The organism is Ruegeria sp. YTSB088, assembly GCF_059609825.1.
Window position 1 is genome coordinate 276530 of record NZ_JBXWMM010000003.1, and the last position, 55749, is coordinate 332278.

Sequence of the window (55749 nt, forward strand, 5' to 3'; positions counted from 1 at the left end):
TCTCGAAACTCACCGACCAGGCTTTTGAGGGTGAGGTGGTTCTGGGCGTTCCCCATGACATCGTCTACCCCGCGATCCCTCGGGTCCTACAGCGGTTCAACGCCGATTTTCCCCGCGTCAGGGTGCAGTTGGTGTCGTCCTATTCACTGCAATTGAAAGACATGTACAAGCGGGGCGAATGTGATGTGATCCTGACGACCGAACCGTCTTCGGCCGATGGCGCGGAGACCATAGCAGAGTTGCCGTTGCGCTGGATTGGTGCGCCGGGCGGATCTGCATGGCGCAAACGTCCGTTGCCTCTGGCACTTGGACGGCGCTGTCTGTTCAGACCGCAGGTCATTTCAGCACTGGATGCCGCCGGAATACCGTGGGAACTGTCGGTAGAAACCGAAAACGACCGTACAATAGAAGCCACGGTCAGTGCCGATCTTGCCGTACACGCAATGCTGGACGGGACCGAGGCCGCACATCTTGAACAGATCGACTCGGGCGGTGCTCTGCCGGATTTGCCAGCGCATATGATCAATCTATACGGTGGGGAGCCGGGCCGGGATGCGGTTGTCGAGGCTCTGGCCCAGTTGGTACGTCAGAACTTCAGACTGCTGGGCGGTACCCAATTGCGGGCAGTGGTTGGGTGATCGCGATCAGGGCGTGATCACGATCTTGCCTGTCGATTTGCGCTCTTTCAACAGCTGCATTCCGTGTGCGACGTCTTCAAGTGGCAGGACATGACTGATGTGCGGTTTTATCCGGCCCTCTGAATGCCATTTGAACAGGGTTTGAAAGCTGTTGCGCACAGCTTCGGGGCGGAACTTCAGATATCCTCCGATATAAACCCCGATCACACTCAGGTTTTTGACCAGCAGATGATTGGCGGGGATCTGCGGAACGTCACCCCCGGCAAATCCGATGGGCAGCAAGCGTCCCTCGGGGTTGGTGGCGCGGAAAGCGGCCTTGAACACATCTCCGCCGATGACGTCATAGACGACATCCGCGCCGCCCAGAGACTTGACCCGTTCCCGCAAGTCTTCGGAAGCATCGATCAGATGATCGGCACCGGCAGCTCGGGCAACGGCTAGCTTGTTCTTGCCTCGTGCCTGGGCGATAACTGTGGCGCCCATGAGTTTACCGATTTCGACGGCGGTCAGGCCAACGCCACCTGCAGCACCCGTGACCAGAAGGGTTTCGCCGGGTTGCAGACGCGCCCTGTGTTCAAGGGCCATGTGACTTGTCGCATATGCGATCTGGATGGCGGCGGCATCTTCGAAACTGGAGCTGTCCGGCAGCAGGATCGCGCGGTCCGCGTCGAAAACGCCGTATTCCGCCAACCCGCCCTGACCTGAATAGACCGCGATCCGGTCGCCCGGCCTCAGCGTTGAAACTCCGGGTCCGACTGTATCCACGACGCCGGCGACCTCCATTCCCAGAGTGAACGGGGCAGGTGGAGTGTCCTGATACGAGCCCTTCTGCATCAGCAGGTCAGCGAAGTTCAGGCCACAAGCTTTTATCGCGACCCGCACCTGGCCTTTTCCCGGCTCAGGTTTATTCACGTCACAAAGCTGGGCAGACGCCCCGTCGGATGGAATGCAATAGGCCCGCATACGGTTCCTCAACAGTTTGCGACATAGGCGCGTGTGCCGTCAGAAAAGTCAATCCGTTTGCTTCGACGAGGGAAAGAACCGTAGTTTCGGGGGGGCGAAATCAAGTGGCCGAAAAAGAGATGCGCAAAGGCTCAAGGTAATACAACCACAAATCCCTGTAAGGTGTGCTCGACTCAACCAGCTTGAAAAAAAACTCAAAACCGGCATTATATACAGTCAGTGCTGCAAACGGGGGGCGGTACAGTCCGTATTAGGGAGCGGTTAAGGGGAGCTCTCTAGAATTGCGATATCGGACGTCGCAAAATCCCGTGCAGATGTTTGTGTAGTATAGGAGAATACCAATGACTCATCACGTCGATGTCCATGTGGGCAAGCGCGTTCGGCATCGCCGCTGGCTGATTGGGATGACCCAGCAGCAGTTGGCACAGCAAGTTGGTATCAAGTTTCAGCAAATCCAGAAATATGAGACCGGTGCCAACCGAATCAGCGCATCCCGCCTGTGGGACATCGCCGAGGCGTTGGATGTTCCGGTCAGCTTTTTCTTCGAAGGTCTGGAAGAAGCCCAGAAAAGCGATGCGGACAAGAAATCTGTCCCTGCTGACCTGATGGGTGACAAAGAAGCTTTGGATCTGGTGCGCTCTTACTATGCGATTCCGGAAAACCAGCGTCGCCGCTTGTTCGAGCTGGCGCGGGTTCTCAGCGACGTTGCCTGACTGACTTGACTTTGTCGCGGATTGCCCGCACCTCAAGGGCATGCAACCGACGACACCGAGCGATATCGAAATTGCCGAAGAAATGGCCGAAGCAGCGCGAGCGGCCATACTCCCTTTTTTTCGTCAAACAAACCTAGAAACTGCCAACAAACTGGCCGACGGGTTTGACCCGGTCACCGTGGCTGATCGGGCCGCTGAACAAGCGATGCGGGAAGTTCTGGCGCGGCAACGCCCGGATGACGGTATTCTGGGCGAAGAGTTCGGCGAGCATAAGGGCACCAGTGGCCGCACTTGGGTATTGGATCCCATCGATGGGACCCGCGGGTTTATCAGTGGCACGCCAACCTGGGGCGTTCTGATAGCGCTGAGCGATCACGATGGGCCGTTCATGGGTGTGATCGACCAGCCTTATATCCGAGAGCGTTTTGTCGGATCGTCTTCCGGTGCTCACCTGACCGGTCCGCAGGGCACAAGCAGAATGCAAACGCGCAAGACCAGAACGCTGGATCAGGCAACTCTGTTTACCACCTTCCCCGAGGTTGGAACCCCGAAGGACCGCGCAGGGTTTCAGGCCGTGTCCGAGCAGGTGCAACTGACGCGCTATGGAATGGATTGCTACGCCTATGCGCTTCTGGCTGCCGGGCAGGCGGATTTGGTGATCGAGGCGGGCTTGAACTCTTATGATATTCAGGCGCCGATTGCCGTTATTCAGGCGGCCGGCGGTATTGTAACCGATTGGCAGGGTGGCCCTGCTCATGAAGGTGGCCGGGCCTTGGCTGCGGCAAACGCTGACCTTCATGCCGCAGCGCTTGAGATACTCCGCCAGTTCTGAATTCTGTTGCCCAGTGCGCCAAAGGCAACTAAACCGGTGATGGCCGGTTCTTGAGCCCGTTTTCCACCGGTCGACGCACTTCTTGCATGAGACGGGCAGATGCAGGAGCGCGAAATGACGGAAATCCTACTCAAGAATGCTGATCTGATCCTGACGATGGACGAGTCCCGGCAAGAGTTGTCCCGGGCTGATGTTCTGGTCCGCGACGGGCAGATTTCCCGGATCGGGCGGGGGCTGGAAACACAGGGTGAGGTGCACGATGCCTCGGGCTGTGTGGTGACACCCGGCCTGGTAAATACCCACCACCATCTCTATCAAACTCTGACACGGGCGGTGCCGGGCGGACAGGATGCGTTGCTGTTTGGGTGGCTGCAAACGCTCTATCCGATCTGGTCGCGTTTTGGGCCGGAAGAAATGTTCACCTCGGCCCAGATCGGTTTGGCAGAACTGGCGCTGTCGGGGTGCACGCTCAGTTCCGATCACCTTTACCTCTACCCCAATGGCGCGCGGCTTGGGGATACGATCGCTGCCGCGTCCGAGTTGGGAATGCGGTTCCATCCGACGCGTGGCGCGATGAGCATTGGTGAAAGCGACGGCGGCCTGCCACCGGACAGTCTGGTGGAAAAGGAAGCCGCCATTCTGGACGACATGATCCGGGTTGTTGATACGTTTCATGATTCATCCGAGGGTTCAATGTGCCGCGTTGGCCTTGCTCCGTGTTCACCGTTTTCCGTCAGCCGGGACCTGATGCGGGATGCAGCGTTGCTGGCGCGGGACAAGGGCGTGATGCTGCATACCCATCTGGCCGAGAATGATGAGGATATCGCCTATTCGCAGGCGCAATTCGGCTGCCGCCCGGGGCAATATGCCGAGGAATTGGGTTGGACCGGCCCGGATGTCTGGCACGCCCATTGCGTCAAGCTGGACGGGGCCGAGATCGATCTGTTTTCACGTACCAAAACAGGTGTGGCCCATTGCCCCTGTTCAAATTGTCGTCTCGGATCAGGTATAGCTCCGGTGCGGGCAATGCGGGATGCCGGTATCAAGGTTGGCCTCGGCGCGGATGGATCGGCCAGCAATGACAATGGCAACCTCATGCTTGAGGCGCGCCAGGCCATGTTGCTGCAACGGGTTGCCAATGGTGCAGATGCCATGTCGGCCCGCGAAGCGCTTGAGATTGCGACGCGCGGCGGGGCGGATGTGTTGGGACGTCCCGATTGCGGACGGCTGATGCCCGGAAAACGTGCCGATATTGCGGTGTGGGATACCCGCGGCATCGAAAGCGCGGGCAGTTGGGATCCGGCGGCCCTGCTTCTGGCGGGGCCGATGACTGTGAAACATCTGTTCGTCGAAGGCCGCCAGATCGTACGTGATGGATACATAACAACCATTGATCTGCCCCGCGTGATCGAACGCCAAAACATGCTTGCCCGGGCGTTGCAGGCTTAAGCCGCCTGCCGCCCGCCGATCCAGACCTCTGCCACGGCCCGATCGTCGCCCATCATGATCGTCGGAAAGATCGCTTCCCAAACATCTTCCGCGTGGGCCTCGCGTTGGGCGATGGCGGGGGTCGAGGCGAGGTCGATCACGACCAGATCCGCCTCCATCCCAGGGGCGATGTTTCCGATGCAGTCGCCCATACGCAGGCTCCGGGCCGATCCGACCGTGCCCAACCACAGCAATTGCGCCGGGTGCAGAGGGCGGCCGCGCAATTGGCCAATCTCATAGGCGGCGGCCATGGTGCGCAGCATCGAAAAGCTGGACCCGCCGCCGGTATCCGTGGCCAGACCGATCCGGTGGCCATCATGGATCAGCCCGTTCATGTCAAACAATCCCGATCCGATGAACGTGTTCGACGTGGGGCAATGAATCAAAGAGGCATCGACCTCGCGCAGCCGATCCCGTTCCCGGTCTTCCAGATGGATGACATGGCCATACAGGCCGTTCTGGCCCAACAGGCCAAATTTCTCGTAGGTGTCCAGATAATCCCTTGCATCAGGGAACAGGGACCGGACCCATTCGATTTCATCCGTTTGCTCGCTCAGATGGGTTTGCATGAGACAATGCGGATGCTCGGCCCAAAGCGCGCCCATGGCCTCAAGCTGCTCAGGAGTCGAGGTTGGTGAAAAGCGTGGTGTGATCGCATAGGACAGGCGACCGACACGGTGCCATTTCTCAAGCAGTGCGGCGGATTGGTCATAAGCCGTCTGCGCGGTGTCGCGCAGACCTTCGGGCGCGTTACGGTCCATGCAGGTCTTGCCGGCGACCACACGCTGCCCACGATTTTGCGCCGTGGTGAAAAAGGCATCCACGCTTTCAGGGTGAATCGTGCAAAAACTGCACATGGTCGTGGTGCCGTGGGCGGTCGTCAAGTCCAGATACCGGTTGGCTATCTCGGTCGCATAGTCGAAATCGCCGAACTTCATCTCTTCCGGGAAGGTGTAGGTGTTCAGCCAGTCGATCAGCCGTTTGCCCCAGCTGGCGATCATCGCCGTCTGTGGATAATGCACATGCGGGTCGACGAACCCAGCCATGATCAAGCGCGTTCCGTGATCCTTCGTGACTGCGTCAGGGTGGGCTTTTTTCAGTGTATCGACGGTGCCGACCTCTGCAATTCGCCCGTGTTCGACCACGACCGCTTCGTCCAGCCGGGTCGCCTCGGTCGGCTCTCCATCAAAGGGTGAGCCTGTGAAACTCAGAACACGCCCTTTCAAAAGCGTCTTTTGCGCCATTTTCCCTGTTCTCCACCTGTTTGGAACCGCGCACTAGCATAGGCGGACGAAAGAAGTGGGTAAATCGGCGCATTGTCATTGTTTTCTGGTAGCTGCTTCTTCTATTTAAGGGCAAATCGAAAAAAAGGGGCAGAGCATGACGACAGGCAGTGACGAAGCCGGACACGATCAGCCCCGGGATGAGGACGTCTATGCGCTCGATCCCAAGGCTGTGGCCGCGATCCTTTATGCAGTGGATATTGACGACCGCGATAAGCTGATCGAGTTGATGGAGCCGCTGCATTCGGCCGATATTGCTGACCTTCTTGAGCAGATCAACCCGTTTGACCGTTCCCGCCTGATCCGCCTGTACGACAAAGAATTTGACGGCGATATCCTGTCTGAACTGGATGAATCGGTTCGTGAAGAGGTGATCTCCGTTCTGAAGCCGGACGTTCTAGCAGAAGCCGTGCGCGAGATGGAAAGCGACGATGTCGTTGACCTGCTGGAAGACCTTGAAGAGCCGCAGCAGGAAACCATTCTGGACGCGTTGGAGGATTCCGAGAGGATCGCCGCCGAACAGGCGCTGTCCTACCCCGAGAATTCTGCCGGTCGTCTCATGCAGCGCGAAGTCGTCATGGCGCCTGAGCATTGGACCGTTGGACAAGCAATTGATTTCATGCGCGCCAATGACGATCTGCCGGAACAGTTCTATCATATTGTTCTGGTCGATCCGCGCCTGAAGCCGGTGGCGCAGGTGACGTTGGGCAAGCTGATGGCGACACGGCGCGAGGTGCCGCTGCTTGATCTGGCAGAAGAGGAATTCCACAGTATCCCCGTCGATCAGGACGAGGAAGACGTGGCTTATGCCTTTAACCAGTATCACCTGATCTCGGCCCCGGTGGTGGATGCCGATGGGCGTCTGGTCGGTGTCATTACAATCGACGATGCGATGGTGGTTCTGGACGAAGAGCACGAAGAAGACATCCTGCGCCTTGCTGGTGTGAGCGACGAAAGCTCACTGTCCGACAGCGTGGCGGCGACCAGCCGGCGGCGGTTGCCGTGGCTGGCGGTGAACCTGTGCACGTCTATTTGTGCCTCGTTGGTGATTTCGCAATTCGAAGCGGCGATTGATCAACTGGTCGCGCTGGCCATCCTGATGCCGATTGTCGCGTCGATGGGCGGAAATGCGGGAACACAATCCCTCACCGTTGCGGTGCGCGCGTTGGCGACGCGCGACCTGACCAATGCAAACGTGATGCGCGTTATTCGCCGGGAACTGCTGGTGGGCATGCTGAACGGGCTCTGCTTTGCCATCGTGCTGGGGACCGTGGGGATGCTGTGGTTCGATTCTCCTTGGCTGGGTGTCGTGATCGGGTCGGCCTTGGTCGTGAACATGATCATCGCAGGGTTTGCAGGTACGGTAGTACCGGTCGTGCTTGACCGCTTGGGCATCGACCCGGCGCTTGCATCGGGGACCTTTGTGACAACCACGACGGACGTCATGGGGTTCTTCATCTTTCTTGGGCTTGCCAGCGTGGTGCTACTGTGACCGATCTGACCGAAATCAAAGCCGCAGCGCGCAAAGCGGCCTTTGCCCGCCGCAAGGCCGCGTATGATGCCCGCTTGCCGGGTGCAGCCGGGCGCTTGTCCGAGGTTCTGGCAGGCCATCGCGGTGTGCCCCTGTCAGGTTATATGCCGATCCGGACCGAGATCGACCCGGTCCCCGCCATGGCCGAGGCGTCGGCCTATGGCCCGGTGGGTGTGCCTGTCATTCAGGCAGCCGGTCTACCGCTGAAATTCTCTCGCTGGACACCAGAAGGCGCGCTCAGGGATGGTCCCTTTGGTGCAAAAGTGCCCCAGGTGGATGACTATTTCGGCCCCGAAATTCTGATCGTGCCGCTGGTCGCCTTCGATGCAAATGGTGGCCGCCTGGGTTATGGCGGCGGGTTTTACGACCGGACACTGGAAGGTCTGCGCGCCAAACGCCCGACGCTTGCCATCGGCTTTGCTTTTGATGCGCAAGAGGCTGCGGACCTACCGCTCGAGCTGGCCGACCAACCGCTGGATATGGTTGTCACGGAAAGCCGCGTGCTGACCTTCTAGCTGCTACTTCTCGAAATGGCTGCGCAAGTAGTCCCAGGCATCCACCTCGGTGCCGTCTTTCAGGATGCAGATGCCGTAGACGCTGCCGTCTTCGTTTTTTCGAAGTTGGTAGGTCCCGTCGTTTTCAATGCAAAAGGTCGCAGCGGGGTTGGGCATGGACGTCTTGGTGCCTTCGGCCGCGGCAGCAGTTGCCGCCAGAAAGCAGCCTGTCAGAACAATTGAAGACTTCACGAAGAATTCCTTCCGTATTCAAGAGATGTCTCGAAACATTGCCGCGGCAGAATTTGATTTCAACCCCGAAGTCTGCCGGAAATTTCATGCTTCCGCCTTGTTATTGCCCTGCGCAGCCCCTACGACCCGGATCATGAGGATTTTGTTTCTTGGTGATGTCATGGGGCGCGCGGGGCGCGCTGCCGTTCAGCAGCACTTGCCGCGTCTGCGCGACGAATGGCGGCTGGATTTTGTTGTGGTCAACGGTGAAAACGCGTCCAACGGCATGGGGTTGAGCGGGGATCACGCCAGGCTGTTGCTTGATGCCGGGGCAGATTGCCTGACGCTGGGCGATCATGCCTTCGATCAGAAAGACATGCTGCAATTTATCGAGAAAGAACAGCGAATCGTACGGCCCGTGAACTTTGCCAAAGGCGCGCCGGGACGGGGTCATCGGCTGTTCACGGCGCCGGGTGGGCGCAAGGTTCTGGTGGTGCAGGTGCTGGGTCAGGTCTTTATGAAACGGCCGTTTGACGACCCGTTCTCAGCCATTGAGCCGATTCTGAAGTCTCATCCGAGAGGCGGGCAGGCGCAGGCCATCATCGTGGATATGCATTGCGAGGCCACGTCCGAAAAGATGGCGATGGGCCATTATTGTGACAAGCGCGCAAGCCTTGTGGTGGGGACGCACACCCATGTGCCAACGGCGGATTCCCAGATTTTGCCGGGTGGCACCGGGTATCTGACGGATGCGGGCATGTGCGGAGACTACGACTCGGTCATCGGGATGGACAAGCAGGAGCCTATGCGCCGGTTCATCACCGGTATGCCCAAGGCACGCTTTACCCCCGCAACCGGTGAAGCCACTCTGAGCGGCGTGTTCGTGGAAACCGACGACCGTGACGGACAGGCCAAATCCGTGCTTATGGTGCGGGTCGGAGGGCGTCTGGAACAAGCCGGGCCCGAATAGTCATCGTTAGGCTTGCTCTGTCGGGCGCAATGCGTGAAACTGCATGTCATCAGGCGCTTGGGCCGGGGTTCGGACAGAATACCACGAATGAATTTCCTTTCACTGACAGACACAGGAAGCGCAGTTCTGGCGCTGCTCATCGTTGCGGGCATGTTCATCATGTTCCTGCGCGAAGTTTATCCGACCGAAGTCGTAGCCCTTGGCGGTGTCTCTCTGATGCTTGTAACTGGCATCCTACCCTATCAAAGCGCGCTTGCGGTTCTGTCCAACCCGGCACCCTGGACGATTGCCGCGATGTTCATCATCATGGGGGCCTTGGTGCGGACCGGAGCCTTGGACTCGTTCACTTCGACCGCACAGAAGCAGGCTCAGGTAAACCCGCGTATTGCCATCGCTTTGCTTATGGGGTTTGTCGTGCTGGCCTCGGCGGTGGTGTCGAATACGCCAGTGGTTGTGGTCATGATTCCGGTCTTTGTGCAAATTGCCCGCACGCTGAATGTTCCCGCATCCAAATTGCTGATTCCGTTGAGTTACGCAGCCATTTTGGGCGGCACGCTGACGTTGATCGGCACGTCCACGAACCTGCTGGTGGATGGCGTGGCTCGCGCGCAGGGGATGAAAGCCTTTACGATTTTCGAAATCACGCCTCTGGGGATCGCGCTGGTGATCTACGGCATGATTTATTTGCGCTTCATCGCGCCCAAACTGTTGCCCGAGCGGGACAGCATGGCGTCGCTGCTCAGTGACCGGTCCAAGATGAAGTTCTTTACCGAGGCCGTCATTCCGCCGGATAGCAACCTGATCGGGCGCGAAGTGACCGGTGTGCAGTTGTTCAAACGCCCCGGCGTGCGCCTGATAGATGTCATCCGGGGGGATGAGTCTTTGCGGCGTAATCTGAAAGGCGTGGAGCTGAAAGTAGGCGATCGGGTGGTTTTACGCACCGAGATGACCGAACTTCTGAGCCTTCAGAGCAACAGGGAACTCAAACGTGTGGATCAGGTATCTGCCGTTGAAACCAAGACAGTTGAGGTGTTGATCACACCCGGGTGTCGTTTGGTGGGGCGGACCCTTGGAATGATGCGGCTTCGGCGTCGCTATGGCGTTTACGTGCTGGCGGTGCACCGCCGTAACCAGAACATTGGTCGCCAGTTGGATGATTTGGTGGTCAGGGTTGGGGATACGTTGCTTTTGGAAGGTGCCCCGGCGGATATCCAGCGGCTTGCGGCTGATATGGACATGGTGGACGTCACACAACCATCGGCTCGAGCATTCCGTCGAAGCCATGCACCCATCGCGATTGGTGCTCTTGTAGGGATTGTCGTCCTCGCCGCGCTGGGCATTGCGCCCATCCTGTTGTTGTCGATTGTGGCCTGCGCCGTGGTTCTACTGACCCGCTGTATCGACGCGGATGAGGCGTTTTCCTTTGTTGAAGGTCGCCTGTTGGCGTTGATCTTCGCGATGCTGGGCATAGGGGCTGCGCTGGACAGCTCTGGCGCGGTTTCTCTGATCGTCGAAGCTGTTGCGCCGGGGCTCAGTGCCTTGCCGCCATTCCTGATTATCTGGGCGATTTATCTGCTGACCTCGGTGCTGACCGAACTGGTCTCCAACAACGCCGTTGCGGTTGTCGTCACTCCGATCGCCATCGGTCTGGCGCAGGCTGTCGGGATAGATCCGCGTCCGCTGGTCGTTGCGGTTATGGTGGCGGCCTCGGCATCGTTTGCAACACCGATCGGGTACCAGACAAACATGATGGTCTATGGTCCCGGAGGCTACAGGTTCACCGATTTCATGAAGGTAGGCGTGCCGCTGAACCTGACGGTCGGATTGTTGGCGTCCCTGCTTATCCCATTGATCTGGCCGTTATGATATCGGCACAGATTTGCCGCTTTGCTCGCGGCGTACTTGTAAATGTCGGATGAACAGCAATCTTTTGTAGAACTGATATTTAAAGGGTACTGCTATGCTGACACTCGTCCGCACCACGTTTCCTGCGGTTGCTTTCGCCACCGTTTTGAGCGGCACATCGCTTGCTGGAACCGTCGAAGGAACTGCAACCTACCGAGAGCGTATTGCGCTTTCGCCCGACACGACCTTGTTCGTCGAGCTTCAGGATATCTCATTGGCGGATGCGCCGGCCGAAACGCTTGCCGCGCAGAGATATGCCCTGACCGGTGTGCCGGCGCAGTTTGAACTGACCTATGATGATGCGTTGATTCAGGACGGGCGCAGCTATGCCGTGCGCGCTTCGGTCATGCAGGGGCAAAAGCTGTTGTTCACCACCGATACTGTCTATCCGGTTCTGACACATGGGGCCGAGAATTCAGCTGACCTGCTGATGATACAGGTGCAACACCAAGGTGCCGCGATGCTGGAAAACACCGAGTGGTACGCCTCGGGCCTCAATGGTGCGCCTATTGAGACAGAGAAACGTCCTGAACTTGCTTTCGGGCAGGGCGGGGCCTTTTCAGGAAACGGCGGTTGCAACCGGTTCAGTGGCCAGGCCGAGATTTCTGCCAATCGGATCGCGTTCCCGGACAATATGGCCGCAACGCTCATGGCGTGCCCACCCCCGCTGGATGAGGTCGAGCGGCAGTTTCTGAAAGCGATGCAAAGAGTCACGACCTTCGCGGTGCAAGGCAACGCGCTGGCCTTGCTGGATGCTCAGGGTGAGCCGGTGATCAAACTGGTACGCAAGTAAAAGGGCAGGGTTGTCAGGCGACGGCCCTCGATCGCCCTGCGTTGCGACCTGAAAAGATGCAGCCACCCAGGAACGTTCCCTCCAGCGCGTTGTAACCGTGATAGCCACCGCCACCGAACCCGGCGACTTCGCCGGCAGCGAAGAGGCCGGGCACCACTTGACCGTCGGCACCGATCATCTGACTGTCCAGATTGGTCTGCAAACCGCCCAGCGTCTTGCGTGTCAGAACATGCAGCTTGACCGCGATCAACGGGCCGTTGGACGGATCAAGGAACTTGTGAGGTTTGGCGGTGCGGATCAGTTTGTCTCCACGATAATTGCGGGCTGCAAGGATCGCCATCATCTGCGCGTCTTTTGAGAAGGGATTGTCGACCTGAGAATCCCGCGCTTCGATCTGGGCGCGCAAATGGGCCTCGTCTATCAGCCCCCCACCCAAATGGTTCATTCCGTTGACCAGCTCGGTCAACGTGTTGGCAACAACAAAATCCTCGCCTTTCTCCTTGAATGCCTCGACCGGGGCGGTCGCTTTGGACCCGGACAGAATTCGTTGACGAATAACCTCTTTCCAGCTGCCTGACGTGAAGTCTGGGTTCTGCTCGGACCCGGACAGGGCGAATTCCTTCTTGATCACCTTCTGGGTCAGAACAAACCAACTGTATTCATACCCGGTTTTCAGGATTTCGCGCAGTGTCCCCAGCGTATCGAACCCGGGCAGGCAGGGGGGGTGCAACCGGTTTCCGCGTGCATCGAACCACATAGAGCTGGGGCCGGGCAGAATGCGAATGCCATGGGCGGGCCAGATCGGGTCCCAGTTGCGAACGCCTTCGGTGTAATGCCACATGCGGTCACCATTGATGACATGGCCACCTGCTTTTTCACTGATAGCGATCATACGACCGTCGACGTGAAACGGTACCCCTGCCACCATGTCCTGTGGCGGTTCCCCTAGACGATCCCTGGGCCAGTTCTGGCGCACCAACTCAAAATTGCCACCAATACCGCCAGAGGTGACGATCACAGAAGGCGCATAAGCCTCGAACTCGCCGACCTCGTCGCGGTTGGTTTTGCCGCCGCGCTGGGCGGTGTCATCGGCCAGAACCTCGCCGGAGACGCCTTTGGCGGTGCCATTCTGCATGATGATATGGCTGACCTGATGACGGTACTTCATCTGGATCAGCCCGGCACTGGCATGGTCGCGGACGCGACGGATGAAGTGTTCCAGCACTCCGGGGCCGGTGCCCCACGTGATGTGAAAGCGCGGGACAGAATTGCCGTGCCCGTTTGCGTAGGACCCGCCGCGCTCGGCCCAGCCTACGACCGGAAACCAGCGCAGCCCCATCTCGTGCAGCCAGGGGCGCATTTCGCCAGCTGCGAACTCGATATAGGCTTCGGCCCATTTGCGAGGCCAGGTATCTTCTTCCCGGTCAAACTGCGCGCTGCTCATCCAGTCGCGCAACGCCAGATCGTGGCTGTCGCGGACACCCATACGGCGTTGTTCTGGGGTGTTGACCATAAACAGGCCACCCAAGCTCCAGAATGCCTGACCGCCCAGAAAGCCTTCTGGTTCCTGATCGAGTATGATTACCTTTTTACCTCGGTCGCCCAGTTCAGCTGCGGCGGCCAATCCGGCCAGACCAGCACCGACAACGATCGCATCAGCAGTGTTGTTTGTCATAACGGTCCTTTCAGCGCCTGCGGAACCAGACAAGAAACGGCAGAACCACGGCGTACATCGTAATACCATAAACCGCCGAGGGCAGGGCCAGCGGGCTGAACCCGCTTTCGGTATTCGTGATCAGCGCCGCCAGTGTAATGCCCAGCGTGGAATTTTGAATTCCGGTTTCGATTGAAATCGTCTTGCACTCATTCCAGGACAGGTTTGATATCCTCGCCAGCCCTAATCCAAAGAACAGCAACACGATATTCAGAGAAATCAAGCCGGCGCCCATGATGCCGAGTTTTTCGATGAACAGTTGCCAGTTCCCGGCCAGTGCAGCGGCAACGATCAGCACGAACAAAACGGTCGCGAGCGCCGACAACCCCGGCTCCACACGGTTTGCAAACCCCGTTGCAAAGTTGCGAACCCCTACACCAATGGCCACCGGTAACGTAGTGATCAGGAACAGAGCAACAGCCAGCCCGGTGATGGAAACGTCGGGGGCTTCGTCGCCCATGAAATGCGCGATCGACCAGGCGGCCAATATTGGTACGGTTACGATCGACAGAAGGCTGATCACGGCGGTCAGGCTGACTGAAAGCGCGACATCGGCCTTGGCGAGCTTTGACAGGATATTGCTGGTTACGCCGCCAGGACAAAAACTGAGCAGCATGAAACCAACCGCGATTTCAGGCGGCAAAGCAAAAATTTTGACCGTCACAAAGGCCGCCACCGGCAATAGAACAACTTGACTTGCCGCCCCGATGGCAAAGGCGCGACGTCGGCTCAGGACACGGCGGAAATCTGCGACCTCCAGTCCGATACCCAGAGAGAGCATGATAACGGCCAGTGAAACCGGCAGGCCGACGTTAATAAGCAGATCCAAGGACAACTCCTCCCAAAGTTGCGTCAGATCAGCCTAAGCGAGGCGGGAAGGCTCAGGCAACCGCGCCGTTGGGTCACTCGTATCGTCTGACGAACCGGCGCAGGATCTCGCCGGGTTGTGTGACATCGGCAGAATGGCAGTGGTCGATCAGTTTTTGCGCGTCTTCAGGCGGGAAATAGCCGTGGTTCTTGTAGGTATTGATGCGCTGTTCAAAATCTCTGGCGTCGGCTTCGGGATGGAACTGCGTGGCATATACGTTCTGCCCCCAGCGGATCATCTGGAACGGGCAGGGGTCTGACGCGACAAGGTGCACGCACCCTTTCGGCAGAGCCTGAACCGCTTCCTTGTGACCAACGAAAGCGTCAAAGGTAGCCTCCAACCCTGCGGTCAACGGGTCCTGCTGGCCTTCCGGGGTCAGATGGCAAGTGGATGGTCCGACGGGTTCGCCATATCGGGCCTTGCTGACGTCGCCGCCCAGATGCGCAGCCAGAATACCAAGGCCATAGCAGCAGCCCATGAACGGGTGATCCTGTGCGATGATCTGCGGCATCAACCCCATGATTGTCGTCTCGATCCGGGCATCCAACGGGGATTTGGTCGCCGGGTTGTCACTGACGCATCCCGGTCCGCCACCTACGATGACACCGGCGTAGTCCGTGACATCCAACCCCTCGGGCAGGTTTTCGCAGTCCAGACGGACGCGATGGGTCTGATCGGGCGACAACCCGCTCCGGTTCAGGATCGAGGCGTACTCGGCGTCGGACGCATCGGTTTCAGGGCGCAGTTGCAGGATCAAAAAGCGTTTCATGCGCAGCCTTTACCTGTCACAGCGGCCAGAACACAAGAATGGCAGGAACAGAAACGGCGATGATCAGCATCTCTAGCGGCAATCCCATGCGCCAGTAGTCACCGAATCGATAGCCGCCGGGGCCCAGAACTAGCGTGTTGTTCTTGTGCCCGATGGGGGTCAGGAACGCAGCCGAGGCCGCAACGGCCACGGTCATCAGAAACGGGTCGGGCGATACCTCAAGGGTACGTGCCATTTGTATCCCGACCGGCGCGGCGACAATGGCAGTGGCGGTGTTGTTCAACACGTCCGACAACGTCATCGTGACAACCATCAGTACCGTCAGAATGGCCCAGGCAGGCAAGCCGTCGGTCAATTGGATCAGAGCGTTTGCGATCAGTTCGGTGCCGCCGGATGTTTCAAGGGCGCTGCCCAGTGGGATCATTGAGCCCAACAAGACGACCACAGGCCATTCGATATGATTGTAGATGTCAGCGATTGGCATGATCTTGGTCAATACATAGGCAATGACGACCAGCCCCAATGCAACAGGCAGGTAAATCAGCCCAACACTTGCCGCCAAAACAGCCGCAGCAAACAGACCAATAGCCAACCATGCCTTTTCATTTGCAGTTACGCTCAGCCCACGTTCAGCAAGCGGCAGGCAGCCAAGCCAATCGGTCACATCGGCAGAACGATCTCGGGGGCAAAGCAAAAGTAGGATATCGCCCGGCTCCACCTCGGTCTTGCGGACCTGCTCGGTAATGCGACGCCCTTGTCGAGAGATGCCCATCAGGACGGTGCTTTGGCGCCAAGCCAACCCGACACCTTGTGCCGTGCGTCCGGCGATGCGGGCGTTTTCCGGGACGACGATCTCGATTACCTCCAATCCATCGCCCTCGGCCGTCAACAGTTCCTGCCGTCGGGTATCCGAGAAATCGAGGTTGAGGGCGGCGCGAAACTCATCCAACGCTTCCGGACGGGCTTCTAATACCAGCGCATCACCTTCTTTGAGAGTGGCGTGCGCCGACCTGCCATAGCGACGTTTGCCATCGCGGATAAGGCCGATGATCGCCACGTCTGATTTCTCGGCAACTTCATAAAGCTCGCTGACCCGTTTACCGATATGAGCAGATTCTAGTGGAACGGTCAGCTCGGCGATGTATTCGGCCAGTGCCTCAGATGTCTCGGCTTGCGGCCCGCGATTGGGGATCAGGCGCCATCCTACCAGAGCGACAAAGGCAAGGCCGGCGATCGCGGCCAGCCCACCGACAGGGGCGAAATCGAACATGTGGAACGGTTCGCCCAGTGTTTCCTGTCGGATCGATGCGATGATGATGTTCGGGGGGGTCCCGATCAGCGTGGCCATCCCCCCAAGAATGGTCGCAAAGCTCAGCGGCATCAGGGTCAAACCCACAGACCGGCCTGCTTTGCGTGCGGTCTGAATGTCCACGGGCATCAGCAGCGCCAATGCGGCCACGTTGTTCATGAAGGCCGACAAAACCGCGCCGATCCCGCCCATCAGCGCAATATGCGCGCCGAGGCCACGCGAGGCATCAACCAAAGTGCGGGTAATCAGGAAAACGGCTCCTGACCTCACCAGACCAGCAGAGACCACCAACACCAACGCCACGATGATGGTGGCGGGATGGCCGAACCCGGCAAAGGCATCATCCACCGGCACGACGCCCAGCACGACGCCGATCATCAGCGCGGCAAAGGCCACGAGGTCGTATCGAAACCGACCCCAAAGCAGCATTCCGAAGACCGTGATGAAAAGCGCAAAAAGAATGATCTGATCTGTCGTCATGCCGTCACCATACAAGCCAGTGAAGCCGTCGCAAGCCACTCTCTTGATCCTGCCCCCCGCAAACGTCTATATGAGCGCCGAACACGCAATCACGATGACGAGGACGCATTATGGCAGGCCACTCCAAATGGGCCAACATCCAGCACCGCAAGGGGCGTCAGGACGCCGCGCGGTCCAAACTGTTTTCCAAACTGTCGAAAGAAATCACCGTTGCCGCCAAGATGGGCGACCCTGATCCGGAAAAGAACCCGCGCCTGCGTCTGGCGGTGAAAGAGGCTAAGTCGAACTCGGTCCCCAAGGACGTGATTGACCGCGCGATCAAGAAATCCGTTGCAGGCGAAGGCGACGATTACGAAGAAATCCGCTATGAGGGCTACGGCCCCAACGGCGTGGCCGTGATTGTTGAAACCATGACAGACAACCGCAATCGCACCGCCTCGACTGTGCGTTCGACCTTTTCCAAGAACGGCGGCAATCTGGGTGAGACGGGCTCGGTTGGGTTCATGTTCGAACGCAAGGGCGAAGTTTTCTATCCGGCTACTGCGGGTGACGCAGACACCATTTTCGAAGCCGCAATCGAGGCCGGCGCGGAAGATGTCGAAAGTTCAGAGGATGGTCACGTCATCTGGTGTGCAGATACGGATCTGAACGAAGTTTCGAACGCGTTGGAGGCTGTGCTGGGTGAATCGGAATCCACCAAGTTGGTCTGGAAACCGACCACCACGACCGAGCTGGGTCTGGAAGACATGCAAAAGCTGATGAAACTGGTGGATGCGCTGGAAGACGATGACGACGTACAGCGTGTCACGACCAACTTCGAAGCCACTGATGAGGTGATGGCGCAGCTCTGAGCTGTTACGGAACCTGATTGTGAGACCCGGCTCAACAGGCCGGGTTTTTTCGTTTTCGGACAGTTTCGAAGAGGTGTTGGCTGAACCCTTCGAAACGCTTAGGCTGGTACAACTTGGAAGTTCTGGGACGATGCCACCGAAAGATCCATGACGGATGTGACTGCTGATAAGGCCAAGCGAAACGTGCCGGTTCTTGCTGGGCAGAGTATCGTGTCTCAGGTTGCGTGGACTCTGGGCAGCCCATCGGTGGTTTTGCCATTTCTGGCCGTGTCATTCGAATTGCCGATGTTCGTGGCGGGCGCGCTGGTTTCGGTGCGGATGATTGGCAGCATGATTTCCGACTTTTTCCTGGCGCAACCCATAGCGGCGAAATCGCAAAAGAAGCGCGCCATTGCTCTGACCGAAGCCGTTATCGGTGCCTGTCTTGTTCTCGCGATGGTGGCTGCCGCGACCGGGAACGTTCCGTTGATCGCAGTGGTTTTCGTGGCGGTCTTTTTCGTGATCGGCCTGGTGGATGAAGTTCAGAACCTGATGCTCACCGATCTGTTGGGCGATCATGTCCACTCGCGTTCGCGCATGGTCATGCATTACCTGCAACTTGGGGGCGGGGGCCTTTGTGCCATCGGTCTAGCCCTGCTGGTGCATCAGATCACCAAGGAAAACCCACCTTTTTCACGCCATTCAACCATGATCGGCGTATCGGTTGCGTTTTTCATGCTTTCAGGAGTTTTGATGCTGGCAATGACAGAGAATACCCGCTCTGCGGAACCGGTAAAAAAGACTGGAACCAAACCCAAGCTGTCGTTCACGGCCAATGCCCGGGGTATCCTTGGCATGTTCGAATACACCTGGTTTCGGCGGTACATGGTTATGCGTATACCTTTGGTGGCTGTGTCGCTATCCGTCCCGTTCTTCGCGCTGATAGCGGCAGAGGCGCATCATGGCTCGGCCAGGGGTCTGACCGCGATGATTGTTTCATCTGCTTCGGGCTATCTTGTCTCGGGGCCGTTGTGGCAGGTCGTGAACATGAAATCTCATCGTGCCGTCATGGTGGTCGGGACACTCATGGTCGCCGTTACCGGAGGTGTTCTGCTGGCATTCCACTACATGGGTATCGATCACGATGTACACCTGCATGCGATAGCGCTGTTTGTTGTCACCGTCGCGGTGACCGGGATCAGCAGCGTGCGCAAGCTCTATTTCCTGGACGTCGCGCCCAAAGAGCAACGCGTTCAGGGATCCGCAGCTATCAAATCGTTTACTCGATTGTTGGCGGTGCTGCTTTCGGCAGCGCTGGCCGCAGTCGCCCATATGCATGAGGTTGCCTTGGCGGTCGCGTTCATAGTCGCGGCCAGTCTGATGGCTTGCGTGACGTGCTACCTAACGATGTCGCCCGACCGGGAAGATTCTCCCCGGCCACAGAGCTAATGCAGGTACATTCAGAAGAACGAGGAAATCTCTTCCAAAGGCTTCTTCAGCTTTGCCACAGAAGGTACGGTCGCGGTTTCCGAGGGATGACCAACTGCGATGATCATGGTTGGTTTCTCTGATGCGGGCCGGTCCAGTGCGTCGTTCAGAAAGCGCATCGGGTTCGGGGTATGGGTCAGGGTGCTGAGGCCGGCGTGATGTAGCGCGGCCAACAGAAAGCCGGTGGCAATGTTCACACTCTCGGGCACGTAGTAATTCTTGTACCGCGTCCCGTCTTCGAATTGCCCCCAGCGTTGGGCAAAGACCACGATCAGCCACGGGGCGGTGGTCAGGTGCTCTTTGACCGCGTTGGTCCCGATGGGTTCCAACGCCTTGATCCATTCATCGCCCGCCCCTCCCGCATAGAACCGGCGCTCTTCTTCTTCGGCTTCCTCGCGGATGCGCAGTTTCAGCTTTGGGTCCGAGATGGCAGCAAAGTGCCAGGGTTGATGGTTTGCACCTGACGGCGCTGTTCCCGCGGTGCGCAGGCAGGTTTCGATCACATCGCGAGCCACCGGGCGCGTGGAGAAATCCCGAACGGTATGTCGCCGGCGCATCTTTTCAAAAAAAGCCACGGCCGCGCCCAGCATGTCTGCATCACTGATCTCGCATCGGTCGGGCAGGGGAATGGGGTCATAACTGAGGGCGTCGCGTGAGAGCATTGGTTCCTCCGATCGAATGAGTCTGACTATTTGCCTTGCGACGGGAGCAAAACCCGTTGCGCAGCATGCTGGACCGCTTGTGTAAGGGGTTTGAGCGCTGGCGCAAGAACCCGTCCGACCTGCCAGCTAAGGGCGACGTCCAGTGGCGCATTGGGAACGATAGGGCGCAACTGTCCACGCTCCATGGCGTTTTGCACAAGGGCTGCCGGGTTCATGCCCCAGCCAATCCCAGCGATCGCGGCATCAACGAACCCTTGAGAAGATGGCAGGAAGTGCGAAGGCGGTGAAAGACGACTGCCGGTGCGATGTGCGATCCACGCTTTTTGCAGACCGTCTTTCCTGTTGAAGACAAGGCAAGGTGCTTTGCTGAGCGTCTTCTCGGTCACGCCGTCCTTGAACCACGCATTGATAAAGTCCGGGCTGGCGGTTGGCAGATACCTCAACACGCCCAGTTCAATCGCGTCACAACCGCTTATGGTTTGTCCGCCGACGGTGACGGCGGCGCTGACCTCGCCTCGCCTCAGCCAGTCTGCCGAATGGTCCTGATCGTCGATCACAAGGTCGAACAGCATGTCGGGAACACGCGCCATCGCGTCAATGAACCAGGTCGCCAGAATGTCGGCGGGAACTGCAATGCGAACCCGCGCGGACCCGGGTTCTTGTACCAGCGCCAATTCACGGGCCAGTTGTGCCTCCAGCAGCCCGACATCTTCGGCGTATCGCGCGATGCGCTGACCTGCCGGCGTTCCGGTGCAAGGGGTTCCCCGATGTATGAGCGAGGCTCCCACCCGATCCTCTAGCGCCTTTATCCGCTGGGATATCGCTGACGGGGTCACGGCCAGTTCCGCCGCCGCTGCATCAAAACTGCCATGGCGCAGAATGGCTGACAAAGCGGCCAATTGGTGAGGGTCCAGCAACATTAGCAGAGCTTAACCAAGGGAAACATCTTTAATTTGATAGATCGTATCGCGGCCATTAGTCAACGCAATGGCAACGCAGGAGATACCATGCCTACATCCGTGATCGCCGGTTTTGCGCTGGGTTTCAGCCTGATCCTCGCCATCGGGGCGCAGAACGCCTTTATTCTGAGGCAGGGCTTGCGGCGCGAGCACGTTTTTATTCTGTGCCTGACTTGTGCAGTGTCTGATGCCATTCTGATTGGAGCGGGCGTGGCAGGTTTTGGCACTCTGGCACAGGCTGCACCCTGGTTTGAGGCTGTGATGCGATACGGAGGGGCGGCATTTCTGATTTGGTACGGCGCGCGCAGCCTCCGGTCGTCCTGGCTGGGTGGTTCGGTGATGGAAATCGGCAATGGTGAGCGAACCAGCCTCAAGGCTGCGCTGCTGACGGTATTCGCGTTCACCTGGCTGAATCCGCATGTGTATCTGGATACGGTCGTGCTCATCGGCTCGATCTCGGCCCAATATGACGACCGGCTGGGTTTCGCCCTTGGCGCGATGACATCCAGCTTCGTGTTCTTCTTTTCGCTTGGTTACGGCGCGGGTATTCTGTCCCCGGTTTTTGCGCGTCCCCGGGCGTGGCAGGTTCTGGACGCCGGGATCGGCGTGGTCATGTTGGGTATCGCACTGAAACTTGTTATCATGTGAAGGGTTGTTCCAGGTTGGATTTCGGTGTTCAACCTAAACCATGTCAACACTCGCCGTATCGTCTCGCCCGCTTGCCGGAATGTTCTGGATGTTTGCCGCCGGCTTGTCCTTTGTTGTGATGACCGCGCTGGTGAAGTCGCTGGGAACATCGATGAATTCCATCCAGGCCGCCTTTCTGCGGTATGTGCTGGGTTTGGTGTTTCTTTTGCCAGCCATGCGGTCGATCATGGCGACACATCTGACACCCCGCCTGTTGACGCTGTTCGGTTTGCGAGGGGTCGTGCATGCGGTTGCGGTCATGCTCTGGTTCTTTGCCATGACACAGATACCATTGGCCGAGGTCACAGCTATGAATTACATGACGCCGGTTTACGTCACCCTGGGGGCAGCCCTGTTTCTGGGCGAAAAGCTGGCCTTTCGCCGGATTGCGGCAATTCTGGTCGCTCTGGTTGGCGTTCTGATCATTCTGCGACCAGGGTTTCGCGAAGTGTCACCGGGTCATCTGGCCATGCTGGGAACGGCCCTGACGCTGGGGGGGTCGTATTTGTTGGCCAAGATTCTGGTGCGTGATGTACCGCCATCCGTCGTCGTGGCGCATCTGTCGATCTGGGTGACCGTTGCCCTGATACCTTTTGCGATTGCCGTTTGGACGCAGCCAAGCCTGCGGGATCTCGGGGTTCTTTTTCTGGTGGCCAGCTTTGCGACAGCTGGGCACTATTTCATGACCTTGGCGCTTCAGGCGGCACCGGTGGCCGTTACACAGCCAGTAACGTTTCTTCAGCTGATATGGGCCACGATCTTGGGCGCTGCAGTGTTCCATGAAAGCGTTGACGTGTGGGTTGTCGCGGGCGGCACACTGATCCTTGCCGCCGTAAGCTTTATCTCATGGCGCGAATTCGTGCTGAACCGCAGGGACTTGACGCCTCCGAGTATTGCGCCGAAGCTGTAACGACACTGCTCCCCGATTTTTCATTAATTGACGAGTCAATAAAAACCCCCTAGCTTGGTCCCGTGACGCCTGCTCAAGGGGAGAACGATGCCAAAAGTCGGAATGGAGCCAATCCGCCGGGATGCGATTGTTCGTGCGACAATCGCTGAATTGGGCGTGAAGAAATCCCTTGATGTAACAGTCAGTCAGATTGCCAAGCGTGCGGGCATGTCCAGCGCTCTGGCGCACCACTACTTCGGCGGCAAGGATCAGATCTTTCTGGCTGCAATGCGGCAGATCCTGTCAGACTTCGGCAAAGAGGCGCGGGGCGAACTGAAAGCAGCCGCGCCGGACGACAGGGCGCAGGCAATTGTCAGGGCGTGTTTTGCGCCCTCTTGTTTCACACCCGATGTGATTGCGGCCTGGATGACCTTCTACGTGCTGGCTCAGACCAATGATGACGCCCTGCGCCTGTGGCAGATCTATCAGGCTCGGATCAAATCCAACCTGACTGGCGCCCTGCGGCACAAGTTGGCCGACCCTCAGGAGGCGGCCGAGAACATGGTTGCCTTGATTGACGGTCTGTACATCCGCGCCGCACTCAGCGCCCCTGAAGAACCGCAACTGGCCGTGAACCACGCGATGCGTGTGCTCAACACTCTGCTCGAGGCTGAAAAATGACAAAACCGAACATTCTGATCCTGATGGTGGATCAGCTCAACGGGACTCTCTTTCCAGACGGTCCCGCTGACTGGCTTCACGCTCCGAACCTGAAGAAACTGGCGGAACGGTCAACCCGGTTTGCCAATGCTTACACGGCGTCGCCCTTATGCGCGCCAGGGCGGGCCAGCTTCATGTCCGGTCAATTGCCGTCGCGCACCGGCGTCTATGACAACGCAGCCGAGTTTCGCAGCGATATCCCCACATACGCACATCATTTGCGTCGGGCCGGGTATTACACCTGTTTGTCCGGAAAGATGCATTTCGTAGGACCTGACCAGATGCACGGGTTCGAAGATCGCCTGACCACAGACATTTACCCGGCCGACTTCGGGTGGACCCCGGACTACCGCAAGCCGGGGGAACGGATCGACTGGTGGTATCACAACATGGGGTCCGTCACCGGCGCGGGCATTGCCGAGATTTCAAACCAGATGGAATATGACGACGAGGTCGCCTACAATGCCAAAGCCAAGCTTTATGATCTGGCACGCGGCAAGGATGACCGCCCATGGTGCGTGACCGTCAGCTTCACGCATCCGCATGACCCATACGTAGCCCGTCGCAAGTACTGGGATCTGTATGAGGATTGCGAGCATCTTCTGCCCGAGGTTTCTGACATCGGCTATGACAATCAGGACCCGCATGCTCAGCGGATTTTTGATGCCAATGACTGGCGCAGTTTCGACATCACCGAAGATGATATTCGCAAGTCCCGCCGCGCCTATTTCGCCAATATCACTTATCTGGACGACAAGATCGGGGAAATCCTCGAAGTGCTGGAAACGACCCGGCAAGAGGCGATCATCCTGTTCGTTTCGGATCACGGAGATATGCTGGGCGAACGGGGCTTGTGGTTCAAGATGAACTTCTATGAAGGCTCGGCACGTGTACCGCTTATGATCGCGTCGCCTGATTTGCCAGCAGGTCGGATTGATACTCCGGTATCAACAATCGACGTGACACCGACTCTGGGGGCCCTGGCAGGTGTAGACATGGCCGAGATCGCCCCCTGGACCGACGGCGAAAACCTCGTGCCACTGGCGCAAGGCGAGGAACGAACCGCGCCAGTCGCCATGGAATACGCGGCCGAGGCATCCTACGCGCCGCTGGTCTCGATGCGATATGGCAAGTGGAAGTACAACCGCTGTGCATTGGACCCAGATCAGTTGTTTGATCTTGAAGCCGACCCGCACGAGCTGAACAATCTGGCAGGCAGTCCCGAACACGCAGGCACGCTGCAAACTCTGCGTGCCAAATCCGAGGCCCGTTGGGATCTGGATCGCTTCGACGCCGATGTCCGCGCCAGCCAGGCGCGGCGCTGGGTTGTGTACGAAGCGCTGAGGCAGGGCGGATACTATCCGTGGGATTATCAACCGCTGCAAAGGGCGTCGGAACGCTACATGCGCAATCACATGGATCTCAACACCGTAGAGGAAAGCGCCCGGTTCCCGCGCGGCGAATAACCTCTTCATATATTTGAAAATACTCCCGTCGAACACATCACGTCTCGGCGGGTCAGGAGTTGTGGAAATGGAAGCAGATTTTGTCATCGTCGGCGCAGGGTCCGCAGGCTGCGCAATGGCATATCGTCTGAGCGAGGCCGGGGCCTCGGTTCTGGTGATCGAACACGGCGGCACCGATATGGGGCCGTTCATTCAGATGCCGGCTGCACTGAGCTATCCGATGAACATGTCGCGCTATGACTGGGGCTATCAATCCGAGCCCGAGCCACACCTGAACAATCGCCGCCTGGCCTGTCCGCGCGGCAAGGTGATCGGGGGGTCATCCTCGATCAATGGCATGGTCTATGTTCGCGGTCACGCACTCGACTTCGATACCTGGGCCGGGATGGGGGCTGACGGTTGGTCTTTTGCGGATGTATTGCCCTATTACAAACGGATGGAGACCTGGCATGACGGGGGTCATGGCGGCGATCCGGTATGGCGCGGCACCGACGGCCCACTGCATGTGTCGCGCGGCCCGCGCGAGAACCCGCTGTTTCAGGCCTTTGTGGACGCAGGCCAGCAGGCCGGATACGAGGTCACCGGCGACTATAACGGTGAAAAGCAGGAAGGCTTCGGCCCGATGGAGCAGACTGTCTGGAAAGGACGGCGCTGGTCTGCGGCAAATGCCTATCTGAAGCCCGCGCTCAAGCGCGACAATTGCGATATCGTGCGCGGCCTGGCATCTCGGATTGTCATGGAAAACGGTCGCGCCATTGGCGTCGAATTGATCCGTGGCGGTAAGAAAGAAGTCATCAAAGCCCGGCGCGAAGTTGTTCTGGCGGCGTCCTCGATCAATTCGCCCAAGCTGCTGATGTTGTCGGGCATTGGCCCTGCGGCGCATCTGGCCGAGCATGGGATCGATATTGTCGCGGATCGCCCGGGCGTTGGTGCCAACCTGCAGGACCATCTGGAACTGTATATTCAACAGGCGTCGCTGCAACCGATCACGCTCTACAAGCACTGGAACCTGATCAGCAAGGGCCTGATCGGCGCGCAATGGCTGTTTACCAAGACCGGTTTGGGCGCATCGAACCAGTTCGAAAGTGCGGCCTTCATCCGGTCGAAACCGGGTGTGGAATACCCTGATATTCAGTACCACTTCCTGCCCATTGCGGTCCGATACGACGGGCAGGCAGCGGCCGAGGGACACGGGTTCCAGGCGCATGTTGGCCCGATGCGGTCGCCGTCACGCGGGGCGGTCACCTTGCGGTCTGCCCAAGCCGCAGACGCGCCGGTGATCAAGTTCAACTACATGAGCCATGAAGAGGATTGGGAAGACTTCCGCACCTGCATCCGGTTGACACGCGAAATCTTTGGGCAAGACGCCTTCAAACCCTATGCAGGCAAAGAGATTCAGCCGGGGGCCGCTGTCCAAACGGATGAAGAACTGAATGCGTTTATCGCGGAACATGCGGAAAGCGCCTATCACCCCTGTGGCACCTGCCGAATGGGGCGCGCGGATGACAAGAACGCGGTGGTCGATCCCGAAGGCCGTGTGATTGGTGTGGATGGGCTGCGCGTTGCGGACAGTTCGATCTTTCCACAGATCACCAATGGCAACCTGAATGCGCCGTCGATCATGGTGGGCGAAAAGGTGTCGGATTCGCTTTTGGGCAAAGATCCGTTGCCCAAAGCCAACGACCGCCCGTGGATCCACCCCGGCTGGGCAACGGCGCAACGTTAACCTTTCCATACGGCCCCCGGTTGAATGCGCACGGAATACCGCGCATATCGGGGGCATGTTAAGGATTTGTTTAGCTTTTGTTCTTCTCATGCCAGGTCTGACCCACGCGGCAGAACGACTGACAGGCCGGGTTGATGTCATTGATGCGGATACCTGGGATGTCGGCGGCGTCCGCGTTCGGCTGCACGGCATTGATGCGCCCGAGCTGGATCAGACCTGTCAGGATTCCAACGGATCAAGCTGGCCATGCGGGGCGTGGGTCACTCATATGGTTCAGGAACAATTTCAAGGACGGATGACCACATGTGTCCCGCTGGATCGAGATCGCTACGGGCGCATCGTTGCTCGGTGCAGCGTTGAACACGAAGACGCCGCTGCCCAGATTGTAGAGCAGGGATTGGCCTTTGCGTACCGCAAATATTCGGACGCGTATGCAGGCGCCGAGCGGGTCGCGAGGATTGGAAACAGGGGATTGCACAAGACACAGATTCGGGTGCCTTGGGTGCACAGGGCACGCAAGAAGCCGAAATCCTCTGAAACATGCCTTATCAAGGGAAATGTTTCGTCAAAGGGCGAAAAGATCTTTCACGCACCGGGCCAGAGGTACTATGCCAAGACCCAGATCAGTGCAGCCAAGGGCGAGCGATGGTTCTGCTCTGCTGCCGAAGCACGCGCCGCGGGGTGGCGTGCTGCGCGACGTTGAATTCTGCAAGAATCCTGTATGAAATTGATCCGCGTCAAAGAAGGCGACGCGTCACGCTTCTACCACTGATATGCAACGACATATGAAGGAGCGAACAGACATGTCCCACACCCCGCATGAACTGGCCGAAGAGTTTCCGGACAAGGTTGAACTGATGAGCCAGCTCAAGCAAACGGACGCGCATTTTGCCCGTCTGGCTGATGAGTATCACGAGGTCAATCGCATTGTGCATCGGGCCGAAACCAATGTCGAACCAATGGAAGAACTGGCCGAAGTTGATTTGCGCAAGAAGCGGGCAGCTCTGAAAGATGAAATCTGGGCGATTTTGTCCAAAGCTTAAAAAACAGTGCCGGGGGCACTGTCCCTGTCCCTGTCCCGGTCTGGGTCGGGTTCCCCCGGCACACTTCTGGCCATGTGAAGATCAGGTGACTTCGTAGGGCAGGGTACCGCGCGTATGGGTGTCGATGCTGAGGCGGCGTTCCAGCGGCGGGACCGAACGCTGGTGGCAGTTTTGTCGCTCGCAGATGCGGCAGGAAATGCCGATGGGCTCGTAGGCGCTGGCGTTGTTTATGTCGAGGTTGTCGGCATACACGAGCGCCGGGGCATGGCGTACCTCGCACCCCAGCGCAATTGCGTACCGTCTGACCGGCGCGCCGAATGAGCCTCCTGATTTCGACACATCCCGTGCCAGCGAGATGTAACGCACACCATCCGGTGTTTCTGCCAGTTGCCTGAGGAAATGGCCCGGCGTTTCAAAGGCCCGATGCACGTTCCAAAGGGGACAAGCGCCACCGAACCGCGCAAATTGAAGGCGCGTGGCCGAGTGCCGTTTAGTGATCGTCCCGGCCTGATCCACGCGAACGAAAAAGAACGGGATACCTTTTGCGCCGGGGCGTTGCAGCGTCGACAGTCGGTGTGCAACCTGCTCGATCGAGGCGCCGAACCGGTTGCTGAGCAGCTCCAGATCGTGGCGCTCTTCCTGAGCGGCGGTCAGAAACGCGGAATAGGGCATCAAGGAAGCGCCCGCGAAATAATTGGCAAGGCCGATCTTTGCGATGGACCGCGCCTCTTCGCTTTGGAACTTGGCAAAATCCAGAGTCGCTTCCAGCAGTTTGTCCTGACTGATCAGTGCGACTTGCAACAGCAGCTGAAACACTTGCGTTTGCGGAGCCGAGCGGGACGAAAGGCGAAGGACCTTGCTTTCGGCGTCATATGTGCGCAAGGGGGCGATGTCAGAGAACATCACTTGAATGCCGCGCTCCGTCAGGCTGTTCAAAGCAGCTTGCCGGATATTGCCCGGCCCTTCAGCGCGGTTGGCGAACAGTTCTGCCGCCCTGTCCACGGCGTCGATATAGTTGTCGCAATAGTGAAAGAAGTCCCGTACCTCCTCCCAGGGGCTGGCCTGCATACGGGCGTCTTCCCGTCCCAAGGCTTCGTCGAGAGAGGCGAGACGCTCATGTGTCTGCCGGTAGGTTTTGTGCAGCTCGATAAATGCGCGGGCCAATGCCGGGGCGTTTGATGCCGTCAGGCGTAAATCGGCGAGTGGCGGTAGAATATCCGCGAAAACCGGGTCGGCCAGAGCTTCGCGCATATCCGACACCAACCGCTCGCTGTCACCGGTGCTGAGCTCGGTGACATCCATGCCAAACTCTTGCGCCAGAGCCAACACAACCGTCGTCGAGATCGGCCTGTTGTTGTTTTCCATCTGGTTCAGATAGGGGAGTGAAACACCCAGTTTCGCCGCGAATTCGCGTTGTGTCAGGGCCAGTCGCGTGCGCATTTCACGCAGTTTCGCGCCGGCATAGAGCTTTTGGGTGGCCATGAGGTGCCTTTGCAAGTTTCCTATTTTGGAAGACTAACTTTGCAAAGTTCTCGGGGCAAGTCGTTACAGCCCCAATTGACGCTCTCGCCGAATGACGGAACCAATTGCGAAAATCGCCAGAACTGCGGATGTGAGCATCAGCCAGAGCAAGGGCATGGCGCCGGTTTCCCGGGTCAGCAGGGTGCCTGCCAATGCACTTAGCCCGGCGCCGCCACCCAGCATGATCGCTCCGCTCAACCCCGAGGCGGTTGCCGCCAGATGCGGACGAACCGACAGTGCGCCGGAAGTTGCATTGGGGATGGCCATGCCGTTTCCGACGCCTACAAAGGTCATCAAGCTGAAAAAGCTGAGTGCGGTGCCCTGACCTGTGAGAAACAAAGATGCTGAAAGCGCAACACCCAACGCGTTAAGCAAGCTGCCCCACAGCACCATTCGGTTGATGCCAATCTGCATGGAAAAACGACCGCTAAGAAAGTTGCCAACAAAGTAGCCGACTGCGGGAGCGCCGAAATAAATGCCTACCTGCGCCGCGCTTAGTCCAAACAATTCGGTTCCGATAAAGGGTGCGCCGCCGAGATAGGCAAAGAAGGTGCCTGACGAAAAGGCGCAGGACAACGAATAGCCCCAAAAACGTGGCGATGTCAGAAGCTCGGGGTATTCCTTGAATTGCTGAACCAGGGTCTTGCCGCTTTTGGCTGATGTTTCTCCGAAATCCGCGAACGTCAAGGCAAGCGTCAAAGCCCCGATGGCAAAAGGCAGCCAGAAGTTTGCTTTCCAGCCAAAGCTTTCCTCCAGAAGTCCGCCGATCGCCGGGCCGATCATCGGAACCACGGCCATTCCCATTGTTACGTAACCGATCATGGATGCGGCCTGATCCTGATCGTACATGTCCCGGACAGCGGCACGGCTGAGAACCATGCCTACAACGACGACCGCCTGGCACATTCTGAAGGCCAGAAAGATTTCAGCGTTGGGGGCATAGATGCATCCCAGAGTAGCCAGCAGGAACAAACCAATCCCCCACAGCAGAACTGGCCTGCGGCCAGCCTTGTCTGCAAGCGGTCCGATCAGGATTTGAAGAACTGCATTGACCAGAAGATACAGCGCGATCGACAGCTGCATGATCTTGTAATCGGTGCCAAAATACACTGCCATATTCGGCAGGCTGGGCAGGAACAGGTTCATGCTTAGCGCGGACAAGCCCGCGAGCAAAACAAGTGTCGCCAATGTGGGTGGTGTGCGGTGAACCGCGCGAGAGCTGAACTGCATAGTTCACATGTATAGTCACGGAATTTTGGATTGCCAGTCATCCATCAAATCCATCGCAAAACTTAGCAAGTTTACAGTTATCCAGATTGTTGTTGCTGAAAGTTTGCAAATTTGCCGAAAAGGGCTTTGGATAAGAAGGCCGAAAGGGTAGGGTCCCGGCAAATTTTACAAGGGATAATCGCCATGAAAGACATCCTTTCCGAGTTGGAAAACCGCCGCAACGACGCACGATTGGGTGGTGGGCAGAGGCGGATCGATGCCCAGCATGCGCGCGGAAAACTGACAGCGCGAGAGCGGATCGAGTTGCTGCTGGATGAGGGCAGCTTTGAAGAATTCGACATGTTCGTCAGCCATCGATGCACTGAATTCGGAATGGAAAATCAAAAGCCTGCCGGTGATGGCGTTGTCACGGGCTGGGGTACCATCAACGGGCGTATGGTCTATGTGTTCAGCCAGGACTTTACAGTCTTTGGTGGGTCGCTGTCCGAGACGCACGCCCAGAAGATCTGCAAGATTATGGATATGGCGGTCCAAAACGGTGCTCCGATTGTCGGAATCAACGACTCGGGCGGTGCGCGAATCCAGGAAGGTGTGGCATCTCTGGCGGGTTATGCCGAAGTATTTCAGCGCAACATCACTGCGTCCGGCGTAGTACCACAGATCAGTGTGATCATGGGCCCATGCGCAGGAGGGGCGGTCTACAGCCCGGCGATGACTGACTTCATTTTTATGGTTAAAGACACCTCTTACATGTTCGTGACGGGCCCGGATGTGGTCAAAACCGTGACCAACGAAGTCGTCACAGCCGAGGAACTGGGCGGTGCCTCTACCCACACCAGGAAATCCTCGGTCGCCGATGCCGCGTTCGAAAACGATGTCGAGGCGCTGGCCGAAGTGCGTCGATTGGTTGATTTCCTACCGCTCAATAACCGCGAGAAGCCCCCGGTCCGCCCGTTCTTTGATGACCCTCACCGGATCGAGGCTTCGCTGGACACCTTGGTTCCGGATAATCCCAATACGCCCTACGACATGAAGGAACTCATCACCAAAATAGCGGATGAAGGTGATTTCTATGAAATCCAGGAAGATTTCGCCAAGAATATCATTACCGGCTTTATCCGGCTGGAAGGTCAGACCGTCGGCGTCGTGGCCAACCAACCGATGGTACTGGCGGGATGTCTGGATATCGACAGTTCGCGCAAGGCGGCGCGGTTCGTACGGTTCTGCGACTGCTTTGAAATCCCGATCCTGACTCTTGTCGATGTTCCGGGTTTCCTGCCAGGAACGCAGCAGGAATACAGCGGTGTGATCAAGCACGGAGCAAAGCTGCTTTATGCATATGGTGAGGCGACCGTGCCAAAGGTCACCGTGATCACGCGCAAGGCCTATGGCGGTGCCTATGTGGTTATGGCATCCAAACACCTGCGTGGTGATTTCAACTATGCCTGGCCGACCGCCGAAATCGCGGTGATGGGTGCCAGGGGTGCAACCGAGATCATCCACCGGGCGGATCTGCATGATGCAGAAAAGACCGCACAGCATGTCGCAGATTACGAAGATAGGTTTGCGAACCCATTTGTCGCCGCCGAGCGCGGGTTTGTCGACGAGGTGATCATGCCGCACTCGACCCGCCGGCGTGTGTCCCGTGCCTTTGCCAGTTTGCGCGGCAAAAAGCTTAAGAACCCTTGGAAAAAACACGACAATATTCCGCTTTGAACCATTCGGGGCGGCGTTGGTCGTCCCGGTTTGCTTGGCCCTGGCAACCCAATTCCAGGCAAAGAATGCTCAAATATGCGGCGGAATTGACAAAAAGCGACAAATGGTTGAATGATCCGACCCGTCAGACATAGAACCGCGCAGGCCAAAAGCACTGCGCGCGCGATCCCGGAAGGAGGAGCCTGCCTTCGGCGGGTCCGGGATCGTGCCATGTGTCTGGTGTTGTGCGCGCTCGGCACTTCCGTTTTTGCCCAGACAGATAGTTCATTGCCGGTGCCGTCCGGTCAGCCGGTTCAGCTGAGCGATGTCCTGCTGGACAACAACCCGGGTGAGCTTTGGGTGCGTTTTCGATTTGTCGCCCCGAAAATCGGAGCATCTGTGGGGCGGATTGGCTATGATGTAGCGTCGAAGGACATGGAGCATCTGTGCCAGATTCTTGCCGTTCCCTATGTGGCTCAGCACGAATTGCAGCCATCTAGAGTTGTCATTTCCCTGTCTGATCGCCCGGTGGAATTTGGTGACAACGCTCCGGACGCGACACAGTATTTTGAAGCCTACCGGCTGGAGCAGTCCCGGTGTATCTGGGAGGGGCTTTGACCATGTACTTACGCTGTCATGACTCCAAAGCATCTCAGACCAACGGTGCGGCTTTGGAGGTGCGCAACATGATCCCATCCCAATTCGGGTTCGAACTATTATTGTCTGCGACAAACAGCTGTGGAGTGTCGCCATGCTAAAACATCGCGGGTTCCCCGGTCGTCTTTCGGGCACCGATTATCAGTTCACAATTCGGCGCGCCAATCCCAAAGGCGTTACACCGCTGACACGGCGGGAACGATTCCGGGACCGGAAACCAGCGGACAAGCGCGCAGATATCGCGTTCATGGAAGCTTTGTGGGCCCATTTCGGCGATCAGCCGTTCGAGCGGGGCAATCTGGATGCGGGGCGTCTCAGCTGGTTGTTCGGGCGCGAAGTCATTCCGGCGGAAGACCCATTTGATCCCGCAAGTTATGACGCAATGCTGGTGATCGATGTGACCGCTGCACGTGCGTCTTTTCCGGACATAATCGACGGGACAGGCTGATTGTGATTCAAACCGCCGCATATCAGCCCTTTAAGACCGGTTTCGGGATGACCCTGCCCGAAGCCGGGCAGGATCCGTGCGCGGAATCAGAAGTTCAACTGAGCGGCGAGCTGAACGCGGCTTCCGTCAAAGGTTCTGCCGGTCGGCGCGTCGTTCCGTTCGCCATAGATGTACTCGGCGCTGAGTGTCAGATCCTCAGTTGCCTTGTAAAATGCGTTGACGTGGATTGTTTCCAGCTCGGTAAACGACAGGGTTCCGGTCGAAGTCGGCAGGTCATAGTCTTCTTTTCCGTATGCAATGCCAACATTCCATTTCGGGCTCAGATCCTGCCGGAATTCGATGGTGTAGCCATCCACGTCGTTGGCCAGGCCATTCACGATGGGATCACCAAGGCCGATCAGGTACGGGCCGAGTGCCTCGCCGTTTACATAGTTGACCTGGAACAGGCCGCCCTGCCATGGGCGAACAGAGCCGGATATCGTGAACCCGGTTTGATCGACTTCGACATTGCCGGATTGCGCCTTGCCGTAGAGGCCGGACACACGCGCGATATACGTCCCGTCATTGTACTCGGCGGATGCGGTCAAAACCGGATCATCCGAATTCGAACCGCTGACATTCTCTTCGATCGAAACTGCGAAGGACGTGTTCGTTCCGAAAGAGTTGGTATAGCGAACCTGCGGAACCCGTGCGAAGGGAATACCAACAGGGCCGTTGAACTCCACCGAGGTCGGGTAGGTATCCAGCGGCATGAAGTTGGTCCAGGTCTGACCGATCAGCCAGTTGTCACCGATGGTGATATTGGCGTGGCGTACACGCAATTCGGCTGTTCCGCCCGAACCAAACAGATCAAGTTCCAATTGCCCGCCGATATCGCCGATGCCGCTTGGGGTGGTGGTGCGCAGGCCGATCCGCGATTGGCGGACGGTGGCACCAAATGTGCCATCGGTCGCAGCCGAGGGTTCCCCGATGACATTCACGAACGCCGTATCCCCCTGATCGAAATCGAAGTCGTAGAAGAAGTCGGCCTTCACGTAGCCATAAACATCCAGAACGGTGTTACCGATGCGGAAGTCTCCGTTGGCGGGGCTGCTCTTGCCAGATTCCAGCGCCTCGACCCGGGCGCGCAAGGCGTCAAGCTCGGCTTGGGTTTGGGCATCCTGAGCAAAGCCAAGCGTGCCGGTCACACTGAGAGCAGAGGCAGCAAGCAGGAGTGCTTTTTTTCTAGTCTTCGTCATGTGGGTGTTCCTTTGAGTGCGAGTGTGCACAAGGACCGTTTCACGAGGTGCGAATCTTGGGAAATCACGAGGATGGGAAGTGAAGACTTTGATTTTTCAAGCATATGTGTGTTTTTCACGGCGCTGAAACACGACGTCTTGAGCCGCTTGGATAACTCATTGGCGCAAGGCGGTTCTGTATGTCCAACGCTGACAGAGGGTCGTGATGCTGCAACTGCGAAACGCGCTGACAGCAGCTTGATCTGTCACGAAACCGTGACGGCAAAGCAGCTTGAAATGCCCGAGCAGTATCGAACGGGTATCGGCGCGAAGTTGCGCGGCATTTCCCGGTGTGGGCAGATTCCAGCCGAAATCCCGATTGGAAACAATACTGTGTTTGCTGGCAATATTGTGCTGTGCAAACTGGATGAGCCGTGCGGCTCTACTTTGCCTGCGCCGCACATGCACCTACTATTCCGTACCCCTTCCTTGCGCGGGCAGGCTTGTGTTCCCCACATAGTCCTGTCCGCGTTTTTCTTTTTGCCTGTAGCGGACAAAAAGAGGCAAAATCCCGCACAAAATTCGCCTGCGCGTCCGTTGATATTGAATAACAATGCGTGTTTCGCGCATCTGACCCGAAAAGGACCAAGAAACCCAAAAGGGCAGATACTATGCGATTCTCACGCTTCATCCTTGTTGCGACGACCTGCGCGGGCCTGGCCGCCTGCGGAGACACCACGGGCGAACAGGCAATCCTCGGCGGAGGCGCCGGGGCAGTGGGGGCAGCGGTCCTCAGCGCGGACCCGTTGTTTGGCGCAGCAGTCGGTGCGGCGGGCAACGTGCTTTACTGCAAAACACAGAACACCTGTAACTAACGCATATTTTGCGGGGCGCGTGTCGTCCCGCCCGTCATCGCGTATCACGCCGTCGTGGGGATTGTTCTCTGCGGCGGCGTTTTGCGTTTCCAGAACACCAAGCCAAAGGACGTTCCATGTTTAATAAGATCCTGATCGCCAACCGGGGCGAGATCGCCTGCCGGGTTATCAAGACTGCCCGCAAGATGGGTATCGGCACCGTCGCCATTTTCTCGGACGCGGACAAGAACGCGCTGCATGTGTCGATGGCGGATGAAGCCATTCATATCGGCCCGCCACCTGCCAACCAGTCTTACATCGTGATCGACAAGGTCATGGATGCCATCCGTCAGAGCGGCGCGCAGGCGGTCCATCCGGGTTATGGCTTCCTGTCCGAAAACGCCAAGTTTGCCGAAGCGCTGGAAGCCGAAGGCGTGGCTTTTGTCGGTCCCCCGAAAGGTGCGATCGAGGCGATGGGCGACAAGATTACCTCGAAGAAAATCGCTCAGGAGGCAAACGTATCGACAGTTCCCGGATACATGGGGCTGATCGAAGACGCCGACGAGGCAGTCAAAATCTCGAACCAGATCGGCTATCCTGTCATGATCAAGGCCAGCGCCGGGGGCGGTGGCAAGGGTATGCGGATCGCGTGGAATGATGACGAAGCGCGCGAGGGCTTTCAGTCGTCAAAGAACGAAGCCGCAAGCTCGTTCGGGGATGACCGGATCTTCATCGAGAAATTTGTGACCCAACCGCGTCACATTGAAATTCAGGTTCTGTGCGACAGTCATGGAAACGGCATCTATCTGGGCGAGCGCGAATGCTCGATCCAGCGCCGGAACCAGAAAGTCGTGGAAGAGGCACCGTCGCCGTTTCTGGACGCAGCGACACGCAAGGCCATGGGGGAGCAGGCCGTGTCTCTGGCCAAGGCCGTGGGCTATTCCAGCGCGGGCACAGTCGAGTTCATCGTTGACGGTGAAAAGAACTTCTACTTCCTTGAAATGAACACGCGCTTGCAGGTGGAACACCCTGTTACCGAATTGATCACCGGCGTTGATCTGGTCGAACAGATGATCCGCGTCGCAGCGGGTGAGGAGCTTTCAATCACGCAGGATGACGTGGTGCTGACCGGATGGGCGATCGAAAACCGCCTGTACGCCGAGGATCCGTATCGCGGCTTCTTGCCGTCGATTGGCCGTTTGACCCGGTACCGCCCGCCACAGGAGACGGCAGCCGGACCGATGCTGGTCAACGGCAAATGGCAAGGGGATGCGCCCGAAGGGGATGTTGCCGTTAGAAATGATACCGGCGTCTATGAAGGCGGTGAGATCAGCATGTATTACGACCCGATGATTGCCAAGCTGTGTACCTGGGCTCCGACCCGCGAGCAGGCGATCGAGGCGATGCGCGTGGCGCTGGACAGTTTCGAGGTTGAAGGCATTGGCCACAACCTGCCGTTCCTGTCCGCCGTGATGGATCATCCAAAATTCATCAGCGGGGATATGACCACGGCGTTCATTGCAGAAGAATACCCGGACGGGTTCGAAGGCGTGGAACTTCCCGAGGCGGACCTGCGTCGGATTGGAGCGTCCTGCGCGGCGATGCATCGCGTTGCCGAAATTCGCCGGACCCGTGTGTCGGGCCGGATGGACAATCACGAACGCAAGGTCGGCACTGATTGGGTTGTCACCCTGGGGGGCGAGATCCAGTGGCCTGTCAAGGTGATGGCGGATCAGGATGGGGCCACGGTCAGGTTCGACAATGGTCAGGAAATGAGGGTGACGGGCGATTGGACCCCGGGCGATCAGCTGGCCACCATGATGGTCGACGGCGCGCCGCTGGTCATGAAAGTGGGCAAGGTCTCGGGTGGGTTCCGCATCCGTAACCGCGGCGCGGACCTCAAGGTGCAGATACGTACCCCGCGTCAGGCCGAACTGGCGCGTCTGATGCCCGAAAAACTGCCGCCCGACACCTCGAAAATGCTGCTTTGCCCGATGCCCGGCCTTGTCGTGAAGATCGACGTCGAAGTGGGGCAAGAGGTGCAGGAAGGTCAGGCGCTGTGCACAATTGAGGCGATGAAGATGGAAAACATCCTGCGCGCCGAGAAGAAGGGCACCGTTGCCAAGATCAATGCGGGCCCCGGCGACAGCCTCGCTGTGGACGAAGTGATCATCGAGTTCGAGTGATCATGATCGCGCGTTTGTCATACCAGTCAAAGCCTCCGGCATTCCGTGCCGGGGTCTTTCGGGGTGGCGAAAGCGTTCAGCCGCCTTCGCGGCGATCGCGGATTTCGCGTTCGCGCAGGGGGGTCTTGTCGATGGACCGGCCAATCTCGCGCACGCTCCACGGAGAAGGTTTGCGCAGTTTGACCACACCGTCCTTGTCGACGAATACCATCTGGAACCCACGCGGCCGCAACTGTGACCGGATCGGGGACCGCGCCGACGGATCGGTATCGGTCAGAACCACCACGTCGCGTTCACGCATGGCGGCCTCACCTTCGAGCAACATGTCGATCTGTTGTTGGAACCGCGGGTCCGCCGGCGTGTCGGCAAAGACCACGATCGGGCGGCTGACCCAGAGAAAATCGCTGAGTTCGCTGTCACCTACCGGGCGGACAAAGTTGTCATCCGTCGTCGCTGTGCCATCCGCTGCCCAGACGGACAGCGGGATTAGTGCCGAGAAAACAAAGGCAAGCGTGCGTGTCATGTGGCCTCCTGTTCCTTCGAATATAGCCTCTGTGCCACCGATTGCGACCGACGATTTGTTCCTAACACTCAAAATGTCGCGCTTGCGCCTGAATGAAACGGCCAAGTGCAGGACCTCAATGCGGAAGCTTTCGACTGCCGCCATCCGAATTGACGAGAGGAAACCGAAATGACCGACACGAAGGACTGGAAAGCGCTGGCCGAGAAAGAGCTGCGCGGACGTCCGTTGGACGACCTGACCAAAGAGACTCTGGAAGGCATCGCGGTCAAGCCGCTCTATACGCAGGAAGACACCGCCGATTTGCCGCATATGGGCTCGCTGCCGGGCTTTGGTCCGTTTACACGCGGCGTGAAGGCCACGATGTATGCGGGCCGTCCGTGGACGATCCGTCAATATGCGGGCTTTTCCACCGCCGAAGAATCCAACGCATTCTACCGTCGCAATCTTGCGGCCGGTCAGCAGGGGGTTTCGGTCGCGTTCGATCTGGCGACGCATCGCGGCTATGACAGCGACCATCCCCGGGTGGTTGGTGATGTTGGTAAGGCTGGCGTGGCCATCGACAGTGTCGAAGACATGAAAATCCTGTTCGACGGCATCCCGCTCGATAAGGTCTCGGTCTCGATGACCATGAACGGTGCGGTGATCCCGATTCTGGCGAATTTCATCGTTGCGGGTGAAGAACAGGGTCACGACAAATCTGTCCTGTCCGGCACCATTCAGAACGACATTCTGAAAGAGTTCATGGTTCGCAACACATATATCTATCCGCCCGAACCGTCGATGAAGATCATCTCGGACATCATTGAATACACCTCGAATGAAATGCCCAAGTTCAATTCGATCTCGATCTCGGGCTATCACATGCAAGAGGCCGGGGCGAACCTGGTTCAGGAGCTGGCCTATACGCTGGCCGATGGGCGCGAATACGTTCGGGCCGCGACCGAAGCGGGTATGGACGTCGACAAGTTTGCAGGTCGCCTTTCCTTCTTCTTTGCCATCGGTATGAACTTTTTCATGGAAATCGCCAAACTGCGTGCCGCACGCACGCTGTGGCACCGGGTCATGACCGAGTTCGGGGCAAAGTCCGAACGCTCAAAGATGCTGCGGACACACTGCCAGACTTCGGGTGTCAGCTTGCAGGAACAGGACCCCTACAACAACGTCATCCGTACCGCCTATGAGGCCATGAGTGCAGTACTGGGCGGCACACAGTCGCTTCACACCAACGCGCTGGACGAGGCGATTGCCCTGCCCACGGATTTCTCGGCCCGCATCGCAAGGAACACGCAACTGGTGCTTCAGGAAGAAACCGGTGTAACCGATGTGGTCGATCCGCTGGCCGGGTCCTACTATGTCGAAAGCCTGACCAATGAGTTGGTCGAAAAAGCCTGGGCCCTGATGGAAGAGGTCGAGGAAATGGGTGGTATGACCAAGGCCGTGGCCTCGGGTATGCCCAAGCTGCGGATCGAGGAAAGCGCGGCCCGCCGTCAGGCCATGATCGACCGGGGCGAAGAGGTCATCGTCGGGGTCAACAAGTACCGTAAGGAACAGGAAGACCCGATCGATATCCTGGACGTCGACAACGTGGCCGTACGCGAAGCTCAGGTCGCACGGCTGGAACGTATCCGTGCAACGCGGGACGAGGCCGCCTGTCAACAGGCACTGGACGCACTGACCACGACCACCCGCAAGGGAGGAAACCTGCTGGCCGCCGCCGTCGAGGCCGCCCGTGCCCGCGCATCCGTAGGAGAGATCAGCATGGCAATGGAGAAGGAATTCGGCCGCCACCGCGCCGAGGTGAAAACCCTGGCCGGCGTTTATGGCGCGGCCTATGAGGGTGACGAAGGCTTTGCCGCGATCCAGAAATCCATTGAGGAATTCGCCGAGGCCGAAGGCCGCCGCCCCCGTCTGCTGGTGGTCAAGATGGGGCAGGATGGACACGACCGGGGTGCCAAGGTCATCGCGACCGCTTTTGCCGATATCGGGTTTGACGTGGACGTGGGCCCCTTGTTCCAGACACCGGCTGAGGCTGCGCAGGACGCGGTCGACAATGACGTGCATGTGGTCGGCATTTCCTCGCAGGCGGCAGGGCACAAGACATTGGCCCCGCAACTGGTGGGAGAGCTGAAAAAGGCCGGGGCCGAGGACATCATCGTGATCTGCGGCGGGGTGATCCCGCAGCAGGACTACCAGTTCCTATACGATCATGGGGTCAAGGCTATCTTTGGTCCGGGCACCAACATTCCCGAGGCCGCTCAGGACATCCTGCGCCTGATCAGCGAAGCGCGCGGTTGACGAAGGTCAGGTTTTTCTTCGAAACCTCTTGTGATCGCGCCTCTTTGGCGAAAACATACGGCCAGATCCGCAAGGATCTGGCCGTAAAATTTGCAGGAGGTGGCGCATGTTACTGGATCATCTGGCCGTCGCGGGTGAAACGCTGGAAGACGCAACTGCCCATATCGAACAAGCGCTTGGCGTTGCCCTGCAACCCGGCGGCAAGCACGAGACGTTCGGGACATACAACAAGTTGCTGGGTCTCAGGGGCGGGCTCTATCTGGAAGCGATTGCGATCGACCCGCAGGCGCAAACTCCGGGCAGAACGCGGTGGTTCGATCTGGACCGCTTTGAGGGCAGCCCGCGTCTGACCAACTGGATTTGCCGGGTCGAGGATATCGAAGCCTCGCTTTCGATGTTTCCCGATGGTGTCGGGAAACCGATCGACCTGACCCGGGGGGCGTTACGATGGCGCATGGCGGTTCCGCCAACCGGGCGCTTGCCGTTCGACAACCTGTTTCCCGCACTTATCGAATGGCAGGGCGACCTTCACCCGGTCGACATGCTGCAAGACAGCGTCTGTCGGCTGCGGCGTTTGGTTGTGTACCACCCGGATGCATTGACGCTGGCCAAACATCTGGGTGCATTGGATCATGTGGTGTTCGACACCGGCCCGGCCGCGCTCAGGGCGGAATTCGAGACTCCTCATGGGATTCGGGTGCTGGAATGATCATTCGCACGGCCATGCGGGCGGATGCGCCCGCAATCGCCAGGATCACCAATGCGATCATTCGCGAGTCCTTGATCACGTTCACGACCGATGAGCGCAGCACGACGCAAATCACTGAGGACATCTCGGCGCGGGGCACCGGATTTCTGGTCGCCGAACATGATGGGCAAGTTGTTGGTTTTGCCACCTATGCCCCGTTTCGTGCGGGTCCCGGATACGCGCAGACGCGCGAACACTCGATCCAGCTGTCACCGGACGGGCGCGGAAAGGGCGTTGGGCGTGCTTTGATGCAAGCGCTGGAGGAGGCCGCACGAACCGACGGGCTGCATGTGTTGGTTGCAGGCATCTCCTCGGCCAATCCGGGCGCTGTGGCGTTCCACGCGGCGCTGGGCTTTTTGCAGGTTGGTCGAATGCCCGAAGTAGGGTTCAAATGGGGTCAACGGCTGGATCTTGTGCTGATGCAGAAAATTCTTTCGCCTGAGTGATCTGTCGCACCTGACAGTCCCGGATTGTGACGCTAGTGTATGCCCATGTCGATCTGGATCCGCATATCCGAAGCGCTCAGTGCGCTGGCCCAAGGCGAAAGCCTGACCGCAGTTTTTGAAAAACTGCGTTCGCCCCCGGAACGTTCGGTGGCGTTCACGATTGCAGTGATTGCGCTGGGCGCAAAAATGGCCAAGGCAGACGGTCAGGTGACACGAGACGAGGTTACGGCCTTCCGCGATGTGTTTCAGATCGCGCGTGAAGACGAAGAAGGTGCCGCGCGGGTCTTCAACATGGCCCGCACGGATGTGGCGGGGTATCAGGACTATGCCCGCAAGATCGCCCGGATGTTTGCCGAAGACAGCACCACGCTTTGCGACCTGATGGAAGGGCTGTTTCACATCGCCATGGCCGATGGGTTCTACCACCCCAATGAGAACGCGTTTTTGGAAGAAGTGAGCAAGATCTTCGGGCAGACCGACGCTCAATTCAAAGCATTGCGGGCGCGATTTGTGCCGGATGCTCCAAAAGATCCTTACACGGTTCTGGGTGTGCCGCAGGACATGCTATTGCCCGATATCCGCAAAGTCTGGCGACAACTGGTCCGCGAAACGCACCCGGACGCCATGATGGCGCGCGGTGTCCCGGAAGAGGCGATCAGACTGGCCGAGAAAAAGATGATCGATATCAACCGCGCCTGGGATGAGATCAACGGGGCGCGGGCCTGACAGGATGCGGCTGGCGACCTATAATATCGAATGGTTCGCAAATCTTTTTGATCAAAAAGACAGTCTGATTGTCGATGACACCTGGTCCGGTCGGCATGACGTCACCAAGGCGCAGCAGGTCGAGGCGATTGCCAAAGTGCTGACCGCGATTGATGCAGACGCGGTATTGATCGTCGAGGCTCCGAACACCGGTAAACGCCAGAATACGGTGCGGGCCCTGCAAACCTTTGCCGAGGCGTTTGATCTGCGCACCTCTGACGCGGTGATGGGGTTTGCCAACGACACGCATCAGGAGCTGGCGCTGCTTTACGACAGGACCGTTCTTACCGCGCGCCATGATCCCAGGGGTGACATCGACGACCCGTTGGCCCCCCGGTTCGATAGCGAGTTCAGGATCGATCTGGATATAGATGCGACCGAGGATGTTGTGCGGTTTTCCAAACCACCGATGGAATTGGCGGTGACCACGCAATCGGGCCGCGAGGTCCGGCTGATCGGCGCTCATTTGAAATCCAAGGCTCCGCATGGGGCTGAGTCGCGGGATGAGGCGATCCGTATCTCGATTGCCAACCGCCGCAAGCAACTGGCGCAGGCGGTCTGGCTGGCCAGGCGGGTCGAGTTGCACGTTGCAAACCAAGAACCTGTCATTTTGCTGGGAGACCTGAACGACGGTCCCGGGCTGGATGAGTTCGAACATCTGTTCGGCCGGTCTTCGGTCGAGATTTTGCTGCAAGCGGGGTTGTTCGACCCGCACGCGGTAACTGCTCATGGATTTCGGCCCGGATCGATACCCTCCACGGCCCGCTTTGCCCGTCCGAAAGAAGGCAGGTTTCTCGAGGCTCTTCTGGATTATATAATGATTACCCAGGATCTGCGTGCATACCGTCCGGCCTGGCGTATTTGGCATCCGTTTCGCGACGCGGTCTGCTGGTCCGCACCGGACCTGCGACAGGCGCTGTTGACGGCGTCGGATCATTTCCCGGTCACGCTGGACATCGACCTGTGACCTTTCACGCCTGCGGCAGGGGGACTATATATCAGGTATGAAACACGTTTTGCTGATCAGCATGATCACGGTTGGCATTGCCGCACCCGCCATGTCGCAGGAGGAAAACAGCAAATCCCTGATGGAGCAGGGGGCTGAACTGTTTTTTGAAGGTCTGCGCAAGGAAATGGAACCGGCGCTGGATGAGCTGCTGGGCCTCGCGGATGAGTTTGGCCCGGCGATGCAGTCGTTCTTGCGGGAAATGGGCCCGGCACTGGCCGAGCTGGGGGCTGAGATCAAGGACTGGAGCGCTTATGAAGCGCCCGAGATATTGCCCAATGGCGACATCATCATCCGCAGGAAGCAGGCCGAGGAACCGCCAGAGCCTGAAAACGAGGGTGAAGAGTTGCCCGAAGGAGCAACTGATATCTGATCGGATCGATGGTCAGCCCCTGATGATCACGCGCGTATCGGATTTCAGGGCGTTTGCCAGAGAATTCAGGCGCGCTTCGGCAACTTCGCTGAATAGGGGGGCCGCTGCTTCGGGCAAATACAGTTCCAACTCGCGCTTTTTGGGGTAGAATTTCAGGCGCCCCATATTGGCGTCATTATGCATCCACAGCATCGCGCCAAAGCGCATCGCCTTGCCCAAGATCTCGGCCTCTTTCTGGCCTTTTTCGTCCAGCAGATCATACAAGGGTGCAAACCGGTTGCCCTCGCGTTTGTTGCGATACCGGTGCTGCAAGGCCAGCCCGATAAAGACACGTTCGGAATGCTTCAAACCACCCAGATTGGCGCGGGTGACGTTGTCGAAACAGACTTCGGCCCGGTAGTCGGGATGAGCACGCCAGCTGACATCGTGCAGCAGGCACGCAGCCTTGATCAGTCGAACGCTGCTGGGGGGGGCAGATTTGAACAGCGGCATTACGAAATCGTAGAGGTTGCGACCAAATCCGGGCAGGCGGGCATCCTTGGATTCGGAAAAAAGGCTTGCTTCGATCAACGGGTCGCGGTCGCGCAATTCCTGCGACATCTGTTCATACAGCAATCCTTCACGGATCCCGTAGCTGGAAATAGCGATATCCTTTGGTTTGAACGTTCGGATCAGCCGGGCCAGAACGTCCATTGCGTAGGGGATGAGCGACATGCGCGAGCTGGATACACCGGCCTGGCTGCGCAGCTTTTCATGATCGTTCTTTTCAATGAACTTGATCGTTTCGCGGACCTGTTTTGTCGTCATTCGGTATTCATGCAGAACGATCAGCGGATAGCCTCGCCGCAGCATGTCCAGCCGGGCAAATGCCCGCCAGCTGCCGCCAACAAGGAATAGACGATCCCGCTGCGGACCCATCTCATCGCGCAGCTTTTCCATCGTGCTTTTGATATGGGCCTTGCGTGCACGCCGTCCGCCCTTAATATCTCGCAGTTTCAGTGGCCCGAGCGCCGAGGTCAGGCGGCGGCCCACCTGACCGTCCCCGATCTCGGCCAGCTCCATCGAAGATCCGCCGATGTCGCAGATCAGGCCATAGGCGCCGGGCCATCCCAGCAACACACCCTGAGCTGAAAAACGGGCTTCTTCTTCTCCGGTGATGACTTCCACGTGCAGCCCGGTTTCCGCCTTCACCTGATTGCAGAAATCCGGTCCGTCCTTGGCCTCGCGTACAGCTGCCGTGGCCACGACATGCAGACCCGGCAATTCCAGATCCACCGCCAGATTCTGAAACCGTCGCAGCGCCGCCAGCGCACGTTCGCGTCCACGCGGATTCAGTCGACCGGTCTCGGACAGGCCCGCGCCCAATTCGCACATGACCTTTTCATTGTAGAAATAGGCCGGCGATCGGGCCGCACCGTCAAAGATGACCATTCGGACCGAGTTGGATCCGACATCGACAACTCCGACACGCGACAATGCCCGGGTTCCAGGCTCGTCGAACAGTGGCTTTCCGAAAGGCCCCCAATCAGGGATGTCGGTTGCAGCGGTCTGATCCATGTGTCTTCCAGATAATGCTGTGTGAGGATGCGAAATTGGCGGGTGCGGGTCAATCACCCGTCTCGATCTCATCCGGGCCCATGTTCAGAACCCGCACAGCCAAAGTGCGGGTGATGTCGCGTTTTTCCATGAGGGCCAATTGATCCAGCTGCGCCACCACGTCGGCGGCAGTTTCAAATCGCCGATCCATGTGTTTGACGAGATAGGCTATCACCTCGGGGCCGGGGTTCAGCTGCCGATCTACGAACAGCTTGGCCAGAACCGCACCCAGCAACGCATCGTCGGGCGGATCCAGCGCCACGTGATGGGCGCCTTCGACCCGGCTTTGCAGGTCCGCCAGCGGCAATTCCCAGAATTTCGGGGCAAGCCGACCTGTCATCAACAAGGCGTGCCCTTCGGCCAGAACCAGGTTGTGCAAGTGAAACAGCGTTTTCTGCTGGTCGATTTCGTTGGTGATCATGGGCACGTCTTCGACGGCAATTGGCCTGCGTGCCAGATCCGGGACGTCGTCATACCGCAGGTCAGCGGCCTGAATGATGCGTCCGCCGGTTTCCGCGGCCCAGACATGCGCCAGATGGGTTTTCCCTGCGCCAGCCGGGCCAGTCAGAACGAGCTTGTTTCCCGGCCAGGATGTGGCCGAGATCATCGCCACGGCCAAAGCATTGGCTGGCGACACAAAGAAATCTTCTCGCCCGAGCGCAGTCTTGGCGGGCAGATCAAAGCTGAGTTGTCGGGCCATTTACTCGGTTTCCTGATCCTGACCTTCAAGACCGGTATAAAGTCGGCTGTCCAGGTACAGCGATGTGGCAAATCGGGTCAGCACGCCCAATGCTGCGGCCACGGGCACGGCGATAAGCATGCCGACAAACCCGAACAAAGCCCCAAAGACAGACAGGGCCAGCAGCAGCCAGACCGGGTGCAGCCCGACAGAGCTGCCCACCAGCTTGGGTGTCAGGAAATTTCCCTCGGTGACCTGTCCGATGGCAAAGATGCCTGCGATCAGCCCGATATGAGCCCAATCACCCCAGAACTGAAACAGCGCCAGCCCGATGGCCAATGAGCCTCCGATCAGGGCGCCCAGATAAGGGATGAACGTGACCAATCCCGCAATGAAACCCACAATCAAGCCAAATTGCAGACCGGCAAGCATCAGGGCAACCGCATAATAGGTGCCAAGGATAAGGCAGACCGTTCCCATCCCGCGCACGAAAGAGGCCAGAACGGCGTCAATCTCACCGGCCAGCCGCCTGATGGTGGGGGCATGGTCACGCGGCAGGAGCTCTCCGATGCGGGCGATCATGCGATCCCAGTCCAGCAGCAGGTAAACAGCCACGACGGGTACGATCACCAGAAGGACAACAATATTTATCGCAGACCCAAGTGAAGCAATAACCGTTTCCAGAACATCCCCTGTCTTGGATTTCAGTGTTTCGCCGAAGGACAAAAGCATCTGATGCGTGTTCGACTCTCGATCCAGTAAGGACGGGAACTGTTTTTCAATGAACCCGCGCAATTGCTTGAACAGATCAGGCAGAACGTCGATCAGATCCAGCAGCTGGGTGATCAGAGCAGGTACCACCATCAAAATCGCAAGTACAAATCCCAAAACACCTACGACGGTGATAATTGCCGTGGCGGCCATACGCGACAGGCCCAGCCGCTCCAGCCGATCCGCAACGGGATCAAGGAAGTATGCAATTGCTCCGCCAATGACGAAGGGCAGCAGGACATCCCCCAAGGCCCAGAGGATCAACACAAAGACCGCAGCGGCGACGCTCCAGTATCTCAGCTGATCCTTTACCGGCAAAGCCATGGCGATCCCCTTGTTCAGGCCCTTGCCGGTGTTCTTGGCGTATCAAAGCCCATGATGCAAGCGCTTCATTGGGAAGGGCTTTGCCGGCTTCAATCGTGCAACGTCCCCAGTTCCGGGGTGCCTTCTTCCGCGGTTTCATCGGGCCAGTTGGTGCGCCAGATTTCCGCCGACCAGTGACCACAATGAACTGCCGGGCGGTCGAAGCCGGGCAGGGCGGGCAACAATGGTTCAACAATGACGTCATGGCGGGGTACGGCGAAATAGGGGAACGAGTACCGCTCTTTGCCCGATCTGTTCACCACCCGATGTGGCGTGGATTTCAACCGCCCGCCTGACCACAGCTCCAGCATGTCGCCGATATTCACCACAAAGCCGCTAAGTGGGCAGTCCGGTGAAATCCACTTGCCGCTACGGGTCTGCACCTCGAGCCCGCCCACCGGGTCAGGCGCGATGATGGTCAGTGCGTCCGTATCCTTGTGCGGATGGATGCCATAGCCCGCTTCATCCGCAGCCTGCGGGGGATAGTGTAGCAGTGTCATATTGGTCATCGGGTTTCGGAATGCGTCGCGCAAAATGCCAGAGGTCAAGCCCAGGCCGGATTCCAATGCGCCCAGCAACAGATCAGTGACACGGTCCAATTGACTCCAATAACTCAGGATGACCTCTTTGGCCTCGGGGACTTCAGCGGGCCACAGGTTCGGGCCGTACAGGGCACACTCAGCGCGCACGGGATCGGTGGCGGCAACCTCGTGGTGCAGTTTGTAACCCTCGTATTTGTCGGCTTTGCCGGATCCATCGTTGGGTGTGAAAAAACCCATCGGGATATAACCGCGATAATTCTCGCGCGTGATGGCCTGATCCCATTTGCGGGAGTCCGTGATGGCAAAGATCTCTCGTGTGGTCTGACGGACGTGATCCATACATTGCTGAGACACATCTGTCCCGGTGATGGACAGAAACCCGATCCCCGCGCAGGCCTCAATAATGCTTTGTACCGTTGCATCAAAGGCTGCGGTGCCATGATCGTACAGCGGCGAGATGTCTATTGTCGGAATGTTGTCCATCAGTGAATCCTGACCCCCTGACGCTCTAGTTCCGTGTGTACAGGTACCAGATTCAATTGATTCAGTTCCTGATTGCCCTTCAGCGACATCGCGGCTGCAACGCCCGCGCCCTGACCCATGACTGCGCAGCAGGCCATGTTTCGCGTGGCAGCATGGGCCACCCGGTCGGCACCGTGTGACCGTCCCGCAACCAACAGGCCTTTGATGCCCCTGGGCAGCATCGAGCGGTACGGGACCTGCATATACCGCCCCGTGGTCGGCAGGATCAGGATGCCATACCCGTCGATGAATTCGGGGTAGATGCCGATCGTGTCCTCGAACCGGCCCTGATAACGGGCGTCGTTTTCGGTCATGTTGTACATCGCATCGATCTTGCGAGTGTCACGAATACCGATGGTCATCCCGAAATTCCGCAGCCGCGCGTTCTCGCAACCGGGCATAAACCGGCGCAAAGCTTCGATAGCCATCATCGATTGGCGGCGCCCTTTGATTTCACCGCGCGTCAGGCTGTCGGGGTCGGTACCATCGATCTCGGCCAGGTGGATGAGGTTCATGTAGGTGAGTTCGCCTGTGTCATGCATCGCGCCCCAGGTGCCGGCGATGGTGTTCAGATGCGGCGGGATCAGACCTTCATCAATCGCCTGCTGGAAGGGCTTGTGCACGAAGGGTGAGAACATGTCGTCCTCTTTCCCGCTGGTTTCGATATTCCACTCACCGCCGCCGCCCCAGTCCTTGTAGGTCTGCGGGTCTGCTTTGACGCCCTCGATAAAGGCACGTTTGTCGACGCCCGCCAAGTGGAACATGACAGAGGCGGCCATCATGTCTTCCCGTGGCGTTTTATGCGTCGGAGCCCCCGCGCGATGGGCCACATCGGCGTCGCCGGTGGCATCGATTACCACCTTGGCCAGTATCGCCTCACGCCCGGCCTTGGATTCGGTGATGATTCCGATGATCCGGTCACCTTCCATGATGGGGGCGACGAATTGCCGGTGCAGCATTGGGTAAACACCCGCCTCTTCGACCAGCTTGTCCGCCACCAGCTTGAACCCTTCACTGTCGAGTTCATAGCTGAGCGACTGGCTTTCGGGCACCGCCGCGCCCATCTCTTTGGCGCGGGTTTCAAATTCCATCCCGATGCCGCCTGCCTCGACGGTTTGCTCGTGCCGGTACCACGCGAATCCTTCGACGCCGACGGCGGTGATGTTGCCGCCCATGCACCCGAACCGGTCAACCAGCGAGACGTCCACACCGGTCCGCGCTGCGGCCAGTGCTGCGGCCAAACCGGCAGGACCGGACCCGACGACCAGCACGTCTGTAGAGTGGACAACGGGAATGCTGCGGGCGGGTTCCTGAATGGTCTGCATCAAGGCCTCATGGGTTTTGAGTTTGCGCCACAATTGGAGTTCCCGATTGGAGGGTCAATCAAAAAACCGACTGATGCGAAGTCGCAAAAACACCAATGCCCGATTGCCCCCGGCGGTGGTTTGACATAATCACCTTTGAAGTCGAAATTTACCTTTGAAGGTTAACCCATGCGCCTCAGCCGTTACTTTCTGCCCGTTCTCAAGGAAAACCCTTCCGAGGCCCAGATCGTCAGCCATCGGCTGATGCTGCGTGCCGGGATGATCAAGCAGGCCTCTGCGGGGATTTATTCCTGGCTGCCGCTGGGTTTCAAAGTGCTGCGCAAGTTGGAAAACATCGTCCACGAAGAACAGGCGCGGGCCGGTCACATCGCGATTCAGATGCCCATCATCCAGTCGGCGGATCTGTGGCGTGAATCTGGGCGGTATGATGATTATGGTCAGGAGATGCTGCGGATGAAGGACCGACATGACCGTGACATGCTGTTCACACCCACAGCCGAAGAATTGGTAACTGATATCTTCCGTGGCCACGTGAACAGCTACAAAGACCTGCCGCTGACGCTCTATCAGATTCAGTGGAAGTTCCGTGACGAAATCCGCCCGCGTTTCGGCGTGATGCGGGGCCGTGAGTTCTATATGAAGGACGGCTATAACTTCGACCTCACCAAGGAAGACGCGCTGCACGCCTATAACCGCCATCTTGTCAGCTATCTGCGCACCTATGAGCGCATGGGCCTTCAGGCGATCCCGATGCGTGCAGATTCCGGACCCATTGGCGGCGATGATACGCATGAGTTCCTCGTGCTGGCCGATACCGGTGAATCCGAGGTCTTCTATGACAGCGCCGTCACCGACCTGACCTTTGGTGATCGTGAGATTGACTATGACAGCCACGAGCAGTGTCAGGCCATTCTGGAAGAGTTCACCTCGAAATACGCGCGCACGGATGAAACGCATGACGAGGCGCTGTTCAATCAGATCCCCGAAGAACGCCGCCGCGTGGCGCGTGGTATCGAAGTTGGGCAGATCTTCTACTTCGGCACGAAGTATTCCGAGCCGCTTGGCGCGACTGTGCAGGGCCCTGATGGAAAACCGGTTCCGGTGCATATGGGCAGCCACGGGATCGGCGTCAGTCGTCTGGTTGGCGCGATCATCGAGGCCAGCCATGACGACAAAGGCATCATATGGCCCGAGGGTGTGACCCCGTACCATTGTGGCATCGTGAATCTGAAGCAGGGTGATGAAGAAGCTGACGCCGCCTGCGACAAAATCTATAACGCTCTGACGGCCTTGGGGCTGGAACCGCTCTATGATGATCGCAACGAACGGGCAGGGGGCAAGTTTGCGACCATGGATCTGATTGGTCTGCCGTGGCGGATCACGGTCGGCCCACGTGGTCTGAAGAATGGTGTTGTTGAGCTGACCTGCCGCCGGACCGGCGAAAGCGAGGAACTGAGCCCCGAGGTCGCCGTTACCAAAGTTGCTGAAATCTACGAGCAGATTGCCTGAGCACAAGCATCCGTACCTGCTCTGATTGTCACGTTAAACTGACCTGATCCATGAAGGCGGCCATGATATTGCTCTGGCCGCCACTCGCGGCCTGACCAGGACACCCGGTTCAGACTTCAGCTTTGGTCCGCTGTCGGACGCTTTGCCAGGATGTCCCCATTGGCCCCGTCGCCCCGTGCCACCACGATCGGTCGGCCCAGTCGACTGACCAGTTCGCGAAACTCAAGGCCCAGAAACTGCAACCCGCAAACCCGCGCGTCCGTGGTTCGATCCGTTAAACACAGACGACCTTGCCGGAAAACCAGACGGTACCCTTTGTCTTTCAGAATATCCGTCAGATTGCCCCAGCTTGCCGCGCTGGCAAAGATTGGCCGAATGGCCGCTCGCAGCAGCGCCGCTGTCTCGCAATCCAGTTCTGTCGATGCTTGGCGGGACGGAATAACCCCCGCACCGTTGGTTGAAATTTGAAAATTCATTGAGCGACCCCCGCTCCTTAAATGTGTTCCCCCGTAGACAGGGTGACAAAGTTTCTGAAAATAATCAAAAAGAGTAATAAAATTTCGCGCCCATTGTTGCCTTTTCGATTCAGGAGCTCACAAAGCGCGATGATTAACTTCATACATGAAACAATATCGGTTTGTCTGTGATGCGCTTCACAACTCATGGTGTAACGCCAACTTCCGAAGTCATCCGTTTGGCTCAATCGTTCCAGTTGCACACCGAGTTGATTCGGCTCATTCAGGCTGAGGAGTCGGGTCAGAGGGACAACCGGCTTGACCATCGGGTGAAATGCCGAAACTGTCCCCGCGAACAAGAACACCCGGAGCAAGTATGGCCAAGACCCCCCCGCCCTTTGCCTCTTTTGAATGGAAAATAGCCTGGCGTTATCTGCGGGCCCGCAGGGCCGAAGGCGGCGTCAGTGTGATGACCTGGATTTCCCTGATCGGGATCACACTGGCTGTGTTTGCCCTGATCGCGACACTGGCGGTCCGGTCCGGATTCCGTTCGGAATTTGTCGGCACCATTCTGGGCGCCAACGCGCATGTGACGGTCTATTCGTCAGGCGAGATCGATGCCCAGGGGCGGGTGGATCGCACAATCGCCGACTATGAGGAACGCGCCGCCCGTATCGCACAAGTGCCCAGTGTTCAACGCGTGGCTCCTTTGGTGAAGGGGCAGGTGCTGATCACCAACCGCGACCGCAGCAGCGGCGTTGAAGTGTTTGGCATCCGCCCCGACGATCTACTCGATCTGCCGGGTATTGCCCAGGCAGAGCAGGCTGTGGGGGACTTGTCAGAATTTCAGACGGGTGAGGATGTCATTGCAATTGGGTCAGGCGTGGCGCGCAGCATAGGCGCCACCGTGGGGGACGTCGTCAAGTTGACCTCGCCCAACGGGGTAAAAACCGCCTTCGGTACTTCGCCCCGCGTGAATGCCTACCGCGTTGTCTATGTGTTCTCGGCCGGGCGCTATGACATCGACCGCACGCGTGTCTACATGCCGTTTTCGCAGGCGCAGGGCTTTTTCAATCGCGAAGGTGTGGCGGATGAGATCGAAGTGATGGTGGAAAAGCCCGAAGAACTGGGCCCGATTCTGATTTCCATCCTCGAGGCATCGGGCGAGCGCAGCCAGATCTGGACCTGGCAGGATGCATCCGGTGGGTTCCTGCGGGCATTGGAAGTCGAGGATAACGTAATGTTCATCATCCTCTCGATCCTCGTTCTGATCGCCGCGATGAATATCGTCTCGGGCCTGATCATGCTAGTCAAGAACAAGGGCCGCGATATCGGCATCCTGCGCACCATCGGCCTAAGCGAAGGATCGATTCTGCGTGTCTTTTTCATCTGCGGCGCTTTTACCGGCCTGATCGGAACGGCTTTGGGGGTCTTCCTTGGGTGCCTCTTCGCGATCTATATCGATCCGATCTTTTCGTTCGTGAATTACGTGATGGGCGGCGGCGTCTGGGATCCGTCGATCCGGGGCATCTATGCTTTACCCGCCGAGCTGCACCTGAACGATGTGCTCAAGGCCATCGGTCTGTCGCTTGGCCTGTCCTTTGTCGTCACCTATTTTCCTGCCCGTCGAGCGGCGCGGCTGAACCCGGTCGAGGCGTTGCGCTATGAATGATGTCACATTGCGTCTGAAGGGTCTGACCAAGACCTATCTGAAAGGCAAGCCGGGCGAAGTGCAGGTCTTGCGCGGAGTTGATCTGGATCTGCGCGCGGGTGAGGCCGTAGCGATGGTTGCACCCTCAGGGGCAGGTAAATCAACGCTTCTGCATATCGCTGGCCTGCTGGACATGCCCGACGAAGGAACCGTCGAAATCGGCGGGCGGAATGTGTCGGGCAAAGGCGACCGGATCAGAACCGCATTACGGCGTCAGGATGTCGGGTTCGTATATCAATTCCACCACTTGCTGCCGGAATTCACGGCATTGGAAAACATCACTCTGCCGCAACTGGCCAATGGTGTGTCGGACAAGGCCGCACAGGCCCGAGCGCTGGACCTGCTGGACCGTGTCGGCGTGGCCGCACGCGCCAGCCACCGCCCCGCAGCGCTCTCTGGTGGGGAGCAACAACGGGTGGCGTTTTGCCGGGCATTGGCCAATGCGCCCCGTGTTTTGTTGGCGGATGAACCGACGGGCAATCTGGACCCCGAAACCTCGGATCAGGTCTTTGATACATTGATGAAGCTGGTACGGGACGAAGGGTTGTCGGCGTTGATAGCTACCCACAACCTTGACCTGGCGGCGCGCATGGACCGGATGGTTCGGCTTGAGAGCGGGGTCCTCAGGCCAGTTGAGTGATCGCAACGCCAATGGCCATGACAGCGATCCCGCCCATCCGCATGAAAGTAAGCGGCTCGACCTGTGCGCCGAACAGGCCGAAATGGTCGATGGCCGCGGCGCTGATCAATTGCCCGAGCAGCACAAAGAATACAGCGTTGCCCACGCCAAAATGTGGTGCGACGTGGGTGATCGACAGGACATAGAAAGCAATCAGGACACCTGCAAGCAACAGGTGTTTCGGCGCCTGGGCAACCTTGGACAAGGCCGCAAATCCGGGAAACAGCGCCATGATCAACGCCGAGGCGATGAAGGCAATGGCAAACAGCACAACAGCAGCCGTCGTTGGCGACCCGATGACTTTGCCCAGCGCCGCGTTAAGCGCGGCCAGGATCGGAATTCCAAATCCGGCGGCCAGCATGATGGCGGCGTATTGTGTCATTGCCCGAACCCTCTGCAGCATTTTCGTTGATCTGGATCATTGCGCCAAGACGCCCATCGGGCAACCCTGCAAATGTCAATCTTGGCAGGAGGATACGATGTTCAAGGCAACAATCGGAGTACTGGTTCTTGGGGTTTCGGCTGCTGCCTGGCAGGCCGCTTGGGCACAAGACGCGAAGACCGGAGAAGAACTTTATTTGCACCATTGCGCGACCTGCCATGGGATCGATGCAATGGGGCAGGGTCCGATGGCAGCCGTGTTGGTGGTTCAACCGAGCGATCTGACCACTTTGTCCAACGAAGAAGGCATGTTCCCGACTGCCAGCGTTGTCGCCCGCATTGATGGTCGGGACCCATTGGTCAGTCATGGTAGCCCGATGCCGGTTTATGGCCCTTATTTTGACGGGCAGGACACATCCATGAAAACGCCGCAAGGTCAGCCTATTCTGACGAGCCAGCCCATCGTGGATCTGGTGGCCTATCTTGAAACACTGCAGCAGAACTAGGTTCCGCTGCAAATTCCGTCGATCTCGGCCTCGCTCCAGGGAAGTAAGATTGCGCGCTCACGCCCTTTTTGCGGAAGCGGTGACAGATCAAAATGCGCGCTCAGCATCGCGTGCAGCCGTTTGGTTCGGGTGGCCTGAGGGTCCAGCGCACGGCAGCAAACGTATTCCTCGACAATGGCGCCCTGCTGTTCAAACCCGTAGGACAGGAAGTCCGGCGACGTTTCGAGGTCGAAAAGATACGGATCGCTGCGCCCACCATGTTCCGCCGCAGCACGCAGCGGGTGGTAACCGGTGGTCCGGCGGTTTTGCCACTGCCAGACATGCGTCAGTTCATGGGCCAGTAACATTGCGGCCACCAGGTTCATCTGATCCGGAAAATCAGACATGTAGTCTTCCAGATACCAGTCGCGCGCAAAGTAAACCTTGTTGAACAGGGCCACGGCTGCTGGCCTGCCTGTCACAGGCCCGGGTTCCACCGGAGGAAGGATACGCTCGCGGCAGGCCAGACGTGGGCGCTCCTCGCGGAAATACGTCACGTTGGCAACCGGCGCACCTTGGACCAATCGCACGCTGTCAAGATTAAGGGTTTCGCCCTGAATGGCATCCGCAAAATCACGCTCTTGCTTTGTCAATTGACGACCGCAGGAGGGCAGCAACAAAAGAGCACACAGGAATACGCGCAGAACCATGAGGTGAATCCTAGTCCGCTGCTTGCGATCCGCAAACCGTTTTCACAGGCTCATGGCCAAAACCCGGCTGATTTCCGTCAAAGACCGGCTGGATTGATCCATCCATGAATTAAAGGCCCGTTGCACCGCCGCCATGGCTTTTTTCGACGTGGCGGGCTTGTCGATCACGCCTTCGGCGATCAGACGGGCGGTGACGTCCCGAGACAGAATGAAACTGTCGCGCCCTGCGAAACGCATCGCATACTGCGCCGAAGCTCTGCCAAGACGAGACCCGCGTTTGGCCAGCATGGCAAGAAGGTTGATATAGTCATCAGAGGGCCAGCCGCCCAGAACCTTGCCCGCGCCGCCTTCTTCGCGCAGTTCCAAAAGGAACGCCGCGTTGTCCCGCACTGCCGCGATCTTGGTTCCATTGCGGACAATGCGTGTGTCTTGCAGTAAGGCATCAAACTTTTCATCATCCATGAACGCGCACCGACCCACATCGAAACCGTTAAAGGCGGCTTCGAACCCATCCCATTTGTTTTCGATGACCTTCCAGTTGAAACCGGCCTGAAAGACGCATTTCGTGATGATCGATAGCCACCGGTCCTCGGGCATTGCCGCCAG

55 protein-coding genes (2 of these 55 only partly in view) are annotated in these 55749 nt (G+C 58.2%); 33 read left to right on the top strand and 22 right to left on the bottom strand.

The features are described 5' to 3' along the window. Window positions 1-638, top strand: the 3' portion of a protein-coding gene (locus AC2FFA_RS06840; RefSeq protein ID WP_117868247.1) for a LysR family transcriptional regulator. The gene continues 244 nt to the left of window position 1, outside the view; the window shows 638 of its 882 coding nt (coding positions 245-882); its start codon lies off the left edge, out of view; it ends in the stop codon at window positions 636-638. 6 nt (window positions 639-644) lie between these two features. Here the strand turns inward: AC2FFA_RS06840 and AC2FFA_RS06845 are convergent, their stop codons facing one another. Then, window positions 645-1601: an NADPH:quinone oxidoreductase family protein gene (locus tag AC2FFA_RS06845; RefSeq protein ID WP_496850715.1), complete on the bottom strand. Its 957-nt coding sequence runs from the start codon at window positions 1599-1601 to the stop codon at window positions 645-647. Between the two features lie 341 nt (window positions 1602-1942). Here AC2FFA_RS06845 and AC2FFA_RS06850 point away from each other — a divergent pair, with 341 nt between their 5' ends. The 3 genes from AC2FFA_RS06850 (at window position 1943) to AC2FFA_RS06860 (ending at window position 4595) form a co-directional block, all read left to right on the top strand. Continuing rightward, on the top strand, window positions 1943-2314 hold the full coding sequence (locus AC2FFA_RS06850; RefSeq protein ID WP_170343628.1) for a helix-turn-helix domain-containing protein: 372 nt from the start codon (window positions 1943-1945) through the stop codon (window positions 2312-2314). Between the two features lie 40 nt (window positions 2315-2354). Continuing rightward, window positions 2355-3146: a histidinol-phosphatase gene (gene hisN / locus AC2FFA_RS06855; protein WP_496681512.1), complete on the top strand. Its 792-nt coding sequence runs from the start codon at window positions 2355-2357 to the stop codon at window positions 3144-3146. 114 nt (window positions 3147-3260) lie between these two features. Beyond that, window positions 3261-4595, top strand: coding sequence for an 8-oxoguanine deaminase (locus AC2FFA_RS06860; protein ID WP_496850718.1), 1335 nt, complete (start codon window positions 3261-3263; stop codon window positions 4593-4595). Here the strand turns inward: AC2FFA_RS06860 and guaD are convergent. After that, on the bottom strand, window positions 4592-5878 hold the full coding sequence (gene guaD, locus AC2FFA_RS06865; protein ID WP_117868251.1) for a guanine deaminase: 1287 nt from the start codon (window positions 5876-5878) through the stop codon (window positions 4592-4594). The genes AC2FFA_RS06860 and guaD overlap by 4 nt on opposite strands. Before the next feature lie 136 nt (window positions 5879-6014). Between guaD and mgtE the strand changes: the two genes are divergently transcribed. Beyond that, window positions 6015-7409, top strand: a complete 1395-nt coding sequence (gene mgtE / locus AC2FFA_RS06870; protein WP_117868252.1) for a magnesium transporter — start codon at window positions 6015-6017, stop codon at window positions 7407-7409. Then, on the top strand, window positions 7406-7963 hold the full coding sequence (locus AC2FFA_RS06875) for a 5-formyltetrahydrofolate cyclo-ligase (protein ID WP_496850721.1): 558 nt from the start codon (window positions 7406-7408) through the stop codon (window positions 7961-7963). Before mgtE ends, AC2FFA_RS06875 begins: the two co-directional genes overlap by 4 nt. A 3-nt stretch (window positions 7964-7966) precedes the next feature. Here the strand turns inward: AC2FFA_RS06875 and AC2FFA_RS06880 are convergent, their stop codons facing one another. Continuing rightward, window positions 7967-8194 carry a putative hemolysin gene (locus tag AC2FFA_RS06880; RefSeq protein WP_496850723.1) on the bottom strand — a complete coding sequence of 76 codons (228 nt, stop codon included), beginning with the start codon at window positions 8192-8194 and terminating at the stop codon, window positions 7967-7969. 133 nt (window positions 8195-8327) lie between these two features. Here AC2FFA_RS06880 and AC2FFA_RS06885 point away from each other — a divergent pair, with 133 nt between their 5' ends. From AC2FFA_RS06885 to AC2FFA_RS06895, 3 genes are all read left to right on the top strand, one after another. After that, window positions 8328-9143 carry a TIGR00282 family metallophosphoesterase gene (locus AC2FFA_RS06885; RefSeq protein ID WP_496719129.1) on the top strand — a complete coding sequence of 272 codons (816 nt, stop codon included), beginning with the start codon at window positions 8328-8330 and terminating at the stop codon, window positions 9141-9143. Between the two features lie 87 nt (window positions 9144-9230). Beyond that, window positions 9231-11009, top strand: coding sequence for an SLC13 family permease (locus AC2FFA_RS06890; RefSeq protein ID WP_117868254.1), 1779 nt, complete (start codon window positions 9231-9233; stop codon window positions 11007-11009). Between the two features lie 94 nt (window positions 11010-11103). Next, complete coding sequence (locus AC2FFA_RS06895) at window positions 11104-11841, top strand: YbaY family lipoprotein (RefSeq protein WP_496850725.1); 738 nt, start codon at window positions 11104-11106, stop codon at window positions 11839-11841. A gap of 13 nt (window positions 11842-11854) precedes the next feature. Here AC2FFA_RS06895 and AC2FFA_RS06900 read toward each other — a convergent pair whose 3' ends face one another. From AC2FFA_RS06900 to AC2FFA_RS06915, 4 genes are all read right to left on the bottom strand, one after another. Then, a complete protein-coding gene (locus tag AC2FFA_RS06900; protein ID WP_496850727.1) occupies window positions 11855-13516 on the bottom strand; it encodes an FAD-binding dehydrogenase in 1662 nt (553 codons plus the stop codon). Between the two features lie 10 nt (window positions 13517-13526). Beyond that, window positions 13527-14384: a bile acid:sodium symporter family protein gene (locus AC2FFA_RS06905; protein WP_496850728.1), complete on the bottom strand. Its 858-nt coding sequence runs from the start codon at window positions 14382-14384 to the stop codon at window positions 13527-13529. A gap of 73 nt (window positions 14385-14457) precedes the next feature. After that, the gene (locus AC2FFA_RS06910) at window positions 14458-15192 is read right to left on the bottom strand and encodes a glutamine amidotransferase (protein WP_496850730.1); all 735 of its coding nucleotides are present in this window, start codon (window positions 15190-15192) and stop codon (window positions 14458-14460) included. Between the two features lie 16 nt (window positions 15193-15208). Beyond that, on the bottom strand, window positions 15209-16981 hold the full coding sequence (locus tag AC2FFA_RS06915; protein WP_496850732.1) for an SLC13 family permease: 1773 nt from the start codon (window positions 16979-16981) through the stop codon (window positions 15209-15211). Window positions 16982-17091: 110 nt separating this feature from the next. On the opposite strand from AC2FFA_RS06915, the gene AC2FFA_RS06920 reads away from it, so the two are divergent. Further along, the gene (locus tag AC2FFA_RS06920) at window positions 17092-17832 is read left to right on the top strand and encodes a YebC/PmpR family DNA-binding transcriptional regulator (protein ID WP_117868259.1); all 741 of its coding nucleotides are present in this window, start codon (window positions 17092-17094) and stop codon (window positions 17830-17832) included. Window positions 17833-17979: 147 nt separating this feature from the next. After that, window positions 17980-19260 carry an MFS transporter gene (locus AC2FFA_RS06925; protein WP_496850735.1) on the top strand — a complete coding sequence of 427 codons (1281 nt, stop codon included), beginning with the start codon at window positions 17980-17982 and terminating at the stop codon, window positions 19258-19260. Window positions 19261-19271: 11 nt separating this feature from the next. Here the strand turns inward: AC2FFA_RS06925 and AC2FFA_RS06930 are convergent, their stop codons facing one another. Together AC2FFA_RS06930 and AC2FFA_RS06935 are read right to left on the bottom strand one after the other, a co-directional pair. Then, window positions 19272-19961 (bottom strand): nitroreductase family protein, encoded by a 690-nt coding sequence (locus AC2FFA_RS06930; RefSeq protein ID WP_299894949.1) that lies wholly within the window; start codon window positions 19959-19961, stop codon window positions 19272-19274. 26 nt (window positions 19962-19987) lie between these two features. After that, window positions 19988-20881: a LysR family transcriptional regulator ArgP gene (locus tag AC2FFA_RS06935; protein ID WP_117868262.1), complete on the bottom strand. Its 894-nt coding sequence runs from the start codon at window positions 20879-20881 to the stop codon at window positions 19988-19990. 87 nt (window positions 20882-20968) lie between these two features. On the opposite strand from AC2FFA_RS06935, the gene AC2FFA_RS06940 reads away from it, so the two are divergent. From AC2FFA_RS06940 to AC2FFA_RS06970, 7 genes are all read left to right on the top strand, one after another. After that, window positions 20969-21568 carry a LysE/ArgO family amino acid transporter gene (locus tag AC2FFA_RS06940; protein ID WP_299894943.1) on the top strand — a complete coding sequence of 200 codons (600 nt, stop codon included), beginning with the start codon at window positions 20969-20971 and terminating at the stop codon, window positions 21566-21568. A 40-nt stretch (window positions 21569-21608) separates the two neighbouring features. Then, window positions 21609-22517: a DMT family transporter gene (locus AC2FFA_RS06945; RefSeq protein ID WP_117868264.1), complete on the top strand. Its 909-nt coding sequence runs from the start codon at window positions 21609-21611 to the stop codon at window positions 22515-22517. An 87-nt stretch (window positions 22518-22604) separates the two neighbouring features. Next, window positions 22605-23177 carry a choline-binding transcriptional repressor BetI gene (gene betI / locus AC2FFA_RS06950; protein WP_496850739.1) on the top strand — a complete coding sequence of 191 codons (573 nt, stop codon included), beginning with the start codon at window positions 22605-22607 and terminating at the stop codon, window positions 23175-23177. Then, window positions 23174-24682: a choline-sulfatase gene (gene betC / locus AC2FFA_RS06955; RefSeq protein ID WP_496850741.1), complete on the top strand. Its 1509-nt coding sequence runs from the start codon at window positions 23174-23176 to the stop codon at window positions 24680-24682. The genes betI and betC overlap by 4 nt, the downstream gene beginning before the upstream one ends. A 67-nt stretch (window positions 24683-24749) precedes the next feature. Next, a complete protein-coding gene (gene betA, locus AC2FFA_RS06960) occupies window positions 24750-26408 on the top strand; it encodes a choline dehydrogenase (RefSeq protein ID WP_496675817.1) in 1659 nt (552 codons plus the stop codon). A gap of 88 nt (window positions 26409-26496) precedes the next feature. Further along, a complete protein-coding gene (locus AC2FFA_RS06965) occupies window positions 26497-27111 on the top strand; it encodes a thermonuclease family protein (RefSeq protein ID WP_496675819.1) in 615 nt (204 codons plus the stop codon). Window positions 27112-27211: 100 nt separating this feature from the next. After that, the gene (locus tag AC2FFA_RS06970) at window positions 27212-27451 is read left to right on the top strand and encodes an HP1242/YdcH family protein (protein WP_496675822.1); all 240 of its coding nucleotides are present in this window, start codon (window positions 27212-27214) and stop codon (window positions 27449-27451) included. An 81-nt stretch (window positions 27452-27532) separates the two neighbouring features. Here AC2FFA_RS06970 and AC2FFA_RS06975 read toward each other — a convergent pair whose 3' ends face one another. Continuing rightward, window positions 27533-28933, bottom strand: a complete 1401-nt coding sequence (locus AC2FFA_RS06975; protein ID WP_299894925.1) for a helix-turn-helix domain-containing protein — start codon at window positions 28931-28933, stop codon at window positions 27533-27535. A 63-nt stretch (window positions 28934-28996) separates the two neighbouring features. Next, a complete protein-coding gene (locus tag AC2FFA_RS06980; protein WP_496850744.1) occupies window positions 28997-30202 on the bottom strand; it encodes a multidrug effflux MFS transporter in 1206 nt (401 codons plus the stop codon). A 183-nt stretch (window positions 30203-30385) separates the two neighbouring features. Here AC2FFA_RS06980 and AC2FFA_RS06985 point away from each other — a divergent pair, with 183 nt between their 5' ends. The 3 genes from AC2FFA_RS06985 (at window position 30386) to AC2FFA_RS06995 (ending at window position 33002) form a co-directional block, all read left to right on the top strand. Continuing rightward, window positions 30386-31918: an acyl-CoA carboxylase subunit beta gene (locus AC2FFA_RS06985; protein ID WP_496850746.1), complete on the top strand. Its 1533-nt coding sequence runs from the start codon at window positions 30386-30388 to the stop codon at window positions 31916-31918. Window positions 31919-32128: 210 nt separating this feature from the next. Then, window positions 32129-32515 (top strand): DUF6497 family protein, encoded by a 387-nt coding sequence (locus tag AC2FFA_RS06990; protein ID WP_496850748.1) that lies wholly within the window; start codon window positions 32129-32131, stop codon window positions 32513-32515. A 133-nt stretch (window positions 32516-32648) separates the two neighbouring features. Further along, window positions 32649-33002 (top strand): hypothetical protein, encoded by a 354-nt coding sequence (locus tag AC2FFA_RS06995; protein WP_496850750.1) that lies wholly within the window; start codon window positions 32649-32651, stop codon window positions 33000-33002. A gap of 86 nt (window positions 33003-33088) precedes the next feature. Here the strand turns inward: AC2FFA_RS06995 and AC2FFA_RS07000 are convergent, their stop codons facing one another. Beyond that, window positions 33089-34240, bottom strand: coding sequence for a DcaP family trimeric outer membrane transporter (locus tag AC2FFA_RS07000; protein WP_496675831.1), 1152 nt, complete (start codon window positions 34238-34240; stop codon window positions 33089-33091). Between the two features lie 650 nt (window positions 34241-34890). On the opposite strand from AC2FFA_RS07000, the gene AC2FFA_RS07005 reads away from it, so the two are divergent. Further along, entirely contained in the window at window positions 34891-35094 is a 204-nt protein-coding gene (locus tag AC2FFA_RS07005; protein ID WP_117868275.1) for a hypothetical protein, read from the top strand. A 116-nt stretch (window positions 35095-35210) separates the two neighbouring features. After that, entirely contained in the window at window positions 35211-37259 is a 2049-nt protein-coding gene (locus AC2FFA_RS07010; protein WP_496850752.1) for an acetyl-CoA carboxylase biotin carboxylase subunit, read from the top strand. 76 nt (window positions 37260-37335) lie between these two features. Here AC2FFA_RS07010 and AC2FFA_RS07015 read toward each other — a convergent pair whose 3' ends face one another. Further along, window positions 37336-37782 carry a DUF4174 domain-containing protein gene (locus tag AC2FFA_RS07015; RefSeq protein ID WP_496850754.1) on the bottom strand — a complete coding sequence of 149 codons (447 nt, stop codon included), beginning with the start codon at window positions 37780-37782 and terminating at the stop codon, window positions 37336-37338. 168 nt (window positions 37783-37950) lie between these two features. Here AC2FFA_RS07015 and scpA point away from each other — a divergent pair, with 168 nt between their 5' ends. The 6 genes from scpA to AC2FFA_RS07045 all read left to right on the top strand — a co-directional run bounded on the left by scpA (window position 37951) and on the right by AC2FFA_RS07045 (window position 43415). Beyond that, window positions 37951-40077: a methylmalonyl-CoA mutase gene (scpA, locus tag AC2FFA_RS07020; RefSeq protein ID WP_496850756.1), complete on the top strand. Its 2127-nt coding sequence runs from the start codon at window positions 37951-37953 to the stop codon at window positions 40075-40077. A gap of 106 nt (window positions 40078-40183) precedes the next feature. Further along, window positions 40184-40786 carry a VOC family protein gene (locus AC2FFA_RS07025; RefSeq protein WP_496850758.1) on the top strand — a complete coding sequence of 201 codons (603 nt, stop codon included), beginning with the start codon at window positions 40184-40186 and terminating at the stop codon, window positions 40784-40786. Further along, window positions 40783-41271 carry a GNAT family N-acetyltransferase gene (locus AC2FFA_RS07030; RefSeq protein WP_496675840.1) on the top strand — a complete coding sequence of 163 codons (489 nt, stop codon included), beginning with the start codon at window positions 40783-40785 and terminating at the stop codon, window positions 41269-41271. Before AC2FFA_RS07025 ends, AC2FFA_RS07030 begins: the two co-directional genes overlap by 4 nt. A 45-nt stretch (window positions 41272-41316) precedes the next feature. Continuing rightward, window positions 41317-41997 carry a TerB family tellurite resistance protein gene (locus tag AC2FFA_RS07035; RefSeq protein ID WP_496850760.1) on the top strand — a complete coding sequence of 227 codons (681 nt, stop codon included), beginning with the start codon at window positions 41317-41319 and terminating at the stop codon, window positions 41995-41997. A gap of 4 nt (window positions 41998-42001) precedes the next feature. Continuing rightward, entirely contained in the window at window positions 42002-43003 is a 1002-nt protein-coding gene (locus tag AC2FFA_RS07040) for an endonuclease/exonuclease/phosphatase family protein (protein WP_496850761.1), read from the top strand. 37 nt (window positions 43004-43040) lie between these two features. Beyond that, the gene (locus tag AC2FFA_RS07045) at window positions 43041-43415 is read left to right on the top strand and encodes a hypothetical protein (RefSeq protein ID WP_496850763.1); all 375 of its coding nucleotides are present in this window, start codon (window positions 43041-43043) and stop codon (window positions 43413-43415) included. 12 nt (window positions 43416-43427) lie between these two features. Here the strand turns inward: AC2FFA_RS07045 and AC2FFA_RS07050 are convergent, their stop codons facing one another. The 5 genes from AC2FFA_RS07050 to AC2FFA_RS07070 form a co-directional block, all read right to left on the bottom strand. Further along, window positions 43428-44972, bottom strand: coding sequence for a Ppx/GppA family phosphatase (locus AC2FFA_RS07050; RefSeq protein WP_496850765.1), 1545 nt, complete (start codon window positions 44970-44972; stop codon window positions 43428-43430). A gap of 49 nt (window positions 44973-45021) precedes the next feature. Then, window positions 45022-45711, bottom strand: a complete 690-nt coding sequence (locus AC2FFA_RS07055) for a P-loop NTPase family protein (protein ID WP_496850767.1) — start codon at window positions 45709-45711, stop codon at window positions 45022-45024. Then, window positions 45712-46785, bottom strand: coding sequence for an AI-2E family transporter (locus AC2FFA_RS07060; RefSeq protein WP_117868285.1), 1074 nt, complete (start codon window positions 46783-46785; stop codon window positions 45712-45714). 89 nt (window positions 46786-46874) lie between these two features. After that, on the bottom strand, window positions 46875-47849 hold the full coding sequence (locus AC2FFA_RS07065; protein ID WP_496850768.1) for an isopenicillin N synthase family dioxygenase: 975 nt from the start codon (window positions 47847-47849) through the stop codon (window positions 46875-46877). Further along, complete coding sequence (locus tag AC2FFA_RS07070; protein WP_496850770.1) at window positions 47849-49213, bottom strand: FAD-dependent oxidoreductase; 1365 nt, start codon at window positions 49211-49213, stop codon at window positions 47849-47851. Before AC2FFA_RS07070 ends, AC2FFA_RS07065 begins: the two co-directional genes overlap by 1 nt. A gap of 168 nt (window positions 49214-49381) precedes the next feature. Between AC2FFA_RS07070 and proS the strand changes: the two genes are divergently transcribed. Beyond that, window positions 49382-50722, top strand: a complete 1341-nt coding sequence (gene proS / locus AC2FFA_RS07075; protein ID WP_117868287.1) for a proline--tRNA ligase — start codon at window positions 49382-49384, stop codon at window positions 50720-50722. 116 nt (window positions 50723-50838) lie between these two features. On the opposite strand, the gene AC2FFA_RS07080 is transcribed toward proS, so the two are convergent. Continuing rightward, window positions 50839-51198, bottom strand: coding sequence for a hypothetical protein (locus AC2FFA_RS07080; RefSeq protein ID WP_299641745.1), 360 nt, complete (start codon window positions 51196-51198; stop codon window positions 50839-50841). Window positions 51199-51553: 355 nt separating this feature from the next. Here AC2FFA_RS07080 and AC2FFA_RS07085 point away from each other — a divergent pair, with 355 nt between their 5' ends. Both AC2FFA_RS07085 and AC2FFA_RS07090 read left to right on the top strand, forming a co-directional pair. Further along, entirely contained in the window at window positions 51554-52849 is a 1296-nt protein-coding gene (locus AC2FFA_RS07085; protein ID WP_496850771.1) for a lipoprotein-releasing ABC transporter permease subunit, read from the top strand. Beyond that, complete coding sequence (locus AC2FFA_RS07090; RefSeq protein WP_496675593.1) at window positions 52842-53528, top strand: ABC transporter ATP-binding protein; 687 nt, start codon at window positions 52842-52844, stop codon at window positions 53526-53528. Before AC2FFA_RS07085 ends, AC2FFA_RS07090 begins: the two co-directional genes overlap by 8 nt. Here the strand turns inward: AC2FFA_RS07090 and AC2FFA_RS07095 are convergent. Continuing rightward, complete coding sequence (locus AC2FFA_RS07095; RefSeq protein ID WP_117868292.1) at window positions 53512-53949, bottom strand: DMT family transporter; 438 nt, start codon at window positions 53947-53949, stop codon at window positions 53512-53514. The genes AC2FFA_RS07090 and AC2FFA_RS07095 overlap by 17 nt on opposite strands. A gap of 97 nt (window positions 53950-54046) precedes the next feature. Between AC2FFA_RS07095 and AC2FFA_RS07100 the strand changes: the two genes are divergently transcribed. Continuing rightward, window positions 54047-54454, top strand: coding sequence for a c-type cytochrome (locus AC2FFA_RS07100; protein WP_496850773.1), 408 nt, complete (start codon window positions 54047-54049; stop codon window positions 54452-54454). On the opposite strand, the gene AC2FFA_RS07105 is transcribed toward AC2FFA_RS07100, so the two are convergent. Both AC2FFA_RS07105 and AC2FFA_RS07110 read right to left on the bottom strand, forming a co-directional pair. After that, window positions 54451-55143 carry a hypothetical protein gene (locus tag AC2FFA_RS07105; protein WP_117868293.1) on the bottom strand — a complete coding sequence of 231 codons (693 nt, stop codon included), beginning with the start codon at window positions 55141-55143 and terminating at the stop codon, window positions 54451-54453. The genes AC2FFA_RS07100 and AC2FFA_RS07105 overlap by 4 nt on opposite strands. Before the next feature lie 42 nt (window positions 55144-55185). After that, on the bottom strand, window positions 55186-55749 hold the 3' portion of the coding sequence (locus AC2FFA_RS07110; RefSeq protein WP_496850774.1) for a DNA-3-methyladenine glycosylase I. The gene runs 99 nt beyond the window's last position; only the last 564 of its 663 coding nucleotides appear in the window; its start codon lies off the right edge, out of view; it ends in the stop codon at window positions 55186-55188.

What these genes read in the sequence shown, in the direction of transcription:
- AC2FFA_RS06845 (WP_496850715.1), bottom strand. Translation starts at nt 1,601, where the DNA reads ATGCGGGCCTATTGCATTCCATCCGACGGGGCGTCTGCCCAGCTTTGT.
- AC2FFA_RS06850 (WP_170343628.1), top strand. Translation starts at nt 1,943, where the DNA reads ATGACTCATCACGTCGATGTCCATGTGGGCAAGCGCGTTCGGCATCGC.
- hisN (WP_496681512.1), top strand. Translation starts at nt 2,355, where the DNA reads ATGCAACCGACGACACCGAGCGATATCGAAATTGCCGAAGAAATGGCC.
- AC2FFA_RS06860 (WP_496850718.1), top strand. Translation starts at nt 3,261, where the DNA reads ATGACGGAAATCCTACTCAAGAATGCTGATCTGATCCTGACGATGGAC.
- guaD (WP_117868251.1), bottom strand. Translation starts at nt 5,878, where the DNA reads ATGGCGCAAAAGACGCTTTTGAAAGGGCGTGTTCTGAGTTTCACAGGC.
- mgtE (WP_117868252.1), top strand. Translation starts at nt 6,015, where the DNA reads ATGACGACAGGCAGTGACGAAGCCGGACACGATCAGCCCCGGGATGAG.
- AC2FFA_RS06885 (WP_496719129.1), top strand. Translation starts at nt 8,328, where the DNA reads ATGAGGATTTTGTTTCTTGGTGATGTCATGGGGCGCGCGGGGCGCGCT.
- AC2FFA_RS06890 (WP_117868254.1), top strand. Translation starts at nt 9,231, where the DNA reads ATGAATTTCCTTTCACTGACAGACACAGGAAGCGCAGTTCTGGCGCTG.
- AC2FFA_RS06895 (WP_496850725.1), top strand. Translation starts at nt 11,104, where the DNA reads ATGCTGACACTCGTCCGCACCACGTTTCCTGCGGTTGCTTTCGCCACC.
- AC2FFA_RS06900 (WP_496850727.1), bottom strand. Translation starts at nt 13,516, where the DNA reads ATGACAAACAACACTGCTGATGCGATCGTTGTCGGTGCTGGTCTGGCC.
- AC2FFA_RS06910 (WP_496850730.1), bottom strand. Translation starts at nt 15,192, where the DNA reads ATGAAACGCTTTTTGATCCTGCAACTGCGCCCTGAAACCGATGCGTCC.
- AC2FFA_RS06915 (WP_496850732.1), bottom strand. Translation starts at nt 16,981, where the DNA reads ATGACGACAGATCAGATCATTCTTTTTGCGCTTTTCATCACGGTCTTC.
- AC2FFA_RS06920 (WP_117868259.1), top strand. Translation starts at nt 17,092, where the DNA reads ATGGCAGGCCACTCCAAATGGGCCAACATCCAGCACCGCAAGGGGCGT.
- AC2FFA_RS06925 (WP_496850735.1), top strand. Translation starts at nt 17,980, where the DNA reads ATGACGGATGTGACTGCTGATAAGGCCAAGCGAAACGTGCCGGTTCTT.
- AC2FFA_RS06930 (WP_299894949.1), bottom strand. Translation starts at nt 19,961, where the DNA reads ATGCTCTCACGCGACGCCCTCAGTTATGACCCCATTCCCCTGCCCGAC.
- AC2FFA_RS06935 (WP_117868262.1), bottom strand. Translation starts at nt 20,881, where the DNA reads ATGTTGCTGGACCCTCACCAATTGGCCGCTTTGTCAGCCATTCTGCGC.
- AC2FFA_RS06940 (WP_299894943.1), top strand. Translation starts at nt 20,969, where the DNA reads ATGCCTACATCCGTGATCGCCGGTTTTGCGCTGGGTTTCAGCCTGATC.
- AC2FFA_RS06945 (WP_117868264.1), top strand. Translation starts at nt 21,609, where the DNA reads ATGTCAACACTCGCCGTATCGTCTCGCCCGCTTGCCGGAATGTTCTGG.
- betI (WP_496850739.1), top strand. Translation starts at nt 22,605, where the DNA reads ATGCCAAAAGTCGGAATGGAGCCAATCCGCCGGGATGCGATTGTTCGT.
- betC (WP_496850741.1), top strand. Translation starts at nt 23,174, where the DNA reads ATGACAAAACCGAACATTCTGATCCTGATGGTGGATCAGCTCAACGGG.
- betA (WP_496675817.1), top strand. Translation starts at nt 24,750, where the DNA reads ATGGAAGCAGATTTTGTCATCGTCGGCGCAGGGTCCGCAGGCTGCGCA.
- AC2FFA_RS06965 (WP_496675819.1), top strand. Translation starts at nt 26,497, where the DNA reads ATGCCAGGTCTGACCCACGCGGCAGAACGACTGACAGGCCGGGTTGAT.
- AC2FFA_RS06970 (WP_496675822.1), top strand. Translation starts at nt 27,212, where the DNA reads ATGTCCCACACCCCGCATGAACTGGCCGAAGAGTTTCCGGACAAGGTT.
- AC2FFA_RS06975 (WP_299894925.1), bottom strand. Translation starts at nt 28,933, where the DNA reads ATGGCCACCCAAAAGCTCTATGCCGGCGCGAAACTGCGTGAAATGCGC.
- AC2FFA_RS06980 (WP_496850744.1), bottom strand. Translation starts at nt 30,202, where the DNA reads ATGCAGTTCAGCTCTCGCGCGGTTCACCGCACACCACCCACATTGGCG.
- AC2FFA_RS06985 (WP_496850746.1), top strand. Translation starts at nt 30,386, where the DNA reads ATGAAAGACATCCTTTCCGAGTTGGAAAACCGCCGCAACGACGCACGA.
- AC2FFA_RS06990 (WP_496850748.1), top strand. Translation starts at nt 32,129, where the DNA reads ATGTGTCTGGTGTTGTGCGCGCTCGGCACTTCCGTTTTTGCCCAGACA.
- AC2FFA_RS06995 (WP_496850750.1), top strand. Translation starts at nt 32,649, where the DNA reads ATGCTAAAACATCGCGGGTTCCCCGGTCGTCTTTCGGGCACCGATTAT.
- AC2FFA_RS07000 (WP_496675831.1), bottom strand. Translation starts at nt 34,240, where the DNA reads ATGACGAAGACTAGAAAAAAAGCACTCCTGCTTGCTGCCTCTGCTCTC.
- AC2FFA_RS07005 (WP_117868275.1), top strand. Translation starts at nt 34,891, where the DNA reads ATGCGATTCTCACGCTTCATCCTTGTTGCGACGACCTGCGCGGGCCTG.
- AC2FFA_RS07010 (WP_496850752.1), top strand. Translation starts at nt 35,211, where the DNA reads ATGTTTAATAAGATCCTGATCGCCAACCGGGGCGAGATCGCCTGCCGG.
- AC2FFA_RS07015 (WP_496850754.1), bottom strand. Translation starts at nt 37,782, where the DNA reads ATGACACGCACGCTTGCCTTTGTTTTCTCGGCACTAATCCCGCTGTCC.
- scpA (WP_496850756.1), top strand. Translation starts at nt 37,951, where the DNA reads ATGACCGACACGAAGGACTGGAAAGCGCTGGCCGAGAAAGAGCTGCGC.
- AC2FFA_RS07025 (WP_496850758.1), top strand. Translation starts at nt 40,184, where the DNA reads ATGTTACTGGATCATCTGGCCGTCGCGGGTGAAACGCTGGAAGACGCA.
- AC2FFA_RS07030 (WP_496675840.1), top strand. Translation starts at nt 40,783, where the DNA reads ATGATCATTCGCACGGCCATGCGGGCGGATGCGCCCGCAATCGCCAGG.
- AC2FFA_RS07035 (WP_496850760.1), top strand. Translation starts at nt 41,317, where the DNA reads ATGTCGATCTGGATCCGCATATCCGAAGCGCTCAGTGCGCTGGCCCAA.
- AC2FFA_RS07040 (WP_496850761.1), top strand. Translation starts at nt 42,002, where the DNA reads ATGCGGCTGGCGACCTATAATATCGAATGGTTCGCAAATCTTTTTGAT.
- AC2FFA_RS07045 (WP_496850763.1), top strand. Translation starts at nt 43,041, where the DNA reads ATGAAACACGTTTTGCTGATCAGCATGATCACGGTTGGCATTGCCGCA.
- AC2FFA_RS07050 (WP_496850765.1), bottom strand. Translation starts at nt 44,972, where the DNA reads ATGGATCAGACCGCTGCAACCGACATCCCTGATTGGGGGCCTTTCGGA.
- AC2FFA_RS07055 (WP_496850767.1), bottom strand. Translation starts at nt 45,711, where the DNA reads ATGGCCCGACAACTCAGCTTTGATCTGCCCGCCAAGACTGCGCTCGGG.
- AC2FFA_RS07060 (WP_117868285.1), bottom strand. Translation starts at nt 46,785, where the DNA reads ATGGCTTTGCCGGTAAAGGATCAGCTGAGATACTGGAGCGTCGCCGCT.
- AC2FFA_RS07065 (WP_496850768.1), bottom strand. Translation starts at nt 47,849, where the DNA reads ATGGACAACATTCCGACAATAGACATCTCGCCGCTGTACGATCATGGC.
- AC2FFA_RS07070 (WP_496850770.1), bottom strand. Translation starts at nt 49,213, where the DNA reads ATGCAGACCATTCAGGAACCCGCCCGCAGCATTCCCGTTGTCCACTCT.
- proS (WP_117868287.1), top strand. Translation starts at nt 49,382, where the DNA reads ATGCGCCTCAGCCGTTACTTTCTGCCCGTTCTCAAGGAAAACCCTTCC.
- AC2FFA_RS07080 (WP_299641745.1), bottom strand. Translation starts at nt 51,198, where the DNA reads ATGAATTTTCAAATTTCAACCAACGGTGCGGGGGTTATTCCGTCCCGC.
- AC2FFA_RS07085 (WP_496850771.1), top strand. Translation starts at nt 51,554, where the DNA reads ATGGCCAAGACCCCCCCGCCCTTTGCCTCTTTTGAATGGAAAATAGCC.
- AC2FFA_RS07090 (WP_496675593.1), top strand. Translation starts at nt 52,842, where the DNA reads ATGAATGATGTCACATTGCGTCTGAAGGGTCTGACCAAGACCTATCTG.
- AC2FFA_RS07095 (WP_117868292.1), bottom strand. Translation starts at nt 53,949, where the DNA reads ATGACACAATACGCCGCCATCATGCTGGCCGCCGGATTTGGAATTCCG.
- AC2FFA_RS07100 (WP_496850773.1), top strand. Translation starts at nt 54,047, where the DNA reads ATGTTCAAGGCAACAATCGGAGTACTGGTTCTTGGGGTTTCGGCTGCT.
- AC2FFA_RS07105 (WP_117868293.1), bottom strand. Translation starts at nt 55,143, where the DNA reads ATGGTTCTGCGCGTATTCCTGTGTGCTCTTTTGTTGCTGCCCTCCTGC.